The following is a 57,333-nucleotide window of genomic DNA, read 5'->3' as shown; positions in this document are numbered from 1 at the left end:
TCAGGGGCGGCGGCTCCCCGGCCTCAGCCGTGACCGACCGTCAGCGGGTCGAAGGCGATCCGGGTCCGCGATCCGTCGTCGGTCCACCGGACCTCGATCGTCCCGCCGTCCACCGTCACCTCGCTCACCGCGCCGGACAGCGGGGCCGCGCCGGGCTCCGCCGTGAGGGTCGCGAGGGCGGCGAACAGCGCCGTGCCCTCGGCCGGCCCGGTCAGTTCGGGCACCACCGCCCAGCGGGTGAACGCCGTTCCCTGCGGGGCCCGTCGCTCCTCCGGCTCCGCGGCCCAGCCGTGCAGCCCGCGCAGGGCGGACCGTACCTCCTCGCCGGGACCGGTCGCCCAGCCCGTCTGGCGGAGCCGCGCGCCCGGCGGTGCGCCCACCACCCGGTGCACCCGCAGCTCGTACCGCCCCCGGGCCACCGTGACGCTCTCCACCCGCAGCCCGGGCACCATGGGCGCGCCGGAGGCGAAGACCGGGCGGTGCCAGGAGGCCGCCCAGCCCCAGCCGTCCCCGCCGCCCGCGCCCAGCGGATGGATCCGGCGACGGCCGCTGGAGCGGCCCGAGAGCTCCAACGCCACATGGTTGTCGGCGACGTTGGCGGCGGCGGTGGGGCCGGTGCCGGTCGAGTAGGCGCCCCGGCTGTAGTGCGGATCGTCCGGCACCCCCGCTTCGCCCTCGTGCGGACGGATGTGGTCGCTGCCGTGGTTGTGCAGCCGTACGATCCCGTCCGCGCGGGTCGACTGGACGAGCAGGCCCGGTACGGGCAGGGCCAGCACCCGGTCGGGGCCCTCGCTCGGCGCGGGCTCCTCCGGGGCCGTCCACAGCGGATGGTCCTCGGGGGCGAGGAGCGCGACGAACGCCTTGGACGCCCAGTACGGGGAGGCGGGGCCCGAGTAGTACTGGAGCGTCGCGTCGTGCGGGCCGTGCCAGCCCAGGCTCAGCAGCCCGTCGTCACCGGTCGCCCCCCGGTCCAGGAAGTACCGCAGCGCCCCGCTCACCAGCCGGCGCGACACCCCGGGGGCGAGCGGCGTGTGTCCGGTGACGGCGCCGAGGCCGACCGCCGCGCTCGCCGCGAACCGGTAGGTGAGCGAGCGGCCGAAGTGCAGCGGCGCGCCGTCCCCGCCGAAGAGCAGGGAGAAGCCGTCGAGGTGGGCGCGGAGCCGGGCGCCGTGGTGCGCGGACGCCTCGGCGTCGCCCGCGAGATGGGCGTCGAGCATCGGATAGAGGTGCAGGGCCCAGCCGTTGTAGTGGTCGAAGGCGCGGCTGTCGCCGTCGGCGTACCAGCCCTCGCCGCGGTACCAGCTCTCCAGCAGGGTGAGCGCCCGCTCCCTGGCGCGTGACGTCTCGGCGTCACTGCGGCCGACGGACTCCAGGAACCCGGCCACGGAGTACGGGAAGAGATACCAGTTGTTGGGGGCGGGGGTGTGGCGCAGGGAGCCGCGCAGCCACTCCTCGGCACGGTCCTGGACGCCGGGGTCCAGCCGGTCCCAGAGCCAGGGCGCGGTCAGCCGCAGGCCGAGGGCGACCGACGCGGACTCGACCATGGGCTGGCCCTGTACGTGGTGGTCGAGGATGAGCGGCCAGGACTCGGTGTCGTCCCGGCCGGGGGTACGGGTCCCCGCCGCGAGTCCGTCCGCGTACCGTTCGAGCCAGCCGTGCGGGTCCTTGCCGCCCGCGCCCGCGACCCGGAAGGCGGCGGCCAGGAACGTACGGGCGTAGCCTTCGAGCCCGTCGGAGCGCACGCCGGAGCGCGAGGGCCGTCCCGGCAGGTCGAGCAGGGCGTTGCCGGGGGTGGCCCAGCGCCAGGCGGCGCGCAGGAGTCCGTCGGCGGCGGCCTCCCAGTGGGCCCGGGTGTAGCCGGTGCGGGGGCTCAGTACCCGGTCGTCGGAGGGGAGTTCGAAGGCGGGCCCGGCGGAGGCGGGGCTCCCGGGGCCGGGGTCGCCGGAGGCGGAGGGGACGGAGGCGGGGGTGGCGTGGGGTGCGGTCATGCGAGGAATGCCAGCCTTTCGCGTCGTACGGGGTGGACGAAGCCTTCGCCCGCCGCCCAGCGGGTGACCTCACCGACCGCCAGGTCGGCGAGCCGGCGCAGCTCGTTGCCCTGCGAGCCCGCGAGATGCGGGGTGATGATCGCGTTCTCGCACGTCCAGAGCGGATGTCCGGGCGGCAGGACCTCGGGGTCGGTGACATCGAGGACGGCCCGGATGCGCTCGGCGAGCAGGACGTCGGTGAGGGCGTCCTGCTCGACGACGGCGCCGCGCGAGGTGTTGACGAGCACGCTGTCGGGGCGCATGGAGGTGAGGAGTTCACGGCTGACGAGGCCGCGTGTGGCGGGCAGCAGCGGAGTGTGGACGCTGACCACGTCGCTCTGTGCGAAGAGTTCGGCGAGTCCGACCGGGTGCGCGCCGAGCGCGGTCGCCTCCGCGTCGCCGACGTACGGGTCGTGCAGCAGGATCCGCAGGTCGTACGGGCGGAGCAGTTCGATCACCCGGCGGCCGATCAGCGAGGCCGAGAGGATGCCCACGGTGCGGCCGTAGTTGCCGATGTGGGAGGGGATCCGCAGCCAGTCGCCGCGGTCATGGGTGGCGCGCAGATCGCGGGCGCGCTCCAGCACCCGCTTGCCGGAGAGCAGGATCATCGCGACGGTGTACTCCGCGACGGGCAGGGCGTTGGCGGCGGCGGCCGAGGAGACCTCGATGCCGCGTTCCCAGCACGCCTCGGTGACATGGGAGCGGATCGTGCCGGCGGTGTGCACCACGGCCCGCAGCCGGGGCGCCGCCGCCAGGGCCGCCGCGTCCAGGGGCGGGCAGCCCCAGCCGGTGACGAGGAGTTCCACGTCCGCGAGCGTGGCGCGGGCCCGGTCGGTGGTGAGGTCGTCGAGGACGGGGGGTGGGGTCAGCGCGCAGACCGCGCCGAGGGCGGCCAGGCTCTCCGGGTCGAGGACGGCCGCCGCGGCCTGGGGTGACATGGCGAGCGCGGCGCGCGGACGGGTGCGTGCGGTCGGGGTGGGGGGCATCTCTCTCCTGGTACGGGTGGTACAGGACGGCGGTCCTGCCTGGCCGGGCGGCTGTTCCCGCGGCGCCGCTACTTGACGGAGCCCGCGGTGAGTCCGGACTTCCAGAAGCGCTGGAGCAGAACGAAGGCCAGGATCAGCGGCAGGATCGCGAGCAGCGAGCCCATGATCACCACGGGGTAGTACTCCGGGGAGACGGAGGCGGAACTGTTCCAGGTGAAGAGGCCGAGGCTCACCGGATACAGGTCCTGGTCCGAAAGCATCACCATGGGGAGGAAGAAGTTGTTCCAGATGGTGGTGAGCTGGAAGAGGAAGAGGGTGACGAGCCCGGGGCCGAGCATCCGCAGGGCGACCCGTACGTAGGTGGTCAGTTCGCCGGCGCCGTCGACCCGGGCCGCTTCGAGTACTTCGTTCGGCACGTACCCCTGGCTGAAGATCCGGCCGAGATAGACGCCGAAGGGGTTGAAGAGCACGGGGATGAAGACGGCCCAGAAGGTGTTCACCAGGCCCGTGCCCGAGGCCATCAGGTAGAGCGGCAGCGCGAGGACGGTCTGCGGGACCATCACCGCGGCGAGGACCAGCCCGAACAGCTTCTCCTTGTGCGGGAAGTGGTACTTGTCGAAGGCGTAGCCGCAGGCGATGGAGATCAGGGCGCCGAGCGCGGCGCCGACGACCGCGTACAGCAGGCTGTTGCCGTACCACCGCCCGTACAGCCCGCCGTCCATGGCGAACAGGTCCTTCATGTTCTGCAGGAAGGAGAAGTTGCCGGCGGAGAGCAGATCGCTGCTGAACAGGGCGTCGCGGTTCTTGCCCGCGGCGAGCACCAGCCAGAGCACCGGCAGCAGGGTGTAGAGCACGGAGACGCCGACGACGAGGTTGACGACGGCGCGGCCGAGGAGGGGCGGGCGCGGTGGGCCGCCGCGGGTGACGGCCGGCAGCGGGGTGCGCGGGGCGGTGCTCGTCGCGCTCGTGACACTCATCGGGCGGCCTCCTCTGTGGCGTTGACGCGGTTGGTCCAGCGGGTCACGCCGTAGGAGAGGGCGACGGTGAAGACCAGCAGGACGACGGAGGCCGCCGCGGCCAGGCTGTAGTTGTTACGGGTGAACGCCGCGTCGTAGATGTACATGCTGGGCGAGAAACGCGAGTTGATCATCGGTGTGGACTCGCTGAGCAGCATCGGCTCGGTGAAGAGCTGGAGGGCGAAGATGAGGGTGAACATGGCCACCATCACGATCGAGGGACGCACCAGCGGTGTCTTGACCTGCAAGGCGGTACGGACCGGTCCCGCGCCGTCGACGACGGCCGCCTCGATGACCTCGCGGGGTACGGCCTGGAGCGCGGCGTAGAAGACGACCATGTTGTAGCCCAGGTTGCTCCAGAGCGCGATGTTCACGATGGACGGCAGCACGGTGTTGACACCGAGGAAGTCGATGGTGATGTCGGCCTTGCCGAAGAAGTCGATGATCGGGCTGATGCCGGGGGTGTAGAGGTAGAGCCAGATGAGGGCGGCGATGATGCCGGGCACGGCGTGCGGCAGGAAGAGTCCGAGCTGTGCCCAGGAACGCAGCCGTACCACCCCGGAGTCGAGCAGCAGGGCCAGCACGAGGGCGCCGATCACCATCAGGGGGATGTAGATCACGCAGTACAGGGCGACGGTGCCGAGTCCGCCGAGGAAGGTCGGGTCGGTCAGGACGGCGGCGTAGCTGCGCAGTCCGACGAAGACGGTCCGTTCGGGGCCGAAGCCGAGGCCCGGCTGGTCGTTGCTGAAGAAGCTCAGCCAGACGGCCGTGCCGACGGGGATCAGGAAGACCGTGACGAGAAGGGCGAAGAAGGGGGTCATCAGGACCCCGCACGCGCCGAGTTCACGGCGCCGGGCCGACTTCCGGGTGGAGCGGGCGGTGGTCGCGGGGCCGCCGGGGCCGCGGCTCGCGGTGGACCGTGGGGTGCTGCCGGACGCCGGGGGCCTGGGGGTGGCGATTGGGCTGGTCATGGGATTGGTCATGAGGTGTCACCTGCCTCTCGAGTGCTGGGACGGGGGTGGAGGGGCGCGGTGCTCAGGTGCTGCGTTCGGTGGTGGTGAGGCCCAGGGCCTTGAGGTCCGGCATGGTGCCGTCCTGCGCCGCGCGCACCGCCGAGATCAGGGAGCCCCGCCCCCCGCTCGCCCGGGCGAACCCGTCCTGCATGACCCGCCCGGTGGCGCTCGACCGGGGGCCCCAGATCCAGCCGTCGCGGATCGTGTGCGCCTGCTGCTCGAAGAGGGTGTAGATGTCCTGACCGCCGTAGTAGCCGCGGTCGAAGGCCTCGCGGCCGACGGCGATCAGACCGGGCGCCGCCGGGTACTGGCTGCTGGCGCCGCTGGAGAGCCGGGCCCGGAGGGCGTCGGGGTGGGAGATCTGCCACTCGATGAACTCCATGGCGGCCTCCGGGTGGCGGCTGTCCTTGGTGATCGCGAAGGTGGAGCCGCCGTGGGTACCGACGGCGGGCCGGTCGACGTCCCACTGCGGGAGCGGGACGATCTTCCACAGCCCCTTCTGGCCGGGCTGCTTGTTCATCTGCGCCCCGGCTTCCCAGGCCCCGGTGAGCCGGGTGAGGACGAGGCCGTTGCCGATCTGGGCGTCGCTCTGCCGGCTGTTGACGGCGTTCATGAAGACCAGGTCGTCGTCGATCATCCGCTGCCAGTACGCGGCGACGCGGCGGGTCGGCTCGTCGGCGAGCGAGACGTTCCAGGCGCCGCCCGCCGTGTCGAACCACTGGGCGCCGGCCTGCCAGGACCACGCGCCGAACTGGGTGAAGCCGTCCGTGGGGAAGAGCACCAGCCGGCGGTCCCCGGCCTTGCGGCGTACGGTCCTGGCGAGGGACTCGAACTCCTCCCAGGTGCGGGGCAGGTCGAGGCCGTACTTCTCGAAGAGGTCGACGCGGTAGTGCATCACCATCGGCTCGATGTCGAGCGGCAGACTGAAGATCCGCTTCTCGAAGGTGGTCAGGCTCAGCGCCTGCGGCAGCAGCTTCGCCCGCAGCCCGTCGCTGACCAGGTCCGTGATGTCCCGGGCGACGCCGTCGATGGCGAAGCCGGGGACCTGGGGATATTCCAGCGTGGCGACATCCGGGGCGTTGCCCGCCCGGGCGGCGTTGCTGAGCTTCGCGTAACCGCCGGCGTCCCCGGAAGGGATCTGCTGGAAGTCGACCTGGATGGTGTCGTGGGACTTGTTGAACGCGTCCACGACCTCCTGACTGCCGCGCAGCGCGGACCAGAAGGTGATGTGTGTGGCTTTTCCGCTGGTGCTGGTGGTGCTCGCGCTGCCCGATCGGGTGTCCGCGCCGCCCCCGGTGCAGGCGCCCAGGGCACCTGTCAGGGGCAGCGCGGCGATCGTGGCCAGCACGGATCGACGGCTCTGTCGACCAGGCATGGGGGCCTCCCGCGGCTCCGGTTCGAGACACGGGGAATCCTGATCGGCTGATCACAATTGGTCAATAGACCGCTCAGAAGAAAGTTGAAACAGTCAAACGCTCACTTCTGGACGGGGATCGAGGCGGGGATCGAGGCGGGGATCGGAGCCGGAAGCGGCGAGGCGGTCGGCACGTCCGACGGCAGCTCCGTCGACGCACCTTCCAGCACGTCGGACGGCACGGCGGGCGGCACGTCGGACAGCACGGCGGGCGGACGCTGGGTCGAACCGCGGACCTTCAGCTCCGGCAGCAGCTCGATCCTGCGTACGGGGACCGCCACGCCCACCGGCCGGGAGAGCCGGTGCACCAGCAGTTCCGCCGCCGCCCGGCCGACCTCGGCCTTCGGCGGGGCCACCGCCGTCAGCGGGATGGAGCCCAGCGCGGCGACCACGTCGTCGTACGCGACGACCGAGCAGTCCCGCGGCACCCGTACGCCCCGCTCCGCGAGGCCCTGGACCAGCATCAGGGCGTCCACGTCGCCGTGCAGCAGCGCCGCGGTGGCGCCGTGCTCGCGCAGCAGCCCCGCGAGGTCCAGCGGGCTGCGGCCCCGGCTCGGGCGCATGTCCTCCCCGGTGCCGGAGACCGGGCCGGGCACCGCGTCGGGCGAGGAGAGCGCCGTCGTCCAGTCCGTGACCTCGGGCCGGTCGGCGGCGATGCGGGCGAACGCCGCGCGGACGCTGCGCGCCGTGGGGCTGTCGTCGCGGGCGGCCAGCACGATACGGCGGTGGCCCAGGCGAACGAGGTGGTCGACGGCCAGATGCACGCCGTACCAGTGGTCCGAGCAGACCGTGTCCAGGGCGTGCAGCGCGCTGCCGGGGCGGGGCCGCCGCTCCATCAGGACGGTCGGCACGCCGACCTCGGCGAGCCAGCCGTAGTCCGCCTCCTCCGCCGCGGCGCTGCGCCACCTCGGGGCGATCAGCAGACCCCGCGCCCCGCCCTCCAACGCCCGTTCCACCAGCGGCCGTTCGGCTCCGGGGGCCTGCGGGGCGATGTGCAGGGCGACCCGGAATCCGGCCGCCTCCAGCACGGGTCTGGCGCCGTACGCCGCCTCGTACAGGTACGAGTGGCGCTCCGGCACCACCAGGGCGACCGCGCCGCCCTCGGCCTGAGGTTCGGACGGGCGCGCCGCCGGGGCCGCCGCCTCCTCGACGGACCCGACCGCTCGTGCCACGCCGTGGCCGCGCCGCAGCCGGCCCGCACGGGTCAGCTCCTCGACGTCCCGCCGTACCGTGACGACGGAGACCTCCAGCTCGGCGGCGAGCACGCTGACCTTGACCGCGCCGCGCGATTCCACCACCGCGAGGATCCGCTGCCGCCTGAGTTCGACCGGCTCCCGCATACCGCCTGCCCCCTAGGGTCTGTTCCGCCACCGCTCGCCGTACCACGCGCTTGTTCGTTTGATTGTTTCGTATGAGCACTTGGAGCGGCAGCATAGCGACAGGTCGTCCGCGGGCACGGACCGGCGGAGGGGGGTCAGCCCGTGGTCTCCTCCTCCAGCGCGGCGATGTGCCTCCGCAGTACGGTCCGGGCCTCGGCCAGCTGCGCTGCGGACGCGGCGGCGGAGGGGAAGCCCTCGGGCAGGGCGTCCAGCACGGCCGTGTGGACGGCGGCACGGCGGGTGTAGCGGCGGGACGGCGGGAGCCGGAAGAGGGCGGCGACCAGCCGGTCGGCGGCCTCGGTGTCGTGGACCGCGTCCCAGGCGGCGCGCTCGGGTCCGGCCCCGGCGGGCGGGGCCGGCGGGGTGCGCCGCAGCTCCGCGGTGGCGGCCTCGTCGAGCACGGGGCGGCCGTCGGCCCCGGGGGTGACGGCGACTCCGTACGTGGCCGCCGCGGCCCGTTCGGTGACCAGCCCGCGCCCGAGGTCGGCGAGGACGGCGCGCGGGTCACGGGTCCAGGGGTCCCCGTAGCCGCCCGCGCCGGAGGTGCGCAGGGTGACGGTGTCGCCGCGGCGCAGCGCGACCATGTCGATCTTGGTGTACCGGCGCTCGCCGGGCAGGCCCTCGTTGATGACGAGTTCGGCGGGCGCCCCCGGGCCGCCGCCCGCGGTGCCCCAGGGGCGGAAGCGCATCCGCTCCAGGCCGCGGGCGAGCAGCCTGCTGTCGTCGCCGAGGACGCGGAAGACGAGTTCGAGGCCGCAGCCGCCGCGCCACCGTCCCGGGCCACCGGAGTCGGGGCGCAGCGCGTAGCGGAGGATCTGGGCGCCGATCTCGGTCTCGACGGTCTCCACGGGGTTGTTGGCGAGGTTGGAGATGCCGCTGTCGCGGCCGTCGACGCCGTCCGCGCCGTCGCGGGCGCCGGTGCCGCCGACCATGGGTTCGAGGACCTGGACGTTCTGGCCGCCGCCCGGCGCGCTCTCGGCGACGACGACAGGCACGACGAGGCCGCTGCTGGCGGCGGGCATCACCTCGGGCGCGGCGAGGCCGAGCGCCCCGCCGAGGGCGTCGTTGACGCGGGAGGCGGTGGCGTGCCGGATGCCGACGGCGGCGGGCGGCGTGGCGTTGACGACGGAGCCCTCGGGGGCGGTGACGGTGACCGGCCTGATCAGCCCGCCGTTGAGCGGGATGCCCGGGTCGAGGGTGCAGATCAGGGCGAGGACGCGGGTGGTGATCCAGGCGTGCGCGCGGCCGTGGCTGGCGATGTTGAACGCGGCGTCGACCTGGGGGTCGGTGCCGGTGAAGTCGAGGTGCAGGGCGCCCCGGTCGAGCGTGGCCGTGACCGAGATCCGGACGGGCACCGGAGAGACGGCGTCGTCGTCGAGGTAGTCGGTGAACCGGTAGGTGCCGTCCCGCAGGGTGGCGAGCGCGGCGGTCGCTTGGTCGGCGGTGTGGTCGACGAGGTCGGTGTGGGCGGCGGCGACATCGGCGGCGCCGTGCTGCGCGACGACCCGGGCCAGCCGCTCTCGGCCGGTGCGCAGGGCGGCGAGCATGGCGCGCAGGTCCCCGTCGTTGGCCTCGGGGGTGCGGCTGTTGGCCTGGAGGAGCGCGGCGATGTCGCGGCTGGGCTCACCGGCCCGCAGGAGCTTGACCGGCGGTATCCGCAGGCCCTCCTGGTAGATCTCGTGGTTGGTGGGGGCCAGGCTGCTGGGGACCCGGCCGCCGATGTCGGAACAGTGGATGAACGCCCACCCGTAGCCGATGATCCCGCCGTCGTGGAAGTACGGCTCGATGAGCTGGATGTCGGTGAGGTGGGTGGCCAGACCGCCCGAGGTGTACGGGTCGTTGGTGACGATGACGTCGCCGGGCTCCAGCGGTCCGACGTGGTCGACGGCCGTACGGACGTCGAGTCCGACGAAGCCGGAGACGCCGATGCCGCGCGGGTAGGCGGTGAAGGCGCCGTCGGGTCCGGCGAGCGCGCAGCAGAAGTCGGCGGTCTCCTTGACGTACAGCGAGCGGCTGGTGCGCTGGAGGGTGAGGCACATCTCCTCGGTGAGGGCGCCGAGTTTGTTGCCGATGATCTCCAGGGTGACCGGGTCGAGCGTCATGGTCGGGGGTGTCCTTGCCTTGCCGTGGCGTGCTGTGCTGGTGGTCAGGAGTGCCGGAGCCGGAGGTTGCCGAGCGGGTCGACGGTGGCCGACCAGCGGGGCGGTACCAGCACGGTGGTGTCGTCCTGTTCGATCACGGCCGGTCCCGTGAGGGTGTGCCCGGTGCGCAGCGCGTCGCGCCGGTGGACGTCGGCGGTGACGCGTTCTCCGGCGAGCAGGACGGTGCGGTGGCCGTCGGGCGCGGGCGGTGGGCCGCCGGCCGGGGCGGCCTCGGCGGGGGCGGTGGCGAGATCGGATCCGGCGGCGCTGATGGCGAGCCGGGCGGTGCCGAGCCGGACGGCCGCGGCGGCGTCGCGGAAGCCGTAGAGCCGTTCGTGTTCCCGGTGGAACGCCTCGGTGAGCGCGGCCAGGGTGAGCCGGTCGGGCAGCGGTACGCGCAGCTCGTACGCCTGGCCGGTGTAGCTCATGTCGGCGGCCAGGGTGAGGACGGGCGGGGCGCTCGCGGGGCCCTGCTCGGCGAGCCAGGCACGGGCCCGTCCTTCGAGCCCGGCGAGGATGTCGCGGAGTGCGGCGACGGTGGTGTCGTCGAGGTCGCGGCGGAGGCTGCGGGCGAAGTCGCGGCGCAGGTCGGCGCCGACCGCGCCGAGCGCGCAGAAGGTGGCGGCGGCGGGCGGGACGACGATCTCGCGGATGCCGACCTCCTCTGCGAGCACGGCCGCGTGGGTGGGGCCCGCGCCGCCGAACGGCACGAGGGTGAACTCGGCGGGGTCGAGGCCGCGTCCGGCGAGGGTCTTCTGGAGTTCGACGGCCATGCCGGCGGTGGCGACCCGCAGCGCGCCGTCGGCCGCCCGGTCCGCCGCCGCGCCGGGTTCGGCGGTGGTGAACCCGAGTTCGTCGCCGACCAGGCCGAGGGCGCGGGCGGCGGCGGGCGCGTCGAGGATCATCCGGCCGCCGAGGAAGGTGGCGGGGTCGATGACGCCGGTGTGCAGATAGCAGTCGGTGACGGTGGGGCGGGTGCCGCCGCGGCCGTAGGCGACGGGGCCCGGGTCGGCCCCGGCGCTCTGCGGGCCGACCTTGAGGGCCCCGTACGCGTCGGCCCGTACGACCGAACCGCCGCCCGCGCCGATGGCGTTCACCGCGACGACGGGCAGGATCAGCGGGAGTCCGCCGATGGTGGTGTGTGTGGCGAACTCCGGTTCGCCGTCGACGGCGACGGCGATGTCGCTGCTGGTGCCGCCCATGTCGAAGGTGACGAGCCGGCCGATCCCGGCGGCGCGGCCGAGCCGGGTCGCGGCGGTGACGCCCGCGGCCGGTCCGGAGAGCACGGTCTCGATGGGGCGCTCGGTGGCCGAACGCAGGCTGAGCGAGCCGCCGTTGGACGCGGCGATGTAGACGGGGGCGGTGACGCCGAGCCCGTCGAGCAGGCTTTCGAGCCGGTCGAAGTAGCGGTGCATCAGCGGCTGGATGTACACGTTGAGGCAGGTGACGAGGGCGCGTTCGAACTCGCGGACCTCGGGCCAGATCGCGGCGGACGAGGTGAGCGGCAGTCCGGGGACGAGCGCGGCGAGCCGCCGGGTGATCTCGGCCTCGAAGGCGGGGTCGGTGTGGCCGTGCAGCACGAGGACGGCGGCGGCCTCGGCGCCCGTGGCGCGCAGTTCCTCGGCGACCCGGGCCAGTTCACGGTCGTCGGGGACGCGTACGGGGCGGCCGTCCGGGCCGAGCCGGGCGGGGATCTCCACGATCCGGTCCCGGGGGACGAGCGGTTCCTCCTTGGCCGCGTGCAGGTCGAAGGAGGACGGCATCCGGCTGCGGCCGATCTCCAGGATGTCCCGGTAGCCCTCGGTGACGACCAGGGCGATCCGGGCGCCGCGCCGCTGGATGATCGCGTTCAGCCCGATGGTGGTGCCGTGGGTGACGGCGGCGAGATCTCCGGGGTGCAGTCCGGCCCGGTCGAGGACGGCGGCGAGCCCGTCGGCGACGGCGCGCGCCGGATCGCCGGGGGTGCTGGGCTCCTTGTGGTGGAGGAGAGCGCCCCGGTCGCCGGGCACGGCGAGGACGAAGTCGGTGAACGTGCCGCCCACGTCGATCCCGACACGGGCACGCGGGGCTGCCGCGGTGAGGTCAGCGGTGGGGTCGTCGGGCACGGTCAGAGCACCTCCGAGAAGTTGGTGAACCGGTCGACGGCCACCAGGACGAGCACGCTGACGAGCATCAGGAGCGTGGAGACGGCGGCCACCGACGGATCGAGCTGGAACTGGACCGCCGAGAAGATACGGACCGGCACGGTGGTGGTGTTGGAGCCGGAGACCAGCGCCGAGACGGCGACCTCGCCGAGCGAGGTGACGGCGGCGAAGACCGCTCCGGCGAGGATGCCGGGGCGCAGCAGCGGCAGGGTGACGGTGAGGAAGGTACCGACCCGTCCGGCGCCGAGCGTGGCCGCCGCGCGTTCCAGCGTCGGGTCGAGCGCCTGGGCGCTGACCATCACCGTACGGATGACGAAGGGCAGCGCGACCAGGGAGTGCGCCAGCCAGAGCCCGGGCAGGGTGTTGACCAGGCCGAGGCCCTGGAAGTAGTAGAGCAGCCCGAGGCCGATGATGATCTCGGGGACCATCAGCGGGGCGAGGGCCAGCCCGGAGAGCACGCCGCGGCCCGGGAAGTCGCCGCGGACCAGCCCGTACGCGGCGAGCGTGCCGATGGTCACGGTGGTGAGGACGACGAGCAGCACCAGGACGCCGCTGAGCCGGAAGGAGACCAGCCAGTCCGGGGAGGACAGGACCTCGGAGTACCAGCGCAGGGAGAGCCCGCTGGGCGGGAAGCTCAGTGAGCTGGTGGAGTTGAGGGAGCTGAGGGCCAGCACGGCGAGCGGGGCGAGCAGGTAGAGGAAGACGGCGACGGCGGGGAGCGCGGCGGCGGTCCGCCCGGCGCGGCGCAGCAGGGCGGCGCCCCGGCCCGCACCGGCTTTCGCGGGCGGGCCGGAGGCCGTGGATGAGCCGGAGGTCGCGGACGCCCCGGCCTTCGCGGGTGTGCCGGTCCCGGCGGGCGGACCGTCGGGGGCGGGGTGGTGGTGCGTACGGTCGGCGGCGGGGTCAGCCATGGAGCCTCCGTTCCCAGAAGCGGAATCCGGTGCCGAGGGCGGAGACGCCCAGCAGGGTCAGCAGGAGCAGGGTGAGGCTGAGCGCCGCCGCCACCGGATAGTCGAAGACGCTGGTGATCTGGCTGTAGACGCGCAGTCCGGCGAGCGGCTGGTTGGCGCCGCCGACCAGCAGCGGGGTGATGTAGATACCCATGGCGAGCGGGAAGACGACGGTGGCGCCCACCGCGATGCCGGGCAGGCTGAGCGGCACCGTGACCTTCCAGAAGGTGCGTACGGGCCCGGCGCCCAGGCTCCGCGAGGCGCGCGAGAGGTTGTCGTCGATGCCACCCAGCGCGGTCGTCAGCGGCAGGATCGCGAACGGCAGCAGGACATGGGTGACGGAGACGACGACCACGAGGTAGCTGGTCAGCAGCGGCGCGGGCTGGTCCAGGATGCCGAGGCCCATGAGGGTCCGGTTCACCGCGCCGTTGGCGGAGAAGAGCACGACCCAGCCGTAACTGCGGACGACGACGCTGGTGAGCAGCGGCGAGACGACCGCGACGAAGAGCAGGGTGCGCACCACTCCCTTGCGGGCGCGGGCCAGCGCGTACGCGGCGGGGAACCCGAGCAGCACGCACAGGACGGTGACCAGCAGCGAGGTGAGCAGGCTCTGCCACAGGGACTCGGAGAAGAACGCCTCGGTGAAGACCCTGTGGTACTGCGTGAACGAGTAGCCGTCGAGCGGATAGCCGTTGGCGTCCGACGGGTGGAAGCTGAGCGCGAGGACCCGCACGAGCGGGATCACGAACAGGGCCAGCAGGAAGACCACGACCGGCGTGACGGGCAGCAGCCCGCGCAGCCGGCGCGGCGCGCGGGCGGCGGGCGCGCTCATCCGGACGTCGCCTCCTTCGTGGCGACGTCCCGGGCGCCCGCTCCGGCCGCGCCGCCGACTGCGGGGGCTTCCCCGGCCTCGGCGACTCCCCCGCCGCCCTGACCGGGCCCGAGGAGGATGACATCGGCGGCCGACCAGCCGAAGGTGACCCGCGCGCCGACGGCCGGGGGCTCCTCGGCGGTTCTGGCGTTGACCGCGACGCCCTCGGCGACGACGATCTGCGCCTGCCACGCCTCGCCGGTGAACGCCCGGTAGCCGACGATCCCGGAGCCGCGGACGGCTCCGGTCGGGGCTCCGGCGTCCGTGTCGGCCGCGGCTCCGGCGTCCGCGCCGCCGTCGTTCTTGGCCGCCGCCTCGGCCTCCGTCTCGGCGGCCGTGACGGTGACGCGTTCCGGCCGTACGGCGAGCGTGACCGGGTCCCCGTCGGGCAGCGTGGCGAGGCCGGAATGCAGCCGTACCCCGCCGACGTGGAGCGTCCCGTCGCGGGCTCCGGTGCCCTCCAGGATGTTGGCCGCGCCGATGAACTCGGCGACGAAGCGGGTGGCGGGCGTCCGGTACACCTCGGTGGGCGTGCCGAGCTGTTCGACCCGGCCGCCGTTCATCACGGCGATCCGGTCGGAGAGCGACATCGCCTCTTCCTGGTCGTGCGTGACGAAGACCATGGTGATGCCGAGGCGCTGCTGGAGCTCCCGCAGCTCCACCCGCATCTCGCGGCGCAGTTTGGCGTCGAGGTTGGACAGCGGCTCGTCGAGCAGCAGCACGGCGGGCCGGGTGGCCAGCGCGCGGGCCACGGCGACCCGCTGCTGCTGGCCGCCGGAGAGCTGCCGCGGCCTGCGGTCCGCGTACGCCTCCAGGCCGACGAGGCGCAGCGCCTCGGCGACGCGTTCGTCCCGCTCGGCGCGCTCGGTGCGGCGCACCTTCAGGCCGTACGCCACGTTGCCTGCGACGGTCATGTGCGGGAAGAGCGCGTAGTTCTGGAAGACCAGGCCGAGCCCCCTGCGGTGCGTGGGAACGTCGGTGAGGTCCGTGCCGTCCAGGGTGATCCGGCCCGCGGTGGGCCGGACGAACCCCGCCAGGCTGTTGAGGAGAGTCGTCTTGCCGCAGCCGCTGGGGCCGAGGACGGAGAGGAACTCGCCGCGCCTGATGGAGAGCCGGCCGACGTCGAGGATGCGCTGCCCCTCGTACCCGGCGGCCAGGCCCTCGATCTCGATGTGCGCGGCGGTCCCGCCGCCGGCGTCGTCACGCTGCCCGGTCACTTGAAGATCTGATTCCACCGCTGCTGCCATTCATTCAGCTTGGGGGTCGCCGTCTTGTAGTCGACCCAGGTGAACGTCTTGTAGACGGCCTCGCCGTACTTGACCTTCGCCTTGAAGTCGGGGCTGTAGTCGATGGTGTCGTTGCCCGCGCCGTAGAAGGTCCCCTCGGCGAAGGGCTTCTGGTACTGGGCGGCGCTGAGGTAGTCGAGGAACTTGTAGGCGGCCTCGGTGTGCGCGCTGCCCTCGGGGACGTAGTACGAGGTCAGCGCGCCGACGGCGCCGGAGGCGGGGTAGCTGAAGCCGATCGGCTGCCCCTCCTTGGCCATGGCGAAGGCCCGGCCGTCCCAGAAGGGCACGATCCAGGCGTCGCCGTTCTGGAGGACGGTGGAGACGCTGCCCGCGTCCGCCGGGAACGCCGAGACGCAGTCCTTGAGCCCTTCGAGCTTCTTGAACGCCTTGTCGACATCGGCGGGGTCGGAGAGCTTGCCGCCGTCCTGGGAGACCAGCGCGGAGAAGAACTCCAGGCCCGCGTTGTAGGTGAGCGGGGGCAGGGCGACATGGCCGCAGTACTTCTTGTCGAAGATGTCGGTCCAGTCGCGGGGCGCCTGCTTGATCTTGTCGGTGCGGTACAGCAGCCCGTTGGAGCCGGTGGTCAGCGGCACGCCGTAGGAGGCGCCCTCGACCGTGGACTGCTGGGTGAGCACCGGGTCGAGCTGCTTCCAGTGGCTGAGGTCGCCCGTCTTCAGCGGCTGGAGGAGGCCACCGCCGACGGCCTGGTGCAGGGAGCCGGGGGTGAGGGCGACGACGTCGAACGGCGCGTTCTTCCCGCCCGCGGCACGGAGCTTGGTGAGCCAGGCGGAGTCGGCGCCGTAGACGAGGTTCACCTTGATGCCGGTGTCCTTCTCGAACGGGGCGACGAAGGACTTCTTGAACAGCTCGCCCCAGGGGCCCGCGAAGGCCGTGACGGTGATCTGCTCCCCCTTGGAGCCGGACCCTCCGTCGCCGGAGCCGCCGGAGGAGCCGCCGGTGTCGACCCCGCAGCCGGCGACGGCGGCGAGGACAGTGGCGGCCGAGGCGAGGACCAGCAGGGGGCGTCGCCCGCGTGGGCGTGGCAGGGCAGCTCTCATGAGGGCAGGACTCCTCGGTGCGGGGTGACGGCGAACGGCGCGCCGGCCCGTGGGTGATGGTTCGCCGGCCGCTCGTCGAGCGGGGGCCGCTGGGCGGGGCACCATGACGACGTGCCCTGAGGCATCACGTCCGCTGTCATCTCGTGCTCCCGTCACAGGTACTGGACCTGGGTGACAGGTCCGCGCTTGCTCCCGGCACATCGGTGTGCGCGTGGAGCCGTGTCATCACCCGGGGCACCCCACCGCAGAAGGAGGGTTGCCGCCCAGCAAGCCGGGGCTTGTCGCTGGGACTCGTGACGGCCAAAAACGTAACACTCTGTGGCTGGTTTCTGAAGATGAGGCGGATCACATGATGATCACACCTCGATCACAGGGTGGACGATTCAGGACAAAGCTGTATAAATATCTGCCCACGTGGCCGGGCGTCACCGCCACCCGGGCGCCACCGCGTCGGCACCGGCACCACCATCAGGCCATTCATTAATTAGGAATACTTCTTGACACGGTCCGGGAGCGTGCCGACGATGAAGCGATCTCCCGAGCCGTCGTCGACGCAGGAGCCGCCCGTCGTGTTGTCGCTGCGCACTCATGACCTGACCGCTCCGCTCCCCGGCCCGACGGGGCACCTGAGGATGGGCAGCCCGGACGGCGTCCCCGCTCCCCTGGTCCCCGACAGCCGCAGAATCCTGCGGGGCCGGGTCCCCTGGCTGCCCGTCATGGCGGAGTTCCACTTCAGCCGCTACCCCGCCGCCGAGTGGCGCGAGGAACTGCTGAAGATCCGCGCGGGCGGGGTCGACACCGTGGCCACCTACCTCTTCTGGAACCAGCACGAGGAGACCCGCGGCGCCTTCCGGTTCGACGGCGGTCTCGATGTGCGCCGCTTCGTCCTGCTCTGCGCCGGACTCGGGCTGTCCGTCGCCGTACGGGTCGGTCCCTGGTCGCACGGCGAGTGCCGGGGCGGCGGCTTCCCCGACTGGCTCGACGGCACCGGCTGCGCCCCGCGCACCGACGACCCGGCCTATCTGGCCCTCGTCGAGCGGTACTTCGCCCGGATCGGCCATGAGCTGCGCGGCCTCTCGTACGACGAGGGCGGCCCCGTCGTCGCCGTACAGATCGAGAACGAGCTGTACGACGCGCCCGGCCACCTCGCGACGCTCCGCCGCCTCGCGGCGGCCGCGGGCATCGCCGCCCCGCTGTGGACCGCCACCGGATGGGACGCCGCCGATCTGCCGCGCGACGTCCTGCTGCCGGTGTACGGCGGCTATCCGGAGGCCTTCTGGCTCCCGGCGCACGGCGGGTGGGCCCGGGAGATGCGCCGACACTACGTCTTCACCCCGGTCAGGGACGACCCGAACATCGGCGCCGATCTGCGCCCCGCGGTGCGGGCGGGCCACGGGGTGCCGGACGACGGCCGCTACCCGTACATCACCTGCGAACTCGGCGCGGGCATGGCCGTCGCGTACCACCGGCGGCCCCTGGTACGGACCGCGGACATCTCCGCGCTCGCGCTGGCGAAGCTGGGCAGCGGCTCGGTCTGGCAGGGGTACTACCTGTACCACGGCTGTTCGCAGCGGCTGGATCTCGCGCTGCCCAACCAGGAGTCGCACGCCACCGGTTACCCCAACGACCTGCCGGCCGTCAGCTACGACTTCCAGGCCCCGCTGGGTGAGTACGGGCAGGTGCGCCCCTCGTTCCACGCGCTGCGCGCGCAGCACCTGCTGATCCAGGACTCCGGGGCGCGGCTCGCGGACATGCCGCTGCGGCTGCCCGACGTGACACCGGCCGGCCTCGACGACCGGTCCACGCTCCGCTGGGCGGTGCGCTCCAGCGGTACGGAGGGCTTCCTCTTCGTCAACAACCACCAGCCCCACGAGCCCCTCCCCGACCACCGCGAGGTGCGCTTCCGGGTCGAACTCGACGGCTGCGCCCGGCAGTTGCCCGCCACGCCGGTGACCGTGCCCGGCGGCGCGCACTTCGTGTGGCCCCTCGGGTACGAGGCGGGGCCCGGCGTACGGCTCGACTGGGTGAGCGCGCAGCCGCTGACCCGGCTGGAGATCGACGGGGTGCCGACCGCGGTGTTCGCCGCCACGGCGGGGATCACCCCGCAGTTCCCGCTGCCCGCCGGGGCCGTGGTGTCGGGTCCCGCGCGGACCGCCGGGCGGGACGGCGCGGCGGTGGTCGTGGAGGTCACCGCACCGGGCACGGAGGCGGCGGTGACCGTGAGCGGGCCCGAGGGGCCGGTCCGGCTGCTCTTCCTCACCGAGGAGCAGGCGCGCCGCCTCCAGCGGGTCCGGATCTGGGGCGCGGAGCGGCTGGTGCTCTGCGACGACGCCGTCCTGGCCGACGGCGGCGAACTGCGCGTCCACACCGAGGCGGAGACCGTTTCCCTCTCCCTGGCGCCCGCGCCAGCCACCGCGATCCGCGCGCCCGGGGCCGGCCCGACGGGATCCTGTACGCCCGGATCCGATCCGGCGGGATCCCGTACGCCCGGATCCGACCCGGCGGGATCCGATACGGCGGGGCTCTCCCGGCCCCGTGCCGACGGCCTCTTCACCACCTGGACGGTCGGGGTCCCGCAGGTGGCCGGGGCCGGTGCCGTCACCGTCGACCGGGTACGCGCGCGGGCCGTGGCGCCGCCCGCCCGTGACGGCGGCCCGCAGCGGCGCGCCTCGGCCCCGGTCGACGCCGACTTCGCGGAGGCGGCGGTCCACCGGATCGCCGTCCCCGCCGCGGTGTTCGACGAGGGCGGGGAGGTGCTGCTGCGGCTCACGTACACCGGCGACGTGGCCCGCGCCTTCATCGGCGGGCGGCTCGTGGCCGACCACTTCTGGCACGGCCCCGCGTGGGACATCGGCCTGCGGCGGCACGCGGCGGCGGCCGCCGAGCACGGCGTCGAGATCCGGGTGCTCCCCCTGGGCCGCGCGGGCGGGGTGTACGTCGACCCCTCGGCTCGGCACGGCCTGGCGGCGGCCAGGACCCGGGCATCGGTCGACTCGGCGGCGCTCGTCCCGGTCCGCCGGATCCGGCTGCGCGGGTGACGTACCCCTTCGGCTGCTTGGGCGTGCGGGTGACGTACCCCTTCGGTTACTTCGGCGCGTAGACGACGCCGAGCTTGTCGATCTCGTCGTCCGCGCGGCCGGTGAAGCCGACGATCCGCCACCCCGGCGGAGCCGTCCAGGTCACCGCGTCCGAAGTGGCGGTGCCCGCCGCGAGGGTGCGGCCGGCGTCCGTGGTGAACGCGGCGGAGAAGATCCGGGTACGGCCGTCCTTCTGGCCCTTGGTCAGCTTGACCGAGGTGAGATGTTCGCCGGCGGCGAGGGTGAGCGAGGACGCGGTGCCGCCCGTGCCGCCGTGGTTCAGCACCGTACCGCCGTCGAAGGTGAGGCCGACGGCGTCGAGGCGACTGCCGCCGCGCAGGGTGAGGGTGCGGGGCGCGGGGGTGGCCGCAAGGGCGCGGGCGTCGTTGAACGCGGTGCCGTGCGGGCCGCCGAAGAAGTCGGAGGCGCGGCGGTTCGCGGGCAGCGACCAGGAGAGGCCGACGGCGTGCGGGTAATGGTCGGAGAGGTGCTTGCCCGCGCCGTCGAGGAAGGCGCGCCAGTCGTTGGTGAACGAGGTGGCGTCGAGGCCGACCAGCGGACCGCTCCGGTAGAGGACCTTGTCGACGACCTCGCAGGTGTCGGTGGGCGCGGCGGAGTCGCAGACCAGCGCCTCGCTGCCGAGGGCCGGGGCGGAGCCGCCGCGTACCAGCTTCACCCAGGCGTCGGTGAGGCCGTTCTCCGAGAGGAGCGTGCGGATGTTGTCCCCGGTGCGGGTGTAGCGGGTGTTGGTGTCGCCCATGACGATGACCGCGTTGCCCGCGCTGTACGTCCGGATGAAGGACGAGAGCTGGACGATGTTGGCGCGCCGGGCGGCGAGCGCGGCGTCCGTCGTGTCGGCGTTGGTGTGGACGTTGTAGAGGTCCACGAACACGCCCTCGGCGAGCCGGACCCGGGCGAGCGAGAAGCCCTTGGGGGTGAGGCAGTCGGTGCCCGTGCAGTCGTTCCAGCGGACCCGCTCGAAGTCGTCGAAGGGGTGGTCGGAAAGGGTGTTGAGGCCGTCGCCGAAGGCGGCGCCGCCGCTGGTGGCGGTGCGGTACGGGTGGGCGTCGTTGGCGTACAGCGAGGCGTGGTAGTTGAAGTCCTCCTGGACGTTGACGATGCCGTACGGGCCCAGGCGCTGCCCGATGAGCGGGGTGTTGGTCTTGGGATCGCTCTGGCCGAGGCCGAGCGGGAGCCCGGCGATGTTGTACGTCAGCAGCTTGAGGGTGCCGGAGTCGGCCGCCGGGGCCGCCTCGGCCACCGGAGCCGCGGCGGCCGGCGCGGCCGCGCCGGTGGCGAGGCCGGTGAGCGCCAGCGCGCCGGCGGCGAGGACACCGGCCAGCGCGCGGATCGGAGTTCGCATGTGGGGGCCTTCCCGAGAGGGCGGGAGAAAGGTACGGAGAAGTTACCGCGCAGTCATCATGTACGGTCAAGTGCCTTGACGCACAAGGGCAGTTGCCCGATCGGTCAGTGGGAGCGGCGAGCCCGCCGTCCCGCCGCGCGGCGGTCACCCGCCGATCATCCCGGGATCGCCGGGTGTTCATGTTTTCCCCGGAGCCTCTCTGTCACAACGGCAACAACCGGACACAGGAGTCTCCATGGGACACGGGCACCACCACCCTCACCCTCACTCCCACGCGCATTCCCCCGCGCACGAGGGGAGCACGGCGCTGCCGCCGGCGCTCGACACCTCGGTGCCCGACGAAGCCCTCACCCCCGCCCAGCTCTCCCGCCGCTCCATGCTCCGCAGGACGGGGCTGCTCGGCGCCGGTCTCGCCGCGGGCGGCGTGGTGGGCGGCGCGGTGGCCGGCTCCCCCGCGTACGCCTCCGGCGGCCAGGGCGGACCGGGCGACTCCGGTGCGGGCCGCAAGGGCGGCTTCCTGTGGCTCGCCGGTGACCACCACATCCACACGCAGTACAGCAGCGACGGCAAGTACCGTGTCGCCGACCAGGTGCGGCAGGGCGCCAAGCACGGTCTGGACTGGATGGTCATCACCGACCACGGCAGCGAGACGCACGCCAAGATCGGTGTGGAGAAGGTCAATCCGGACATCAAGGAGGCCCGGGCCGCGTACGAGGACACGCTGGTCTTCCAGGGTCTGGAGTGGAACATCCCGGCCGCCGAGCACGGCACGGTCTTCGTCCACCCGGGGCGCAACGAGGTCGCGGTCCTGAAGGAGTTCGAGACCTCCTACGACGGCGCGGTGCGCGGCGCCACCGACTCCACCCCGGCCAACGAGGCCCTGGCCATCGCCGGACTCTCCTTCCTCTCCGAGCAGGTCAGACGCCGTAAGGTGCAGGACGCGCTGATGCTCGCCAACCACCCGTCGCGCAAGGGCATCGACTCCCCGCACGAGATCCGCGCCTGGCGCGACGCCACGTCCCGGGACCACCAGATCGCCGTCGGCTTCGAGGGCGCGCCGGGCCACCAGGCCGCCGGGATCCCCGCGCCGACCGGGATGGGCCGCGCGCGGGGCCTGTACGACGGCAGCCCGGGCGCGGCCTCCTTCGCGGGCTACCCGCTGGAGAGCTACCGCACCTGGGGCGGGTTCGACTGGATGACCGCCACGGTCGGCGGTCTGTGGGACAGCCTGCTCGCCGAGGGCAAGCCGTGGTGGATCACGTCCAACTCGGACTCGCACAACGTGTACGCGGACACGGCGAAGCGGGGCGGCCCCGACTCCGACTTCGCCGCCAACGGCAAGCACACCGACCCGGTCTACCGGGGCGGGCTCGACCTCACCGAGGGCGACTACTGGCCGGGCCAGTACAGCCGTACGCACGTGGGCGCGGACGGCTTCTCGTACGCGGCGGTCATGGACGGCATCCGCGCCGGGCGCGTCTGGGTCGACCACGGCGGTCTGATCAGCGGCCTCGACGCCCGGGTCGCGGGCGGCGGACGCTGGGCCACGCTGGGCGGCGCCCTGCACGTGCGGCGCGGTACGAACGTGACGCTGACCGTCGACATCTCGCTGGCGAACGGCGCGAACTGGGCGCAGTTCGTGCCGAAGCTGGCCCGGGTGGACGTCATCAAGGGCGATGTGACGGGCGAGGTGAAGGACAAGGACACGTTCACCGCGCCGACCGCCAAGGTCGTCTCGTCGTACGACGTCGGCAAGTCGGCCGGCACGGTCCGGCTCACCTACTCCCTGGGCCGGGTGGACCGGCCGCTCTACGTCCGGCTGCGCGGCACGGACGGCAACCGCTCCGCCGTCGGCGCGCGGGGTGCCGCCGTCGACCCCGCGGGTCCCGCGCTCGACGTGGTCGGCGACGCCGACCCGTGGCGCGACCTGTGGTTCTACTCCAACCCGATCTGGGTGCTGCCCGCATGACAGCGGCGACGGTGATCGGCGTCGACGCGGCCACGCCCGGGCTGCGCGACGCCGATCACCTGGCCCGCGCGCTCGCCAACGAACTGGGCCTGCCGGACACCGCGTCGGTCGGTACGCACGCGGTGCGCGCCGGCCGGCCGCACCTGGCGCTCTCGCTCGCCCTGCCGGACGCGGACACGGCCGACGGGGTGTGGCGGGCGCTGACCGGCCGCGCGGCGCCGGGCCCGGTCGGACTCGCCTACGGCGAGCGGCGCCACGGACCCGCCGGACTCTCCGGGGGCGCGGCGCACGCGGTGGCCGAGCGGACGGTCCACGGCGCGGGCCGGGCGGTCCTCTTCCCCGGCGCGGACGGGCTCACCGGCACGGTGGGTGTGGCCGAACTGCTCGCGGCCTCGGCCGTGGACGAGGTGGTGCTCCTCGGGGCGGGTGACCGGCCGTCCGGTGAGCGGCGGATCATGACCCGGGATCACCTCCGGCCCGAGTGGCGGGAGGGACGGCTGGTGCTGACGGTGATGGAGGCGGTGGGCGGGGTCCTCGTCCCCTTCGAGGTACCGGACCCGACCCCCTGCTGCGCCGACCACTGAGCCGGGGCCCTCGCAGCCGGCCCCGTGTCCCCGACGGGCGTTACCGGGCCAGGAGGCTCCGCAGCGCCTCGACCACCTCGGCCGGGGCCTCCTCGGCCATGAAGTGGCCCAGGCCGACGGAGGAGTGGACCAGATCGGGGGCCCACGCCTTCCACCGGGCGGCGGCGTCGAAGCCGAGGGCGGCGCCCCAGTCCTGCTGGAGGACGGTCACCGGCATCCGCAGCCGGCGGCCGGCCTCGCGGTCGGCCCGGTCATGGTCCAGGTCGACGGTGGCCGAGGCCCGGTAGTCGGCGACGATGGAGACGACCGCCGCCCGGGACGCCCTGAGGTAGGCGGCGCGGATCTCGGCCGGGATCGCCTCCGGGTCGCGGGCCCAGATGTCCAGGAAGTGGCCGAAGAAGGCGTCGGGGGCGGCGCCGATCAGCGTCTCGGGCAGGCCGGGCGGCTGGGCCATCAGATAGAGGTGGAAGCCGACGGCGGCGGAGGTGCCGTGCAGCACGTCCCACATGTCCGGCGTCGGCAGGACGTCCAGCGAGGCGAGGTGGGTGACCGCCTCGGGGTGGTCGAGGCCCGCGCGTACGGCGACCAGGGCGCCCCGGTCGTGGCCGGCCAGGGCGAACCGCTCATGGCCGAGGGCCCGGGCGAGGGCGACGGTGTCGGCGGCCATGGTGCGCTTGGCGTAGACCGACCCGTCGGTGTCGGCGGGCTTGTCGCTGTCGCCGTACCCCCGCAGGTCGGGGCAGATGACCGTGTGGTCGGCGGCCAGGTCGGCGGCGACGTGCCGCCACATGAGGTGGGTCTGGGGGAAGCCGTGCAGCAGCACGACGGCGCTGCCGGAGCCGCCCACGGCGACGTTGAGGGAGACGCCGTCGGCGACGGTGACGCGCCGGTAGTCGAATCCGGTGATCCTGGGCTCCATGGTGCGGCCCTTTCGCTCGATGTGTCGTCCCGTCGGGTACTCGGTCTGTCGTCCCTCGGGTACGTGGCCACTCTGCGGGCCGTCGATCAGCAACCGGTCAGCAACGGCTGACCAAGGTGCACGGACGGTGGTACGGGAGGGTGTACGAGCGGGTACGGCCAGGCGTACGAGCGGGTGCCACAGCCGGTGGTACGGGCTGGTGGCACGGCTGGGCGTACGGGCCGGTGGCACGGCCGGGGCCGTGGACGCGGGCCCGCTACATTGGCCGGATGACCAGCGAGGCGGCCCCACCGGACGTGACCTTCGGGGTGCTGGGCCCGCTGGAGGCGGCGGACCGGCACGGCCCCCTCGCCCTGAAGGGGCCCCGGCACCGGGCGGTCCTGGCCCGGCTGCTGATCGCCCGCGGCAGGGTCGTCCCCGTGGACCGGCTCGCCGCCGACCTGTGGGAGCGGCCCCCGGACGGTGCCGCCGGGGCGATCCAGACGTTCGTCGCCGCGCTGCGCCGCGCCCTGGAACCCGACCGGCCGCCCCGCGCCCCCGCGCGGCTGCTGGTGACGGACTCCCCCGGCTACGCGCTGCGCGCCGCCCCGGACGCGGTGGACGCCTGGCGGTTCGAGGCGGTGGCGGGCGCGGCCGGTCCGCTGCTGGCGGCGGGGCGTGCCGGGGAGGCGCTGGCCCGTCTCGACCGGGCGCTGGCGCTCTGGCGCGGTCCGGCGTACGCGCAGTTCACCGCGGAGGCGTGGGCGCACGGGGAGATCACCCGGCTGGACGGACTGCGGCTGCTGGCCGTGGAGCGGCGCGCGGAGGCGCTGCTGGAGCTGGGGCGGGCCGCCGAGGCCGTGCCAGATCTGGCGGCCCACGCCGGGGCCCATCCCCTGCGCGAGGACGCCTGGCGGCTGTGGGCGCTGGCGCTGTACCGGTCCGGGCGGCAGGGCGACGCCCTCGCGTCGCTGCGCCGGGCCCGCGAGACACTGGCCGAAGAACTGGGGGTGGACCCCGGCCCCGGGCTGCGCGGGCTGGAGGCGGACATCCTCGCCCAGCACCCCCGCCTCACGGCGCCCGCCGGGACCGCCGAGGAGAGCGGCGGACCGGGCAGGGGCACGGGTGCGAGCGGCGGACCGGACAGCGACACAGGGGTTCCCCGGGGCACCGCGCCCCCGGCCGGGGAAGCACCGGCCACGGGGGCGCCCGCCGGACGGCCGTTCGTGGGCCGCGCCCGGGAGCTGGCCCTGCTGGAGGAGGCCGCCGCGACGGCAGTACGGCGCGGCGGCCTCGCCCTCGCCCTCGTCTCCGGCGACCCGGGCGCGGGCAAGACCGCGCTCGCGGACGCGCTGACCGGCGTGCTGACGGGGCGGGGGTGGACCGCCGCGTGGGGCCGCTGTCCGGAACACGACGGGGCACCGGGCGGCTGGCCCTGGACCCGGATCGTGAGCGCCCTGGCCGCCTCCGGAGCCGGGCTCCCCCCGGACTCCCGGGTCCCCCCGGGCTCCCAGGCCGCCGGTCGCTTCCGCGCGCACCAGGAGGCGGCCTCGTATCTGAGCGGCGTGGCGGCCGACCACGGCCCCGTGCTGCTGGTCGTCGACGATCTGCACCGGGCGGGAGAGGAGACCCTGGACCTGCTGACCGCCCTGGTCACGGCGTCCGTCGCGGGCCCGGTGCTACTCGTCGGCACCTACCGCGCCACGGAGATCTCCCCGGAGCTGACCGACGCGCTCGCCGGATTCGCCCGCGCCGAACCGGCCCGGGTGTACGTGGGCGGCCTGCCGGAGACGGCCACGGACGCCCTGGTCCGTACCCTCGTCCGGCACGACGTGGACCCGCGGACCACCCGCGCCGTCCACCGGCGCAGCGGCGGCAACCCCTTCTTCGTACGGGAGTTGGCCCGGCTGGTCGACAGCGAGGGGCGCGCGGCGCTGGACGCCGTCCCCGCCGGGGTACGGGACGTGATCCGGCACCGGCTGGCGCGGCTGCCCGACGCGGCGCGCGCGGTGCTGCGGCAGGCGGCGGTGGCCGGCCCCGACGTGGACGTGGAGGTGCTGCTCGCCCTCGGGACGGACGAGGACGTGGTGCTCGACGCGCTGGAGTCCGCGCTGGCGGCGGGCTTCCTCACCGAACAGGGGCCCGGCCGGCCGCGGTTCGCCCACGCCCTGGTGCGCGACACGCTGTACGACGACATCTCCGGGCCGCGCCGGGCCCGCTGGCATGCCGCGGTCGGCGAGGCCGTCGAACGGCTGCGCCCCGACGACACCGCCGCCCTCGCCCATCATTTCGGCCGCGCGGAGAGCCGGGCCACGGCCGCCAGGGCGGCGCGCTACGCCCGGGCGGCGGCGGTCGAGGCCGAGCGGATATTCGCCCCGCACGAGGCGGTACGGCTGTGGCGGCAGGCCGTCGCCGCCCATGACCGGGGCGGTGAGGGCGATGTACGGGGCCGGCTGGAGGCGGTCATGGGGCTGACGCGCGCGCTGGCCGTGACCGGGAGCCTGGAGGCCGCGCGGACGCACCGCGCGGAGGCGGTCGCCACGGCCGAGGCGCTGGGTGATCCGGCGCTGACCGCCGAGGTGGCCGGCGCCTTCGACGTGCCCGCGATCTGGACCCGTAACGACGACGAGGACCTGTCCCGGCGGATCGCCGGAACGATCGGGCGGACCCTGGCGGCGCTCCCCGGGGACCAGGCGGCGCGGCGTGCCCGGCTGCTGGGCGCCCTCGCCCTGGAGCTGCGCTCCACCGCCCCCGGCCGCGGGGACCGGGCGGCGCGGGAGGCGGAGGCCGCCGCGCGCCGGCTGGACGACCCCGCGCTGCTCGGCCTCGCGCTCAACGGCCGCTTCCTGCACTCCTTCCAGCGGGCGGGGCTGGCCCCGGAGCGCGCCCGGATCGGCACGGAACTCGTCGAACTGGCGGGCCGCCACGGCCTGGTGACCTTCGAGGTGCTGGGCCGCCTGGTCCTCGTCCAGGCCCGCTCGGCGCTCGCGGACCTCACCGCGGCCGACGCGCACGCGGCAGCCGCCGACCGGCTCGCGGAGCGGTACGACATCCCGCTCGCGGGCGTGTTCACCCGGTGGTACGCCGCCCTGCGGCTGACCGTCGCGGGGCGGCGGGCCGACGCGGAGGCCGCGTACCGCGCGGCCGGCCGGGCCCTGGCCGGCAGCGGTATGCCGGGCCTGGCGGAGGGCATCCTCCCGCTCGCGCTGCTGTGTCTGCGCCTCCAGGCGGACGGGTGGGCCGAGGAGACACCGGCGGGCGAGGAGGCGCGGCCGGCCACCGGCGCGGAGGAGTCGGCCGCCGACACGGAGCACGTGGGCGACGATGCGGAGGAGGTGGGCCACGAGGCGAAGGAGGTGGGGGACGAGGCGGAGTGGGGGCCTCACGCGCCCTGGATCCGCCCGCTGGCGCTGCTCGCCGCAGGCCGCCGCGAGGCCGCAGGGGCGGCCCTGCGCACCGTCCCCGAGTCGCCCCGCGATCTGCTCCTCGAAGCCCGGCTGTGTCTGGTCGCCCGGGCCGCCGTCGCCGTCGGGGACCGCCCGGTCATGGCGGCCACGTACGAGCGACTGCTGCCCGCCGAGGGCGAGTTGGCCGGCGCGGGCAGCGGTCTGCTCTGTCTCGGCCCGGTGGGACGCCACCTCGGCGACCTCGCGCTCGCGCTCGGGGAGCGCGGGCGCGCGGCGGACCACTACCGGCGGGCGCTGGAGGTCGCGCGGAGGGCCGGCGCGCCGCACTGGGCCACGGCCGCCCGCACCGCGCTCGACACCCACAGACCCTAGTGCCCCTCCCGGCAAGCTTTGCCCCGTCGCGCCGCCCAGCACGCACGCTCCTTCGGGGCAAACATTGCCAGTCGCGGCACTAGTCTCACCCCGCGTCCGGGCCCGGGTCGGGATCCGGGCGCAGCCAGGTGGTCAGCGCCCACCACCAGTGCAGGGTGGCCAGCGGCCCCGGCCGGCCGTCGTAGCGGGGGTCGGTCAGCGACTCCCCCGTGATCTGCTGGAGTCGGCCGAGTCGGTAGCGGACGGTGTTGGGGTGGGTGAACAGGGTCGCAGCCGTCTGGTCGAGACGGCGTCCGTGGTCCAGGAACGTCAGCGCGGTGAGGGCGAGTTGGCGGTGGAACTGGTCCGCGGGGTCAAGGGATCCCAGCAGGCCGCGGGTGAGGTACGTGCCGAGGAGCGGCTGGTCCGCCAGGGCGATCTCGGCGGCGAAGTCGGTGAGTTCGTACAGCCCGTGCCATCCGCGCCGGGAGCCGATGTCCAGGGCGCGGACACAGAGCCGGTACGCCGGACGGAGCGCGTCCAGCGGCACCGCCGGCGAGAGCACGACGAGGGCGCCCGGCGGGATCTCGTCACCGCTCGGCGGCCGGGCGCACAGGCCCACCAGGCGCCCTTCGACCCGTGCGAGGTCACCGCAGAGGGAGCCGGGTCCGGCGGCGGCCCCGGGTGCGGGCGGCCGGGCGTGCGCGGGGCCCGCGGCCTCCGTGACGAGGCAGTGGCGCACACTGCCGGGCCGGAGGCCGGCCCGCGCCAGTTCGTCGGGGCCCGGGGGCGCGCCACCGGCCAGGAGGTGTCGCAGCACGCGCGCCCGCGCCCCGTCCGCCGGGTGCGGCGCGCCCTGTTCGGCGGTGCGGTAGCCGTGGACCACATGGCGCTCGACGGCGTCGCCGTACTCCTTGAGTCGCAGGACCGCCGGGAGCAGCAGGCCGTCGGTGATCCCGGCGGCCCGGCCGCGGTCGACGGTGATCTCCACCGCGCGGGTGAGGGCGGCCTGCACGCCGCGCAGGACCGCGGTCACCGGGACGGCCTGGCCCGCCCGGTCGGCGCCGAGGAGCAGGGCGGCGGCGAAGTTCTGTTCCTCGACCCGGTCGAAGGTGGCGGCCCACTGGCCCGCGGCGGTGACCAGGGCGGTGACGTGCCGGCGGTTCTCCGCCTCGGCGAGCCGGGCGACCTCGGGCGAACGGCTCCGCGCCGCGTGGACGAGTTCGCCGCACACGGCCGGGTCGAGGGCCATGGCCCGCAGGATCCCGGTGACCGGCTCGCGCTGATGGGTGACCGTCATGAGCCTCGCCCTTCTGCGTTCTCCGTCGGAGCGCGGTCGCGGAGCACCGTCGCGGGAGCACTGTCGCCGGGTGACAACGACGGGGCGGATGCGTTGGCGTCCGGCTACTACCGCGCTTCTGTGGCGACCTGATTATCTGTGAGCTACCGCACGGTAACAGCAGGGTCATCGTGACAACACCTCCCACGCGCCCCCTTTCGGAAGGCCCCCCATGGAGACGCCGGTGCATCCGGAGAAGCCGCACAGCACGGAGAAGCCGCAGAGCACGGAGAACGCACCGGAGCCGGAGAAGCCGGCGGAACGAACCGTGTTCAGCCGCCGCCGCGCGCTGACGGTGGCGGGCGGGGTGATCGCCGGCGCGACCGCCTTCTCCGGGACCGTGCCGGCCTTCGCGGCCGCCGGCTCCGCCTCGTCCTCGGAGGCCGACGCGATCGTCGTCGGCGGCGGTCTCGCGGGGCTGGTGGCGACCGCGGAACTGGCGGCGGCGGGGCGGAAGGTGCTCCTCCTCGACCAGGAGCCCGAGTCCAATCTGGGCGGGCAGGCGTTCTGGTCGTTCGGCGGCCTCTTCTTCGTGGACTCCGACGAGCAGCGGCTCATGGGGATCAAGGACTCGCACGAACTGGCCTGGCAGGACTGGCAGGGCGCGGCCGGCTTCGACCGGGGCGTGGACGATCCGCGCGGCCAGGACCACTGGGCGCGCAAGTGGGCCGAGGCGTACGTGGACTTCGCCGGCGGGGAGAAGCGGTCCTGGCTGTACGGGCTGGGCGTGCGCTGGTTCCCCATCGTCGGCTGGGCCGAGCGCGGCGGGGGTCTCGCCGAGGGGCACGGCAACTCGGTGCCCCGCTTCCATGTCACCTGGGGCACCGGGCCTGCCGTGGTCGAGCCGTTCGAGAAGAAGGTACGGGCCGCGGTCGCCTCGGGCCTGGTGACGTTCAAGTTCCGGCACCGGGTCGACGGGCTTGTCCGGACCGGCGGCGCCGTCACCGGCGTCCGCGGCGCGGTCCTGGAGCCCAGCACCGCGGCCCGCGGCAAGGCCACCTCCCGTACCGTGGTCGGTGACTTCGAACTCCGCGCCCCGGTGGTGATCGTCACCTCCGGCGGTATCGGCGCCAACCACGATCTCGTACGGCAGAACTGGCCGGCCCGCCTCGGCGCCCCGCCGAAGACCATGATCACCGGTGTGCCCGCCTATGTGGACGGCCGGATGCTCGCCATCACGGAGCAGGCGGGCGGACGGATCGTCAACCCCGACCGGATGTGGCACTACACGGAGGGGCTGCGGAACTACGACCCGATCTGGCCCGGCCACGGCATCCGGATCCTGCCGGGCCCCTCGTCGATGTGGTTCGACGCGACCGGGAAGCGCTTCTCCGCCCCCGACTTCCCCGGGTACGACACCCTGAACACCCTGAAGTCGATCACCGCGAGCGGATACGACTACTCCTGGTTCGTGACGACCCAGAAGATCCTGGCGAAGGAGTTCGCCCTGTCGGGCTCGGAGCAGAACCCCGACCTGACGAACAAGGACATCCTCAAGCTGCTCTCGCGCATCTGGCAGACCCCCGAGCCGATCGAGAAGTTCAAGAAGAACGGGGTCGACTTCGTCGTCGCGACGAGCCTCTCCGAACTGGTCACCGGCATGAACAAGCTGACCGGGAACAGCCTGATCAACCTGGCGGATCTGAAGCGCCAGATCGACGCGCGGGACCGTGAGATCGAGAACCCGTACACCAAGGACGCCCAGGTCATGGGCATCCGGAACGCCCTCGCCTACCCCGGGGACACCTTGAGCCGTACCGCCTCGGCGCACAAGATCATGGACTCGGGCGCGGGACCGCTGATCGCCGTACGGCTCAACATCCTCACCCGCAAGACCCTCGGCGGGCTCCAGACGGACCTCTCCGGCCGGGTGCTGGACACCTCGGGCGCGCCCGTTCCCGGGCTGTACGCGGCCGGTGAGGTGTCCGGGTTCGGCGGGGGCGGTGTGCACGGATACCGGTCCCTGGAGGGCACGTTCCTCGGCGGGTGCCTGTTCTCCGGCCGTCAGGCGGGCCGGGCGGCGGCCGCCGAAACCGCCTAGGTCTGTCGTACGGCGGAAGCCGGGTCCGGCCCCCTGGAAGGGCCGGGCCCGGCTCCGCGCGTGCCGTCCGTCAGCCGGTGGCGATGAGCTTCTCGAAGAAGAACTCGTGCTTGAGGAAGGACGTCTCGTACTCGTGCCCGGCCTGCGGTGGCAGCAGCGGGGAGGCCTGGAAGAGCCGCCAGCCGTCCCTGAGGGCCGCCACCCCGGTGTCGTACGGCGGCACCTCGCTGTCGCCCGTCGTCGGGGAGGTCTCGCCCGTACCGTCGTAGACGGCCCAGCCGATGACGTCCGAGTCGAGCGCGGAAGTGGACAGGTAGAGGACCAGGACGCGCTGGCGCGGGGCCGGTTCGGCCGCCGGGGTGGTCGGGGTGGTCATGCGTGGCTCCCTGCGGCTTCTGACGTCACGGACGGGACGGGCGGAACGGGCAGGACAGGCGTCACGGACGGGACGGACGGCCGCTGCGGTGCGACGCGCCCCGGACGGTTGGTCACCCGGGTCACCCAGTAGGCGGGGTCGTAGGTGGGGTCGCCGGTCAGGGCCCACCACAGCCGCGTCCGGTTGTACACCTCCAGGCGCGCGGCGGCCTGTTCGTACCACGGGAAGGTGACGCCGAGTTCGTCCGCCACGGCAGGGTCCGCGAGGTCCGAGGTGTCCCAGAGCCGCACCTGACGGACCGTCGGGTTGAAGCGGATCTTGAACATGTAGCGGTCGGTGTCGCTGTCGTTGCGGCGTCCGCCGTGCCAGAGCCCATGGTGCACAAACACCACCGTCCCCGCCGGGCACACCAGCCGGGACTGGCCGCGCAGATTCTGGTACCGGCCGGTGTCCGACTCGTTCGTACGCCGCAGATGGCTGCCGGGGACGCTCAGCGTGCCGCCCATGTCCAGGGTGACCTCCTGCGGGTAGTACATGAGCTGGACGTCGAACGCGTCCGTACGCGTGTCGATGATCGCGTCGGCGTGCAGCGGCTGCGCCTCGCCCTCGCGCGCCCGGCGGATGTGCACCGCGTGGTGGTCCACCAGCGGCGACGGGCCGACCAGACTGCGCAACGCGCCCGCCACCTGCGGAATCTCCACCAGTCGCCGGGCGAAGGAGCCTGCCGCGTATGCCTCGTCGAGCGGGGTGCCGGCCGGTGCGCCGGGTATCCCGGTGGCGAGGACGTCCAGCGCCTCGGCGTTCATGGCTCCGGGGACGACGGCGTCGAGCCGCAGCGAACCGTGGGCGACGAATCGGGCCATCCGCACGGAGCTCAGCAGAGGGTGACGAGCGTCGGTCGGTGTGGTTGTCATGCGTCCCAGGCTAGGAAGCCGGGGCCCGGCGGCGCGTGGCCCCGGCTCACCACTACTGGTAGATTCTCACCCTCGCGGAGAGACTCCGGGTCTCCCGGGAGGGAGCCGCGTGCGGACGGTGGAGGTACGGCTCGACGAGCCTCCCGAGGTCGTCAACATCGGGATCGGCGTGCACGGCACCGAGGGCCGGCTGAACGATGTCTTCCGCCTCCCCGACCTCTGGCAGCTCCATCTCTACCGGTACGCGGCCGAGCTCACCGTGGACGGCACCGCGCACCCGGTTCGGCCCGGTCATGTCAGCCTCGTACCGCCCGGCGCGACGGTCCGCTACCGCTACCGGGGCCGCTCCGAGCACCTTTACGCGCATCTGCGGCTCACCGGGGGCGGTACGGCCCGTACGCTGCCCGTCGTCCAGCCGTCGGGCGCGCAGTTCCCCACGCTCTCCGCCCTCCTGCTCCAGGCGGTGGCCGCCGCGCCGAGCACCCCCGCCCGGGTGACCGCCGAGGTCTGGGCCGCACTGTGGCGCGTGGCCCGTCTCGCCCCGCCAGAGAGCCCGGCGGGGCCGCACCCCGCCGTGACGGCGGCCATCGTCCATGTCGAGGCGCGGCTGGCCGATCCGCTGACCGTCCCGGAGATCGCGCGGGCCGCCGGGGTCTCGCACAACCACCTCACGCGGCTCTTCCGCGCCGAGACCGGTGACACCGTGATCGGCTATCTGCGCCGGCGCAGGCTGGAGCGCGCGCGGCATCTGCTGCGCGAGTCCACCCTCTCGATCCCGGCCGTCGCCGCGTCCGTCGGCATCCCCGACCTCCAGGCGTTCAACAAGGCGTGCCGCCGCGAACTCGGCGCCTCACCCCGCGCCGTGCGCGCCATGCGCCGCGCGGGGCCCGCCACGTCGCCCACGCCCTCCGGCGCCCCACCGTCCGGCGACCGCCCCGAGCCGGACGGGACCGCCGCCCCGCTCAGCGCTCCTCGGGGGTGAAGACGAGCGGCAGCCGGACCACGCCCCGTACCTGGGTGGCGTGCGAGACCACCCGGTCCTCGGGGTCGATCCGGTAGTCGGGGATACGGCGGTGGATCTCCTCCAGCGCGATGCGCAGCTCGATCCGGGCGAGATGCGAGCCGAGACACCGGTGGGGCCCCGACCCGAACGAGAGATGGCGGTTGGGCGTACGGTCGATCCGCACCACGTCCGGGTCGGTGAACTCGCCGCCGTCCCGGTTGGCGCCGTTCAGCAGGAGCAGCAACTGGTCGCCCGCGCGCAGCCGTACGCCGCCCAGTTCGGTGTCGCGGGTGACCCGGCGGCCCGCCGAGACGGCGGCCTCCAGCCGCAGGATCTCCTCGACGGCGCCCGGCACGAGCGCCGGGTCGTCCACCACGCGCCGGCGCTCCCCCGGGTTGGCCGCGAGGTGCATCAGCCCCCACGCCAGCGAGCCCTGCACCGTGTGCAGCCCGGCGATCAGCAGCAGGAAGAACATCCGGCACAGTTCGTCGTCGGTCAGCGGGCGGGTCGTGTCGCCGATCCTGAGCGGGGTGTTGATGATGGCCGCCGTGACGTCGTCGCCCGCGTCCGGCCGGCCGCGCCGTTCCGCGATCACCTCGGCGAAGTAGCCGAACATGCGCTGTGCGGCCTCGGCGCGCGCGGCGTTCGACTCCTCCTCGCTCGCGCCGGGCCTGCCCTGCAACGCGGTGTCGGTGCACTCGGTGAACATCCGCGCGTCCCGCTGCGGCCATCCCATGAGCGCGAGGAACACCGCGGTCGGCAGCGCGTGGGCGAACTCCTCGACGAACTCACACTCCCCGCGCCCCGCGAACCGGTCGATCAGCCCGTTCACGATCCCCCGGATCTCGGGTTCGAGGGCCTTCATCCGCGGCGGGTTGAACAGCGGCTGGAGCGCCTGCCGGTACGGGGTGTGCTCCGGCGGGTCGAGTTCGAGCGGCAGGAACTTGCCGTCCCCCGCGTTGACCAGGTTGTTGGGGTAGCTCGAATACGTCCCGGGGTTCCGCAGCACCTCGTGGATCTCCGCGTACCGGGTCACCAGCCAGTGCCCGCCGTGCGCGCGGGAGAAGACCACCGGTCCCAGCGCGGCGAGTTCGGCCACCCGCTCCTGGAGGGTGTCGACCGGAGCCGCGACGGACGGATCGTAGATGTCGAAGTCCACGCACAGGTGCTCCGGCAGATGTTCCGGGATCTCTGTGGCTCGCACGGTCATGCGGTCGCACCCCTGTCCAGTCTCTTGGATGTCCCTTGGATCGTGAACGCGCATGCTACAACGCCGAGTTGGGGCTGAATCGGGTTCGCCGCCGGGCGCGTGGGGCGGTTCCGCCCTCCCGGTGGGTGACAGGAACCCCTTATAGTGCCCGGAACACCCGGAGGGCCGTGATGACCGTACGAATCAGCGTCGACCGGCAGGCGTGCGCCGGACATGGCCTGTGCTACGGCGCCGCGCCGGAGATCCTCGACTGCGACGACCAGGGCGACCCCGTGGTCATCCGCTCGCCGCTGCCCGAGGACACGGTGGGAGCCGCGCGCCACGCGGTGGACCTCTGCCCGGAACGGGCCCTGACCCTCACCTTCGAGGACACCGGCCGGCCTTCCGGTCCCTGAACCCGCTGGTTGAACCGGCTGGTGACGCACAGCCCCGGACGTACCCGACCCCGGAGACACAACAGCAATGACACCGGCCGAACCCACCGCCCAGCCCTCCGGGGCGACCGCCCCACCGCCCGGGTGCCCCGCGCACCGGGGGGACGGGGGACGCGGCTCCGCCGTGCCACTGAGCGGCCCCCGCTTCCAGACCGAACCCGCCACGCTCTACCGGGAGATGCGGCGGGACCACGGTTCCGTGGCCCCCGTCCTCCTCGACGGCGGCATACCGGCCTGGCTGGTCCTCGGCTACCGCGAACTCCACCAGGTCACCGGCGACCCGGTGCTCTTCAGCCGCGACTCCGAACTGTGGAACCAGTGGGACAACGTCCCCGAGGACTGGCCGCTGGCGCCGCTGATCGGCCGCGGCCAGCCGTCCATCCTCTACACGACCGGGGAACGCCACCGCGAGCGCGCCACGATGGTGAGCGACGCCCTGGAGGCCGTCGACCCGTTCGTGCTGCGGTACTTCGCCGAGCAGCTCGCCGACGAGCTGATCGACGGCTTCTGCGCCGAGGGCGGCGCGGACATCATCTCCCGGTACGCGATGCCGTTCCCGGTCCGGGTCCTCGCCAAGATCTACGGTTTCCCCGACGACCAGGGGCCCGGTCTGGCCGCCGCCGCGATCGATCTGGCCGAGGGCGGCGAGCGGGCCCAGGCGGCGCAGGGCTATCTCTTCGAGGCGACCATGTCGCTCCTCGCCGCGAAGAAGGACGGCGCGGGTCCTCCCGACGTCGCCTCCCGGCTGCTGCGGAACACCGCCGGGTTCACCGAGGAGGAGGTGCTCCACGACCTCATCGTGCTGGTCATCGCGGGCCACACGCTGACCGCCGACTGGATCGGCAACTCGCTGCGGCTGATGCTCACCGACGACCGGTTCGCCGCCTCGCTCTCCGGCGGCCGGCACAGCGTCGCCGAGGCGATGAACGAGGTCCTCTGGGAGGACACCCCCGCGCAGAACGCGGTGGGCCGCTGGGCCAGCCGCGACACCAGTCTCGGCGCCCGCCACATCAAGGCGGGCGACCTGCTGCTCTTCGGGATCGCCGCCGCCAACAACGACCCGCAGGTCCGCACCCACAGCTCCGCGCTCACCGGCGGCAACAACGCCTACTTCTCGTTCGGGCACGGCGAGTACCGCTGCCCGTTCGCCGCACAGGAGATCGCCGAGACCATCGCCCGTACCGCCATCGAGGTACTGATCGACCGGCTCCCCGACGTCGACCTCGCGGTGCCCGCCGACTCGCTGACCCGGCGGCCCTCCCCGTGGGCGCGCGGCCTGACGTCCCTCCCGGTGAGCTTCAGCCCCTCGCACGCCATGCACTCCGCGGGCTGACGGGTTCGGCGGGCAGGATGTGATCGCCGAGCCGGTCGGTGCTCAGGCACAGCGAGCAGACCACCGCGTCATGGGTGCGGCAGGCGGCCAGATCGGGCCGCTCGAACTCCTGGCGGCAGACATGGCAGGGGTAGGTGCGCGCGCTGGGGTTGCCCGTGGCGTCGAGCAGCGGCTCGTCGATCCCGTCGTCGGCGCGCCGGAGGTAGTAACGGCCCTGGGTGGCCACGGCCATCAGCGGGGTGAGGACGAAGGCGATCAGCGCGGCGGCGACGGGTGAGTACGGCTGGAGGGTGTCGCCCAGGGCGTGGAAGTACAGGGCGATGGAGAGCCCGGAGGCGACCACGAAGGAGACCACCCCCACCGGGTTGACGGCGTACAGCATGCCCCTGCGGAACTCGGGGGCATGCGGGGAGAGTTTCAGCAGATATTTGTTGATCATGATGTCGGTGGCGACGGTGACGACCCAGGCGATGGCGCAGTTGGAGTAGAAGCCCAGAAGGCTGTTGAGGAAGCTGAACATGTCGGCCTCCATCAGGATCAGCGCGAACGTCAGATTGACGAGGACGAAGACCATCCGGCCCGGGTACCGCTTGGAGACGCGGGTGACGGAGTTGGTCCAGGCCAGCGAGCCGGAGTAGGCGTTGGTCACATTGATCTTGATCTGGCTGATCACGACCAGGACCACCGCCAGCGGGACCACGAGCCAGGACGGCATCATCGCGTCGAAGGCGCCGCGGAACTGCTGAATGGGCTCGGTGGCGGCCACCGGGCCGACCTCGGAGAGGATGTAGACGGCGAGGAAGACACCCATCGCCTGCTTCAGCGCGCCGAGCACCACCCACCCGGGACCGGCCATGACCACGGCCGTCCACCAGGAGCGGCGGTTGGCGTCGGTCTTCGGCGGCATGAAGCGCAGGTAGTCGATCTGCTCGCCGATCTGCGCGATCAGCGACAGACACACCCCGGCGCCCAGCAGCACGGACGCGGTGTCGACCGCGCCGTCGCCGTCGGTCCCCGCGTACGCCAGCCAGCGGTCCACCGTGCCCGGGTCGGTGACGATCAGGTGGATCAGCGGGCCCGCCATCAGCAGCAGCCACACCGGGGTCGTCCAGACCTGGAGCTTGCTGAGCGCCTTCATGCCGTAGACGACCAGCGGGATCACCAGCAGCGTCGAGACCAGGTAACCCGCCCACAGCGGCAGCCCGAAGCCGAGTTTCAGCCCCTGGGCCATGATCGAGCCTTCGAGGGCGAAGAAGATGAAGGTGAAGCTGGCGAAGATGACGCTGGTCAGGACGGACCCGTAGTAGCCGAATCCGGAGCCGCGGGTGATCAGGTCGAGGTCGATGTTGTACCTCGCCGCGTAATAGGCGAGCGGAAAACCGGTGAGGAAGATGACGGCCGCCGCGAGGGCGATCGCGGCCAGCGCGTTCCCGGTCCCGTGGCTGAGGCCGATTCCGGCGCCGATGGAGAAGTCCGCGAGATACGCGATCCCGCCGAGCGCGGTGGTCGCCACGACCATCGGCGTCCAGCGGCGGTAACTGCGCGGGGCGAACCGGAGGGTGTAGTCCTCCAGCGTCTCGTCGGCCGCCGGACCGGCGCCCCGTGGTGCGGCGGGCGGCTCGTGGTCACCCGTGGGAACTATGAGCTGTGGCTCGCTGCTCATGCCGCGCCTCCTGGGGAGAGTGCGGGCCGCGGCGGTCCCCGTACCGGACGGCGCGTACCGGCCCGTATCCATGACGAGGAAGGGTAGGGAGCGCTTGTTTCCGCCAGGAGCCCGCCGCGTGAAGCGGCTGTTACCGGGTGTCCCCGTCCCCGCTCAGGGCGCGGATCCGTACCGCGCGGTGGTGTGGCGGTGGCGGGCCCAGAGGGGCAGGACGAACCAGCAGTACGTGTACCAGGCGACGACCGCGGCCACGATCCACGGCACATACGGGTCGTGGGTGGCGACGCGCAGGACCAGGAGGAGCGCCGATGTCATGGTCGCCAGCAGCAGGATCAGCCCGGCGAAGGTGAGACGGGAGGCCCACCGTACGGCCTGCGGCTTGATCCGCCGCCCCACGACCATCCGGTGGAAGGAGACGGGCCCGATCAGCGCCCCGGTGGCGGCGGCGCCGAGCACGACGGTGACGACGTAGATCGTCTTGTCCGTCCGGGCGAGACCTTGGTACGCCGGGGTGAACACGACGGTCAGCAGAAAACCGAAGAGGATCTGTACGCCCGTCTGGGCGACCCTCACCTCCTGGATGAGCTCACCCCACTTGCGGTCGGCACGCTCCTCGTCCGTCTCGTGGCGGCCGTTCGCCGCGCGGGGACCCGCCCCGCCACCGTCGGTGGACCTCACGCCGCTTCCCCGCTCTCCGTCCCTCGTCACGTTCCGCCGCGCGGCGCCGAGGGCGTCGCGCTTCGGGCGGTACCGGCTTCCGGCGTGTCCGCCTCGGAAGGGCGCCGGTTCGCGCTCTCCTCACCGTGTCACCCGTCGCCCCGGTGTCAAACCGTGCTCCGGGCCGCCCTCCGTGACCCGCGCGGGTGACGGAGGGCGGCCCGGAGCGCGGTCAGCCGATCCGGGCGCCGTACACGTGGTCGACGGTCATCGTCATCAGCACCCGGCGGTCGGAGACCATCACCGCCCGGTACTCGTCCCAGTCGGGATGCTCGCCGGCGGCGAGGCGGTAGTAGCGCACCAGTGCCTCGACCTCGGGACCGTGGGGGTCGGTCCCCGGCCCGGTGAGGATCACGGCGCCCTCGGCGGTCGCCCAGGACCGCCCGTCGGGTGCGGTGACCTCCAGAGCGGCTCTCGGGTCCCGGCGCAGGTTCGCCGTCTTGGCGCGGCCCTCCGTCATCGACACGTGGAGGACTTCGGTCCCCCGGTCGTAGAAGGGCGTGACGGGAGAGAGCTGGGGACGGCCGTCCGCCTTGATCGTGGCGAGGACACCGAGCCGGCTCTCCGCGAGGAGTGTGCGTGGATCGAACGGGGTGACAGTCATGTCCGGGGCCAAGTCACGGCGGGGCGCCCGTTATTCCCGTCCCGGCGCGGAGAGCGGCCGGACGGGTGACGGACGGCGGCCGACCGGCGACGGAAGAGGGGGAGGAGGGTACGGACGAAGGCCTGATCGAACGGCGGGCCTCAGGAGCAGGACGGGCAGAGTCCGCGGTAGGTGACCTCGACCTCGGAGACCGTGAAGCCGAACCGCTCCACCGCCGGGAGGTCCGCCAGCGGGTTGCCCGTCGGGTGGACGTCGCGGATGGTGCCGCAGGCGGAGCACACCAGGTGCTGGTGCGGGTGGTGGGCGTTGGGGTCGTAACGCTTGGCCCGGCCGTCCGTGGAGACCTCGATGACCTCGCCGAGGGTGACCATCTCGCCCAGCGTGTTGTAGACGGTCGCCCGGGAGATCTCCGGCAGCCGCTGGGCCGCGCGGGCGTGCACCTCGTCGGCCGTGAGGTGGACGTGGTCGCCGTCGAGGACCTCCGCAACGACGCGCCGCTGGGAGGTCATCCGCCAGCCACGTCCTCGCAGTCGTTCCAGCAGGTCACTCATGTCGGTTCACCTATTCAGGTTTGGTGGGACACCCGAAGTTTACCGGTGGGTGCCCAGGTTCCGATCCCGCCACGTACGTGGCGTTCTTCCGCTTGGCGTTCTTCTTGACTAAGACTCTGTCCATTGTAGGATCGGATCCGGCAATAGCCAAGGGACAGGAAGACTCCAGTGGCGCGGGAGGCCCTCACGACCAGGCCTTCCCCGCATCCGACGGGCCCCGGCTGTGCCACCGCCCCAGTGTTCCTGAGCACCATGATCGACCTGGTCCGGAAGGATTCCGATGTCTGAGAACCATGATGAAATCGTCGTAGAAGCGAAGGCTGAGGGCGGAGGCGGTTGCCCGGTCGTGCACGGACGCGCCCCGCACCCGACGCAGGGTGGCGGCAACCGCCAGTGGTGGCCGGAGCGGCTCAACCTGAAGATCCTTGCCAAGAACCCCGCCGTGGCCAACCCCCTCGGTGAGGAGTTCGACTACGCCGAGGCGTTCAAGACCCTCGACCTCCCGGCCGTGAAGCAGGACATCGCGGCGGTGATGACGGACTCGCAGGACTGGTGGCCGGCCGACTTCGGGCACTACGGACCGTTCATGATCCGTATGGCGTGGCACAGCGCGGGCACCTACCGGATCAGCGACGGCCGCGGCGGCGCGGGCGCCGGGCAGCAGCGTTTCGCCCCGCTCAACAGCTGGCCGGACAACGGCAACCTCGACAAGGCCCGCCGTCTCCTGTGGCCGGTCAAGAAGAAGTACGGCCAGGCGCTCTCCTGGGCCGACCTCATGATCCTCGCCGGCAATGTCGCCCTGGAGACGATGGGCTTCAAGACCTTCGGCTTCGCCGGTGGCCGCGCGGACGTGTGGGAGCCCGACGAGGACGTGTACTGGGGCCCCGAGACCACCTGGCTCGACGACGAGCGCTACACCGGCGACCGCGAGCTGGAGAGCCCGCTCGGCGCGGTGCAGATGGGCCTCATCTACGTCAACCCCGAGGGCCCGAATGGCAACCCGGACCCGATCGCCGCGGCCCGCGACATCCGTGAGACCTTCCGCCGGATGGCGATGAACGACGAGGAGACGGTCGCCCTGATCGCGGGCGGTCACACCTTCGGCAAGACCCACGGCGCGGGCCCGGCGGACCACGTCGGCGCCAACCCCGAGGGCGCCTCGATCGAGGAGCAGGGCCTCGGCTGGAAGAACTCGTTCGGCACCGGCAAGGGTGGCGACACGATCACCAGTGGTCTGGAGGGCATCTGGACCAACACCCCGATCACGTGGGACAACAGCTTCTTCGAGATCCTGTTCGGCTACGAGTGGGAGCTGTTCCAGAGCCCGGCGGGCGCCAACCAGTGGCGGCCGAAGGACGGCACCGGGGCGGGCACGGTCCCCGACGCCCACGACGCGTCGAAGACGCACGCCCCGACGATGCTCACGACCGACCTCTCGCTCCGGTTCGACCCGGCGTACGAGCAGATCTCGCGGCGCTTCCTCCAGGACCCCGACGCGTTCGCTGACGCCTTCGCCCGCGCCTGGTTCAAGCTGACCCACCGCGACATGGGCCCGATCGCGCGCTACCTCGGCCCGGAGATCCCGGCCGAGGAGCTCGTGTGGCAGGACCCGCTGCCCGCGGTGGCGCACGAGCCCGTCGGCGCCGAGGACATCGCCGCCCTCAAGGCGCAGATCCTCGGCCAGGACCTGTCGGTGTCCGAGCTGGTGTCCACGTCGTGGGCGGCCGCCTCGTCCTTCCGCGGCAGCGACAAGCGCGGCGGCGCCAACGGTGCGCGCGTCCGCCTGGAGCCCCAGAGCGGCTGGGAGGTCAACGAGCCCGACCGGCTGGCGGCGACGCTGCGCGCCCTGGAGGGGATCCAGGAGTCCTTCAACACCGCCCAGACCGGCGGCAAGCGGGTCTCGCTCGCCGACCTGATCGTCCTCGCCGGCGGCGCGGCCGTCGAGAAGGCCGCTAAGGACGCCGGCGTCGACATCGAGGTCCCCTTCACGCCGGGCCGCGTGGACGCGTCGCAGGAGCAGACGGACGTGGAGTCGTTCGCCGCGCTCGAACCGGCCGCCGACGGTTTCCGCAACTACCTCGGCAAGGGCAACCGCCTGCCGGCCGAGTACCTGCTGATCGACCGGGCGAACCTGCTCACCCTGAGCGCCCCCGAGATGACGGTCCTCGTCGGTGGTCTCCGCGTCCTGGGCGCGAACCACCAGCAGTCGTCGCTCGGTGTCCTCACCGCGACCCCCGGGTCCCTGACGAACGACTTCTTCGCCAACCTGCTCGACCTGGGCATCACATGGACGGCGACGTCCGCGGACGCGAACACGTTCGAGGGCCGTGACGGTGCCACGGGCGAGGTCAAGTGGACCGGCAGCCGCGCCGACCTCGTGTTCGGTTCCAACTCCGAACTGCGGGCGCTCGCGGAGGTCTACGCGAGCGACGACGCGAAGGAGAAGTTCGTGAAGGACTTCGTCGCGGCGTGGACCAAGGTCATGAACCTCGACCGGTTCGACCTGGTCTGACCCACGGCGTCCGGGCCGGCCGGCATCCGGCCGGCCCGGACGTTCCCACCTCGGGGGATCACTTCGGTGGTCCCCTTTCGGCGCCCGGCCCCGGAACGGGCGTGGCGACATCGAGCGCGTACCCGGACGGCTTCACGTGCTCTGGTGAACCGCGCCGCGATCTCAGGTGAACCGCACCGGGATCCGCACCAGAGCGGGTCACCCGCCCGGATCGAGCCAGCGGGCCGTGCCGGGGGCGACGGTGGCCGTCCGGCCGCGGATCAGCACGGTTACGGGATCCTCGTCGGAGTCGGCGACCGCGACGCGCACCCGCCCCGCCCGGAACCTCAGGTCCACGTCCCAGTGGCCCCGGTAGCGGATACGGAACCCGAACTTCGACAGCTGCGGCAGCGGCGAGGGGTCCAGCCGCAGCGCGTCGGCGCCGGCCTCCAGACCGGTCAGGCCGCGCTGCACGAGATCCACGGTGCCGGCCATCGCGCCGAGGTGGACGCCTTCCGGAGTGGTCCCGCCCTGGACGTCCGCCACGTCGCCGGTCAGGGCCTCCTCCATGTACGTCCATGCCTCGTCGTGGCGGACCCGGGCCAGTACCCACGCGTGGACCAGCGCGCTGAGAGTGGAGCCGTGGCTGGTGCGGCGCAGGTAGTAGTCGACGGTGGTCCGCCACAGGTCGTCGTCGAGGCGGTGGCCGAGCTGCCGGAACAGGCCGCCGAGTTCCCGGGGCGGGAAGAGGTAACCCAGCATCAGCACATCGGCCTGCTTGGACGCCTGGTAGCGGTTGACCGTGTCGCCCTCGGCCTCCAGGATCCGGTCCAGCCTGCGGATGTCGCCGTACCGCTCGCGGTATGCCGCCCAGTCCAGCTCCGCCAGTTCCCCGTAGCCGGCGAACTGGCTGACGACCCCGCGGTGGTACGGCACATGGAGCCGGTGGGCGATGTCCGCCCAGCGCTCCGGATCGTCGGCGGCGAGCCCGAGCCGCTCGTACAGCTCGCTCCGCCGGGAGGCGGGGAGCGCGCGCAACACCTCGCGCGCCCTCATCAGCACCCATGAGGCGGTGACGTTCGTATAGGTGTTGTCGTCCAGTCCCGGCGTGGCGGCTCCCGGGTAACCGTCGTGGTACTCGTCAGGGCCGACAACGCCGTGGATACGGTACCGGGCGAGCGAGGGGTCCCAGACCGCGCTGTCCGCCCAGAAACGGGCGACCTGGAGCAGCGTCTCCGCGCCCTCGTCCTGGAGGAAGGCGGTGTCACCGGTGGCCTGCCAGTACTGCCACACGTTGTAGGCGACGGCGGAGCCGACGTGGTGCTGGAGCCGTGAGTGGTCGGGCAGCCACCGCCCCGAGCGCGGATTGAGGTGCAGCTCCTGGGTCTCCTCACGGCCGTCGCTGCCGCTCTGCCACGGAAACATCGCCCCGTTCCGGCCGGCCTCACGCGCCGCGTGACAGGCGGCGGGCAGCCGCCTGTGACGGTACCCGACCAGGGCGCGGGAGACCTCGGGGAAGTGCAGGTTGAGGTACGGCAGGACGAACAGTTCGTCCCAGAAGACATGGCCCCGGTACGCCTCGCCGTGCAGCCCCCTGGCGGGGACGCCGACGTCCAGCTCGGCCGTGTGCGGGGAGAGGGTCTGGAGCACGTGGAACAGGTGCAGCCGCAGGATCCGGCCCGCCTCCCCCGGCACCTCCAGCTCCGCCCGGCGCCACAACCGTTCCCAGGCGTCGTGGTGCGAGACCAGCAGTTCGGGGAAGCCGGGCGCCTCGCGCACCGCCGCCACGGCGGCCTGCCGGGGGCTGCCGATGGCCGGGGTGCCCGAGGTGTACAGGGCGACCGTCTGGTCCACCCGGACGGTCCCCCCGGCCTCGACCGGGACCGTCAGCGTCCGGAACGCCCCGCGCGCGGTGAGCCGGGGCCGGGAAGCGATCGCGGGGAGACCGGCGGCCCGGATGCGCGAGGCCGACGCGATCCGGATGTCGGAGTTCACCGTACGGCAGCGCAGCCACACCGTGTCGTCCTCCTCGGCTCCGGTGAGCCAGTGGGTCAGGTGCCGGTCCGCCAGCCCGCGGTAGCGCTCGACCCCTGCGTTGCGCACATCTCCGTCCAGCCCGGATTCCACCTCCACCTCCCCGGACCACCCGTCGGCGGTGAACGAGGTGCGCTGGGCCGCCAGATGGGGCTCTCCCATGTGGACGAGCCGGCACTGTTCCACGTTCAGCCGCCCCGGGCCTCCGGGGAGCGCGTACCGCGACGTCCGGGTGAGCGTGCCGTGCCGCAGGTCCAGCGTCCGCAGGTCCGCCACGAGCAGGCCGCTGTCCTGGGACAGCCAGGGCCCCGGATCCGCCCCTCGGGGACGTACCCGGTAGCGCAGGGGAAGCCAGTTGGGCAGATTGACCAGGTCCTCGTTCCCGGTCCGGTGTCCCGCCACCGTGGACTCCAGCCGGTCGTAGCAGCCGGCCACGTACGTACCCGGGTAGTGCGCGGGACCCGCGGGCGACTCGGACGCGGCGCCGCGCGTGGCGAAGTAGCCGTTTCCCAGCGTGCACAGGGTCTCGCGCAGCCGTTCCGATCGGGGGTCGTAGCCCTCGTACGTCCAGGTCCAGGCTCGCACGGTCGGCACTCCTCTCGGCGACCACCGGGCCGAGTCCGGTGTCACCCGAAGAACACCCCGAACTCGTCGTACAGCGACGGATCCACCACCTTGGTCCTCGTCCCGGCCTCGGGCAGCGGGACACGGACGACGTCGGTGCCGCGCAGGGCGACCATCGTGCCGAAGTCGCCGTCCTTGACCGCGTCGACGGCGTGCAGCCCGAAGCGGGTGGCCAGCCACCGGTCGAAGGCGCTCGGGGTCCCACCGCGCTGGGTGTAGCCGAGCACCGTCGTACGGGCGTCCGTGCCGGTCCGCCGCGAGATCTCCTGGGCCAGCCACTCGCCGACACCGGAGAGCCGCACATGGCCGTACTCGTCCAGCGAACGGTCCTTGAGGATCATCCGGCCCTCCCGGGGCGCGGCGCCCTCGGCCGCGACGACGATCGGCGCGTAGTTGAACTCGAACCGGCTCTTCACCCAGGAACAGACCTGATCGATGTCGAACGGCCGCTCGGGGATGAGGATCACGTTGGCGCCGCCCGCGACTCCGGCGTGCAGGGCGATCCACCCGGCGTGCCGCCCCATCACCTCCACCACCAGGGTGCGCCGGTGCGACTCGGCGGTGGTGTGGAGGCGGTCGATGGCCTCGGTGGCGATGCCCACGGCCGTGTCGAAACCGAAGGTGTAGTCGGTGCCGGGCACGTCGTTGTCGATCGTCTTCGGCACGCCGACCAGCCGGATCCCGTGACGGCTCAGCTCGGCCGCCACGCCGAGCGTGTCCTCGCCACCGATCACGACGAGGGCGTCGACGTCGTGCTCGGCGAGCGTGTCCTGGATCCGCCGCACCGCGTCCTCGTGGTGGAACGGGTTGGTACGGGACGAACCGAGGATGGTTCCGCCGCGGGGCAGGATCCCCCGTACGGTGGAGACGTCCAGCGGCAGGACGTCGTTGCGGAGCGCACCGAGCCAGCCGTCGCGCAGGCCCACGAAATCGAAGGCGTACTCCTCGACTCCCTTGCGGACAACGCTGCGGATCACCGCGTTGAGGCCGGGACAGTCACCGCCGCCGGTCAGCACGCCCACCCTCATGGTCTCCGCCTTCCTCCGCGCCGCGGGACGTCGCACAACACGTTGCGGCCGGTCCGTTCCAGTGTCGGCTCCGCGTTCCCCCCGCGCATTCCCGGGCGCGGTCGTGCCGGCGGGTCCCCGCCGGAGGGCCGAACGGTCCGCACGACGCCCCGGTCGGCCCCAGCGGGCCGCCTGCGCGGGGGCGGAGGCTGGGAGTCGGTATCTTCCGCGATCGGCTGAAGGGCACGGGATGCGCTTTCGCAGGGCCGGTGACCTGATGACCTCGGACGCCGTCCGCGCGGGCCCCGCCACGCCGGTCGCGGACGTGGCCCGGGTGCTCGCGGAGCGCGGCATCGGCGGTGTGCCGGTCGTGGACGACGACGACAAGGTGCTCGGTGTCGTCACCCGTTCCGATCTGACGCGGCGCGGGGGCGGGCGGGGGCTCTCCGGCCGGCCGGGCACTACCGGCCCCACCGCCGGGGAACTGATGTCGGTTCCGGCGGTCACGGTCCGCGCGGTCGACTCCGTCGCGCTGACCGGTCGCACCATGGCCGACCGTGACGTCGGCCGGCTGCCGGTGGTGGACGAGGAGGCCCGGATCGTCGGCATCATCACCCGGCGTGATCTGCTGCGGGTGTTCGTCCGCCCCGATTCCGACCTCCGCGACGAGATCCTCGACGAGGTCGTGGTCCGTGCCCTGTGGCTGGATCCGGCGCCGCTCACGGTCTCGGTCGTCGACGGCGTGGTGACCCTGCGTGGCCGCCTGGGGCGTGCGGCGGACGTGTCCGTCGCGGCGGGGATGACGGCCCGCGTCGCCGGGGTGGTCGCCGTGGTGAACGAGCTGACCGGCCCGGTCGGCGCCCTCGGGCTTCCGGATGAGCTACGACGACGCTGACCGGGTCGGGAAACCTGTTCGGCGCGCTGTCCCCCGGCGGGCGCGAACGGCCGCGGGAGGCCGCCACGGAGGTCAGTCCGGGTGACCCGCCCTATGCGGGGCGCCCAGGGCCCGTTCGGCCCTGGCCCGCCCGGCGGGCCGGGGCCACGATGGAAGCGATGGAAGGCGTACGGAAGCCTGGTGCAGGCGTACGGAAGCCTGGTGCGCGAGCGCGTCGGAGGAGCGAGCATGAGCGAGGTACGGCGGTTCTCACCGCAGAGCCCGATCCGGGTCTTTCTGCTCGACGACCACGAGGTCGTCCGGCGGGGCCTGCGGGACCTGCTCGACGCGGAGCCGGACCTCGATGTGGTGGGCGACGCGGGCACGGTCGACCACGCGCTCGCCCGGGGGCCCGCCCTGCGGCCGGACGTGGCCGTGCTCGATGTACGGCTGCCGGACGGGGACGGGATCACGGTCTGCCGGGAGCTGCGTTCGCGGATGCCGGAACTCGCCTGCCTGATGCTGACCTCGTTCGACGACGACGACGCGCTGCTGGACGCGATCATGGCCGGGGCCGCCGGCTACGTGCTCAAGGACATCAAGGGGGCGGACCTCGTCGCGGCCGTACGGACCGTCGCCTCCGGTCAGTCCATGCTCGACCCCGCGACCACGACCCGGCTGATGAGCAGCCTGCGTGGCGAGGAGGACGCCGCCGGTGCGGAGGAGGACGCGCTGTCGCAGCTCTCGCCACGGGAGCGGGAGATCCTCGTCCTGATCGGTGAGGGGCTGACCAATCAGGAGATCGGCAGGCGCCTGTACCTGTCGGAGAAGACCGTCAAGAACCACATCTCGCGTCTGCTCGCCAAGCTGGGCGTCTCGCGGCGCGTCCAGGCCGCCGTTCTCGCCACCCAGTCCGCCGCGCGCCCCGTCACGGGCGGGCACGGACACCGCTGACCCGAGGGCGAAGGACCGGGACACCGGCTCACGTGTGGCGGAGCGGCACCGTCCAGACGAGCCGGGTGCCCCCCTGCCGCGGTGTTCCGACCGTCAGCCCGCCACCGAGGCCCTCCGCCCGCCGGGCGAGGTTGTCGAGCCCGCTGCGGCGGCCGTCCGGCGCGATACCCGTGCCGTTGTCGGAGACGGTCAGGGTCAGCAGGCCGTCACGGACCACGAGGGAGACCTCGGCGGCGTCGGCGTGGGCGTGGCGCCCGACATTGCTCAGCGCCTCGCCCAGGACGGCCACGACATGGTCCCCGGTCGCCACCGGTACATCGGTGTCGATCAGGCCCTCCATCCGGACCGCGGGGGTGAAGCCGAGGGCGCGCGCGGCCTCCTCCACAGCGGTGGTGACCCGGGCCCGCAGCCCCTGGCGGGCGCGCCCTGTCCCGCGGGACCGCAGTCCGAAGATCGTCGAACGGATGATCTTGATCGTCTCGTCGAGATCGTCCACGGCGCGCAGCAGCCGTTCACGTGCCTGCGGATGATCCACGAACCGGAGGGAGCTCTGCAGGGTCATGCCTGTCGCGAACAGCCGCTGGATGGCCAGGTCGTGCAGGTCACGGGCGATCCGGTCGCGGTCCTCCAGCAGGGCGATCTGTTCGGCGTCATGGCGCCGCTCGGCCAGTTCCATGGCGAGCGCCGCCTGCCCGGCGAAGGCCAGCAGCGGATCCGTACCGGCCTCGGTGAAGGGTTCCCTTGCGGCGCTCCGTGCCAGGAGCAGGACACCGTGCACCGTGTCGCCGGCGGCCAGGGGTACGGCGACGGCGTACCGCAGACCGCGCCAGCGCGGCGGGCCCGCGGTGATGCGCGGATCGTGCCGTACGTCCACGCTGATGAGCGGTTTTCCGGACCGGAACGACGCGCCGACGAGGGAACCCTCGCGGGGGAGGACCAGCCCGTCGTGGATGTCCGCGTCGACTCCGGTGGCGCACGCCACCCGCAGGCTCCCGTCTCCGGCCGGCAGGGCCAGCGCGCCCAGATCGGCGGAGAGGATCCGGCGCGCGTGACCCACGATCAGGCGCAGCACCTCCTCCTCGCCCTGCCCCGACAACAGGGCGGCGACGATCTCCGCGTTCGCCTCCAGCCGGCGCTGCCGGTCGCGCGACATCTCGTACAGCCGCGCGTTCTCGATGGCCTCCCCCGCGGCCATGGCCAGGGTCAGGAGGACGGTCTCGTCCTCACCGTCGAACGCCTTGCCGCCCCGCTTCCCGGTGAGATACAGGTTGCCGAACACCTTGTCGCCCACCTTGATCGGCACCCCCAGGAACGAGTGCATCGGCGGGTGGTTCGGCGGGAATCCGTACGAGGCCGGGTGTTCGGACAGCTCCGGCAGGCGCAAGGGCTCGGGGTGCCGGATCAGTTCGCCGAGGATTCCGTGACCGGAGGGGAGGGGGCCGATGGCCCGTATCTGCTCCTCGCTCACGCCGGTGGTGAGGAACTGCGAGAGGCGGGTGGAGTCCTCGCCGATGACGCCCAGGGCTCCGTACTCGGCGTCCACGAGCACCGTGGCCGCCTCGACGATGTGCCGCAGCACCTGGGGGAGTTCCAGCTCCCGGCCGACCGCGAGGACGGCTTCGAGGAGGCTCCGCATGGTCTCCCCGGTTCCACGCTCCACTGCGGCCAGATGCGCCCGCAGCTCCCGGGGCAGCACGTCCAGCCCGGGAGGCGCGCCGTCCCCCCGCTTGCCGCCGTCCTCGGTCACCGTGTCCTCCGTCGGCCCCAGCCGAGCGGAGCGCAGTGCTCCACGTGTCCACGGTAACGGTCCACGGCGGCCGGGCATCTCGGCGCCCCGCCCCCATGACCGTACGTGAGCGGATCACACGGATCAGCTCAGCCCGCGGACCGTTCCAGGACCACCTTCAGGGCCTCGTTGGCCGCGGCTTCCGAGAAGACTCCGTACGCCTCTTCCATCGCGTCGAGGCCGAAGCGGTGCGTGACCAGTGCCGACGTGGGCAGCCGGCCCGCTGTCGCCAACCGGAGCAGCATCGGCGTCGAGTGGGTGTCGACCAGCCCGGTCGTGATCGTCACATCCTTGATCCACAGCTCCTCCAGGTGGAGCGGGGCCGGTTTGCCGTGCACCCCGACATTGGCGACATGGCCGCCGGGACGCACCACCCGGGTGCACAGCTCGAAGCTCTCCGGCACGCCCACGGCCTCGATGGCCACGTCCGCCCCCTGCCCGTCGGTCAGGTCGGCGACCAGCCGCGCGGGATCCTCCTCCGAACTGACCACCGCGTCCGCCCCGAGCCCGCGTGCCGCCGCCAGCCGGGACCGGTCCGGGTCGACGGCGATGACCCGGCCGGGGCCGAACAGCCCCGAGGTGGCGATCGCGGCGAGTCCGACCGGGCCCGCGCCCACCACGACCACGGTGTCGCCCGGCCGGACTCGCCCGTTCAGGACCCCCACCTCGTAGGCGGTCGGGAAGATGTCCGCGAACAGGACCGCGGCGTCGCTGCCGAGAGCGGGCTGCAGCGGGTGGACGGAGAAGTCGGCGAAGGGAACGCGCGCGTACTCGGCCTGGGTCCCGTCGATCCGATGCCCCAGCACCCAGCCACCGCCGCCCAGGCACTGGCCGTACCAGGACTCCCGGCAGTAACGGCAGCGGCCGCACCCGCAGATACACGAGATCAGGATCCGGTCCCCGGGCCGTACGGACCGCACCTCGCCGCCGGTCTCCACGACCTCACCGACGGCCTCGTGGCCGAGGACTGTTCCCGGCTCGACGTCCGGTACATCCCCTTTGAGGATGTGGAGGTCGGTGCCGCAGATCGTGACGGCGTCGATCCGTACGATCGCGTCCGCCGCGTCCTTGACGCCGGGATCCGGAACTTCGTCCCAGGAGGACTGTCCGGGCCCGTGGAAGACCAGTGCCTTCATGTCGTCACCTCCTCACGGCCACGAAGCGTGGCCCGGGTGTTCAGTCGTGCTGAACCGGGATGGTCCGGGTCGCGGTCTCCGCGCCGGGGACCGGAACGGAGACGGTGAGTACACCGTCCTTGTACGCGGCTGTGGCCTCCTCGCCCCGGGCGCCGGGCGGCAGCCGCACGGACCGCATGAAGGTGCCGTAGTGGAATTCCGTGCGGTTCTTCTCCTCGGACTCCGAACTGCGTTCGGCCCGCAGGGTCAGAATGCCCTCCGCCACGGTGAGTTCGAGGTCCTTGGCCGGGTCGATTCCCGGCAGCTCCGCGCGGAGGGCGTATGTGCCGTCCGTGAGGGATTCCTCGATACGGATGCTGTGGAGTCCCGGTACCTGGTGAAGCCAGGGGGCGCCTTCCTCGGCCCATCCCAGCAGGTCGGGCAGCCCGGAGGGCCAGCCCATCCGGCGTTCGATCTTCCCGCTCATGTCTGCCTCCTTCTGGTTCTCTCCTGAATTGCCGCCTCGCGGGCCGGGCTTCCATCCGCACCACCCGCAGGAACGGCATCGTCCGTCACGGCGCGGCTCCGCTTCCGGCCCGGACGTCACGCCCGGTGCGATCCGCCCGGCAGGTGAGCCGCTCGGAGACCGAGACGACGCCGTCCACGCTGCCGCACAGCCGTACGAGTACGGGGATCATCCCGCTGTCGTCCACCGTGCCGCGCAGGAAGACCTGCCCCTCGGTGACCTCGACGGTGACGTCCGACGGCGCGAGGCCCAGCGTCGTGCCCAGCACGTCGTGGGTGATCTCCTCACGGATCGCCGGGTCACGCCGCAGGAAGACCCGGAGCAGGTCCGCCCGGCTGACGATGCCGAGCAGCCTGTCCGCCTCGTCGACCACCGGCAGCCGTTTGACGTTCTGCACGGCCATGAGCCGCGCGGCCTCCACGACCGTCCACTCCGGGTGCGCGCACACCGCGGGGGCGGACATGATCTCTCCGGCGTCGCGGCCCTCGGCCCGGGCCCGTTCCCACGCCTCAAGGTGCGGCAGCGGTGTCCTGCCCGACAGGTCCGAACGGTCTGCCGCCTTGCGCAGCAGATCCGCTTCCGACACGATCCCGGCCGGCCGGCCCGTGCCGTCGAGGACGGGTACGGCGCTCACGTCGTGCTCCATGAGCGTCCGGGCAATTTCCTTGAACGGTGTATCGACCCGCACGCTCACGACATCATGGGTCATGAGTTCACTGATCCTGCGGTGATCCATGTCAAGGCTCCCTCTCGTCGCCCATGGCCCCGGGCCGAGACCACGACCCCAGCGTGGGCTCCCGCGGCCGGTCCACGGCAGGTGCCACCCGGCCCCTTCGGCATGACCGTGAAGCCCCGGGCCGTAGTCCGAATGGGGCCATGAGGCACGGGTCAGGGCCTACCGGCCCCTGCCGCGAGTGGTCCACCCCGTCGGACTCTGGAAACGGAGCACACGACACGACCGGGAGGACCTGGTGTCCGTACACACTCCGGGCAAGGTGGCCGTGAGCCACCTCGTCCGTGACGCGACCGCCGCACCGTCCATGCACAACGCGCAGCCCTGGCGGTTCCACTACGCCCGCGGCAGCCGGACCTTCAGCCTCTACGCGGACCTGACCCGCGCCCTTCCGCACGCCGATCCCACCACCCGCGGGCTGCACATCGGCTGTGGTGCGGCCCTGTTCAACCTGCGGGTCGCCGCCGTCCACGCCCGTCTGCGGCCGGTCACCCGGCTGCTTCCCGACCCCGCGGTCCCCGGGCTGCTGGCGACCGTACGGCTCGACGACCCCGGCGGCGCCGACGGCGCCCGCGACGGGGTCGCCGTGCTCCACCCGGCGATCCACGAGCGTCACACAAGCCGGTATCCCTTCACCGGCCGGCGCGTCCCGGCGGAGGTCCGGCGCGCGCTCACCGAGGCGGCACGCCACGAGGGCGCGGATCTGGTCTTCCCGGCCGGGTCCCAGCTCCGGAGCGTGCTCGACCTGATCCGGGACGCCGAGGGATACGGCCACATGGACGCCTGCCGGGAGGCGGAGACCGAACGGTGGACGCGGGACACCACCACGGACGCGCCCATGGACGGCATACCGGAGTACGCCTTCGGGCCGCTCAAGCGGGGCGGATCGGCTCCCGTCCGGGACTTCGCCGGCCGCACCCCGGCCCACGGGCGTGGCCTGGCCGACTTCGAGGACCGGCCCCAACTGGCCCTGCTGCGCACCCTGCGGGACGCACCGGCCGACTGGCTGCGCGCGGGGCAGGCGCTGGAACGGGTCCTGCTCATCGCCACGCTCCACGGTCTGAGGAGTTCCTTCGCCACCCAGGCGCTCGAATGGCCCGACCTGCGCTGGGTGCTGCGTGACCCGGACTCGGGGGCGGGACACGTCCAGATGGTGATCAGGCTGGGCTACGGACCGGCGGGACCGAGGACGCCCCGCCGTCCCGTGCGGCACGTACTGGAGATCGAGGACTGACCACCGGTCATCGGACGAACTCGAAGGAAAGGCGGTGGGAGGGATGGAGCTTCCCGTGGTAGTGGGAGTGGACGGATCGGAGGGCAGCCTTCAGGCGGTCGACTGGGCGGCGGCCGAGGCCGAGCGCTCCGGTCAGCCCCTGAGACTCGTGCACGCCTCGCTGTGGGAACACTACGAGGGGATACGGCCGAGGCTCTCGGAGGACCGACCGTCCGAACAGGTATTCGCGGAGAATCTCGTCGCGGCGTCCGAGGAGCGCGCACACCGGCAGGCCCCCGACGTAAAGGTCTCCACCGATGTGCGGCCGGACGATCCCGTGACGGCACTGCTCGACGAGGGGACCGAGGCGGCACTCCTCGTCGTCGGACCACGCGGCCACGGCCCGATCGCGGGCATGCTCCTGGGATCGGTGAGCCTGGCCGTCGCCGCCCGGGCGTCCTGCCCGGTGGTCGTGACCCGCGGCGCCGAACCGAACAGGCGTTCCACCTATGGCCGTGTCGTGCTCGGCGTCGGGGAGACCACCGGGTCCACCGCCGCGGCCCGCTTCGCCCTCCGCCAGGCGCGGGCGAGGAATTGCGAACTGACCGCGGTACGCGTCTGGCGGTGTCCCCCGTACGAGAACATGCCGTACCCGCTGGTCGACGGGGAGCAGACGCGGGCCTACCGGCAGAAGGCCGACGAGTACCTGGACCGGGTACTCGGTGTCACCGTCCGCGATGTCCCGGAGGTCACCGTGCGGCGGAAACTCGTCCAGGGCACGGCGCACCAGGCGCTCATCGAGGAGTCGGAAGGCGCGGACCTGCTGGTCGTCGGAGCACAACGGCGACGAGGCGTCGTCGGGTTGCAGCTCGGCCGGGTCAATCACGCGATGCTGCACCACGCCCCGTGCCCCGTCGCGGTGATCCCGGAAGGGCGCTGAACGGCCGGAGGCGGGGACCGCGCCGAAGAGACCGAGCCCACGGGAAGAACGCGGGCCCACGAAGGGAGCGACCATGAAGGCCAAGCAGTGGAGCGCGCAGATCTACCTCACCGAGGACGGTGACGAGACGCGGGCGCGTGCGGTCCTGGTGACGCAGGACTCCGCACGCACGGACACCTCGCACGTGGTGGGCAGAGGGGTGGCGCGCCGGAATCCGATCGACCGCTCCATCCCCGAGATCGGCGACGAACTGGCGGCGAGCCGCGCGCTGGAGGACCTCGCGGTCCGTCTGCACGATGTCGCGTCCAAGGACATCGTGCAGTTGACCGGGCCCGCCGATCCGTCCCTGTGGTGACGCCATGTGTGGTGACGCCATGTGTGGTGGCGGTATGTGTGGTGCCGTGTGGTGAAGCACCGGACGTCTGTCGGGGGCCGCTGACGCGGCGGCGTCAGACGCGCGGGACCACCGCGACCGGGCAGGGCGCGTGGTGCAGGACCGCGTGCGTGACCCGCCCCAGCGGGGAGCCGATACGGTGTGCGGGCCTGCGGGCGCCCATCACGAGCAGGTCCGCCGCGGCGTCGGCGGCCGCCTCGACCAGGGCTCCGGCGACCGAGGTGGCCCGGACGGTCTCCACCACGACCTCCAGGTTCGGGAACTCCTTCCGGACCGGTTCGACCATGTGCGACGTGGCCTCGCCCTCCGCCTCGGCCATACCGCTGAGATCGTCGACCATCGTCGCCATGGACCCCACGTTCTGGAGGAACAACCAGACGCTGACCACCCGGAGCGAGGCGTGGCGCAGCCGCGCGGTCCGCGCGGCGAACGTCAGGGCGTCCCGGTCGCCGTCGTCCCGGACCGCGACCGTCACGACCCCGCCCGTGCCTTCCGTGACGTGGCGCACCACGATCACCGGGCCTTTCGCCCGCGCGGCGGTCCGCAGTCCGACCGAACCCATGAGCAGGGCGGTGAACCCGCCCAGCCCCCGGGAGCCCACCACCACGGTGCCGTCCTCTCCCGCCGCCTCCAGCAGGCTCTCCGCCGGCTCGTCACGGCTCAGCACGGTGGAGACGGGCACGTCCGCGTACTCACGCGCCACCCGCGCCGCCGCGGTGTCGAGCGCCTCCCGCGCCTTGCCGAGGACGGTGTGGGTGTCGTCGGAGGCCAGGTACCGCGCCTGTCCGACGCCGATCGCGTGAACGATGGTCAGTGGGCCTTTCCGCGAGTCCGCCTCGCCGGCGGCCCAGAGCACCGCCCTGGTGGCAGGGTCGGATCCGTCGGTGCCGGCCACCACCGGCCCGAGTACTCGCGTACCGAACATGCTGTTGTCGCTTGTGCTGCCGTCCATGGCCGACCTCCTCCTGGTCCGATGCGCTTGCGATGCCCGCCGAGGAGTACGAGGAGCGGTCTCGTCTCCCGTGGCCCTTCCCACGCTGTCAAGGCGGGTGCGGACGCGGCGAGGGCCGACGGGGGTGCTTCGGGGGCCGAAGGGGCCCAGAAGCCGTGACGGGGCCGGGACGGGGACCGCTCAGTCGGGCGCCATGTACGGCCGCCGGAAGACGCTCGTCCGCTCGGCGCCGTCGGGCCGTACCGCCGCGACCGCCCGCCCGACCGCGGCGTCCAGGCGCCCGCTGGTGTCCAGCGTGACGGCCTCCGGCCACGGTTCCGCCGCCGCCTCCATGGCCTCGCCCACATCGGGGCCGGCGTCGGACGGGCCCGGCGGGCGGGCCGCGAGCCGGTGCGCGGCGACCTCACGCGGGACCTCGCAGCGCAGCGGGACAAGATCGGCACCGTGGCGCCGGGCCGCCTCGGCCGCGGCCCTCCGCCACTCCCCCGCGTTCCAGGTCGCGTCGAGCACCACGGACTCCCCGGCGGACAGCAGTGCCGAGGCACGGTCGATCAGCTCGCCGTAGGTGCGCCGCGTCCACTCAGGGGTGTAGACGCCCCTCTCGTACTCGGCGGGCGCGGGCCGCTCGGGCGGGAGGCCCGCCAGTTCCTTGCGCAGCCGGTCGCTGCTCAGGAGGGTGAGGCCGAGCCTGTCGGCGAGCGCGCCGGCCAGGGTCGACTTGCCGCTGGCGGGCAGCCCGCCGACCAGGACGAGCCGTACCGCCGAGGTCCGCAGGTGGCGCACCGTGATGTCGGCGAACCGTTCCGCCTCCGACCGTGCGGTGGGCACGCCCTGCACGTCTCTGAACAGGGAGACCTTGGCGCGGACGAAGGCGCGGTAGGCGACGTAATGGTGGCGCAGGGAGGGTGGCGCGTGGTCACCCGAGTACTCGCTGTACCGGGCGAGGAAGTACGCGGCGGCCTGGGGCGCCCCCAGCCGTTCCAGGTCCATGGTGAGGAAGGCGGCGTCGTCGAGACCGTCGACGTAGCGCAGGGTGTCGTCGAACTCCAGGCAGTCCAGGACACGGGGACCGTCGTCGAGACAGAAGATGTCCTCGGCCTGCAGATCGCCGTGGCCGTCGACCACCCGCTCCTCACGGACACGCGTGTCGAAGACGTCCTTCCGGCCGGCCAGATAGCGGCGGACGAGATGCGCTATCTCACCGATGTGCGGCAGGGGAGGCCGCCCGTCCAGGGCATGGATCTGTTCGAAGCTCGCCTCCCAGCGGGCGAGCAGGGCATCCCGGGTTCCCTCGTGGGAGATCACGGCGCTCCGCGGGGAATCGGCGTGGCATGCCGCGAGCACCCGGGCGGTCCGCCGCAGCGCGTCATCGACCGGGGCGCCGACGGCCACCAGGTGCGCGAGTCCGCGCTCGGGCGGCATCCTGCGCATCACCACCACCGGCTCTGGCGGGCCGCCCCACGGCAGGCTGACCTCGGCGACTCCGTCGTACACGTCGGGGGCGAAGCGCCGGTTGAGCGTGACCTCCCGCTCACACGCCGCGCGCCGGGCACGGGGGCTGCGGAAATCGA

The 57,333-nt window shown here is 73.0% G+C and carries 44 protein-coding genes and 1 riboswitch (1 of these 45 cut by a window edge); of the genes, 14 read left to right on the top strand and 30 right to left on the bottom strand.

The genetic code is table 11. The features are described 5' to 3' along the window. Positions 1-23: 23 nt before the first annotated feature. From ACFTZC_RS10250 to ACFTZC_RS10195, 12 genes are all read right to left on the bottom strand, one after another. Entirely contained in the window at positions 24-1,988 is a 1,965-nt protein-coding gene (locus ACFTZC_RS10250; RefSeq protein WP_382888333.1) for a DUF2264 domain-containing protein, read from the bottom strand. Next, entirely contained in the window at positions 1,985-3,013 is a 1,029-nt protein-coding gene (locus ACFTZC_RS10245; RefSeq protein WP_382888332.1) for a hydroxyacid dehydrogenase, read from the bottom strand. The genes ACFTZC_RS10250 and ACFTZC_RS10245 overlap by 4 nt, the downstream gene beginning before the upstream one ends. A 68-nt stretch (positions 3,014-3,081) precedes the next feature. Beyond that, a complete protein-coding gene (locus ACFTZC_RS10240) occupies positions 3,082-3,990 on the bottom strand; it encodes a carbohydrate ABC transporter permease (protein WP_382888331.1) in 909 nt (302 codons plus the stop codon). After that, entirely contained in the window at positions 3,987-5,000 is a 1,014-nt protein-coding gene (locus tag ACFTZC_RS10235; RefSeq protein WP_382888330.1) for a carbohydrate ABC transporter permease, read from the bottom strand. The genes ACFTZC_RS10240 and ACFTZC_RS10235 overlap by 4 nt, the downstream gene beginning before the upstream one ends. A 64-nt stretch (positions 5,001-5,064) precedes the next feature. Next, positions 5,065-6,417, bottom strand: a complete 1,353-nt coding sequence (locus ACFTZC_RS10230) for an ABC transporter substrate-binding protein (protein WP_382888329.1) — start codon at positions 6,415-6,417, stop codon at positions 5,065-5,067. Positions 6,418-6,518: 101 nt separating this feature from the next. Further along, positions 6,519-7,796: a substrate-binding domain-containing protein gene (locus ACFTZC_RS10225; RefSeq protein WP_382888328.1), complete on the bottom strand. Its 1,278-nt coding sequence runs from the start codon at positions 7,794-7,796 to the stop codon at positions 6,519-6,521. Between the two features lie 134 nt (positions 7,797-7,930). After that, entirely contained in the window at positions 7,931-9,937 is a 2,007-nt protein-coding gene (locus ACFTZC_RS10220) for a hydantoinase B/oxoprolinase family protein (RefSeq protein ID WP_382888327.1), read from the bottom strand. Between the two features lie 44 nt (positions 9,938-9,981). Further along, positions 9,982-12,081, bottom strand: a complete 2,100-nt coding sequence (locus tag ACFTZC_RS10215; RefSeq protein ID WP_382888326.1) for a hydantoinase/oxoprolinase family protein — start codon at positions 12,079-12,081, stop codon at positions 9,982-9,984. Between the two features lie 2 nt (positions 12,082-12,083). Next, positions 12,084-13,031 carry an ABC transporter permease gene (locus ACFTZC_RS10210; protein WP_382888325.1) on the bottom strand — a complete coding sequence of 316 codons (948 nt, stop codon included), beginning with the start codon at positions 13,029-13,031 and terminating at the stop codon, positions 12,084-12,086. Next, a complete protein-coding gene (locus ACFTZC_RS10205) occupies positions 13,024-13,902 on the bottom strand; it encodes an ABC transporter permease (protein ID WP_382888324.1) in 879 nt (292 codons plus the stop codon). Before ACFTZC_RS10205 ends, ACFTZC_RS10210 begins: the two co-directional genes overlap by 8 nt. Then, positions 13,899-15,158, bottom strand: a complete 1,260-nt coding sequence (locus ACFTZC_RS10200; RefSeq protein WP_382888323.1) for an ABC transporter ATP-binding protein — start codon at positions 15,156-15,158, stop codon at positions 13,899-13,901. Before ACFTZC_RS10200 ends, ACFTZC_RS10205 begins: the two co-directional genes overlap by 4 nt. Further along, on the bottom strand, positions 15,155-16,285 hold the full coding sequence (locus ACFTZC_RS10195) for a PotD/PotF family extracellular solute-binding protein (RefSeq protein WP_382888322.1): 1,131 nt from the start codon (positions 16,283-16,285) through the stop codon (positions 15,155-15,157). The genes ACFTZC_RS10200 and ACFTZC_RS10195 overlap by 4 nt, the downstream gene beginning before the upstream one ends. 177 nt (positions 16,286-16,462) lie before the next feature. Beyond that, positions 16,463-16,584, bottom strand: a riboswitch (SAM riboswitch). Between the two features lie 225 nt (positions 16,585-16,809). Here ACFTZC_RS10195 and ACFTZC_RS10190 point away from each other — a divergent pair. After that, positions 16,810-19,323 (top strand): beta-galactosidase, encoded by a 2,514-nt coding sequence (locus ACFTZC_RS10190; RefSeq protein ID WP_382888321.1) that lies wholly within the window; start codon positions 16,810-16,812, stop codon positions 19,321-19,323. A 46-nt stretch (positions 19,324-19,369) separates the two neighbouring features. Here ACFTZC_RS10190 and ACFTZC_RS10185 read toward each other — a convergent pair whose 3' ends face one another. Beyond that, positions 19,370-20,713 carry a jacalin-like lectin gene (locus ACFTZC_RS10185; RefSeq protein WP_382888378.1) on the bottom strand — a complete coding sequence of 448 codons (1,344 nt, stop codon included), beginning with the start codon at positions 20,711-20,713 and terminating at the stop codon, positions 19,370-19,372. A 247-nt stretch (positions 20,714-20,960) separates the two neighbouring features. Between ACFTZC_RS10185 and ACFTZC_RS10180 the strand changes: the two genes are divergently transcribed. Together ACFTZC_RS10180 and ACFTZC_RS10175 are read left to right on the top strand one after the other, a co-directional pair. After that, the gene (locus ACFTZC_RS10180; protein ID WP_382888320.1) at positions 20,961-22,694 is read left to right on the top strand and encodes a PHP domain-containing protein; all 1,734 of its coding nucleotides are present in this window, start codon (positions 20,961-20,963) and stop codon (positions 22,692-22,694) included. Continuing rightward, complete coding sequence (locus ACFTZC_RS10175; RefSeq protein WP_382888319.1) at positions 22,691-23,278, top strand: hypothetical protein; 588 nt, start codon at positions 22,691-22,693, stop codon at positions 23,276-23,278. The genes ACFTZC_RS10180 and ACFTZC_RS10175 overlap by 4 nt, the downstream gene beginning before the upstream one ends. Positions 23,279-23,318: 40 nt before the next feature. On the opposite strand, the gene ACFTZC_RS10170 is transcribed toward ACFTZC_RS10175, so the two are convergent. Further along, on the bottom strand, positions 23,319-24,197 hold the full coding sequence (locus ACFTZC_RS10170; RefSeq protein ID WP_382888318.1) for an alpha/beta fold hydrolase: 879 nt from the start codon (positions 24,195-24,197) through the stop codon (positions 23,319-23,321). Between the two features lie 269 nt (positions 24,198-24,466). Here ACFTZC_RS10170 and ACFTZC_RS10165 point away from each other — a divergent pair, with 269 nt between their 5' ends. After that, complete coding sequence (locus ACFTZC_RS10165; RefSeq protein ID WP_382888317.1) at positions 24,467-27,955, top strand: BTAD domain-containing putative transcriptional regulator; 3,489 nt, start codon at positions 24,467-24,469, stop codon at positions 27,953-27,955. An 85-nt stretch (positions 27,956-28,040) separates the two neighbouring features. Here ACFTZC_RS10165 and ACFTZC_RS10160 read toward each other — a convergent pair whose 3' ends face one another. Next, positions 28,041-29,234 carry a PucR family transcriptional regulator gene (locus tag ACFTZC_RS10160; protein WP_382888316.1) on the bottom strand — a complete coding sequence of 398 codons (1,194 nt, stop codon included), beginning with the start codon at positions 29,232-29,234 and terminating at the stop codon, positions 28,041-28,043. 307 nt (positions 29,235-29,541) lie between these two features. Here ACFTZC_RS10160 and ACFTZC_RS10155 point away from each other — a divergent pair, with 307 nt between their 5' ends. After that, positions 29,542-31,314 (top strand): FAD-binding dehydrogenase, encoded by a 1,773-nt coding sequence (locus ACFTZC_RS10155; protein ID WP_382888377.1) that lies wholly within the window; start codon positions 29,542-29,544, stop codon positions 31,312-31,314. 70 nt (positions 31,315-31,384) lie between these two features. On the opposite strand, the gene ACFTZC_RS10150 is transcribed toward ACFTZC_RS10155, so the two are convergent. Then, positions 31,385-31,690 (bottom strand): hypothetical protein, encoded by a 306-nt coding sequence (locus ACFTZC_RS10150; RefSeq protein WP_382888315.1) that lies wholly within the window; start codon positions 31,688-31,690, stop codon positions 31,385-31,387. Further along, complete coding sequence (locus ACFTZC_RS10145; RefSeq protein ID WP_382888314.1) at positions 31,687-32,604, bottom strand: phytanoyl-CoA dioxygenase family protein; 918 nt, start codon at positions 32,602-32,604, stop codon at positions 31,687-31,689. The genes ACFTZC_RS10150 and ACFTZC_RS10145 overlap by 4 nt, the downstream gene beginning before the upstream one ends. A 109-nt stretch (positions 32,605-32,713) precedes the next feature. On the opposite strand from ACFTZC_RS10145, the gene ACFTZC_RS10140 reads away from it, so the two are divergent. Next, a complete protein-coding gene (locus ACFTZC_RS10140) occupies positions 32,714-33,586 on the top strand; it encodes a helix-turn-helix domain-containing protein (protein WP_382888313.1) in 873 nt (290 codons plus the stop codon). On the opposite strand, the gene ACFTZC_RS10135 is transcribed toward ACFTZC_RS10140, so the two are convergent. Continuing rightward, a complete protein-coding gene (locus ACFTZC_RS10135) occupies positions 33,567-34,817 on the bottom strand; it encodes a cytochrome P450 (protein ID WP_382888312.1) in 1,251 nt (416 codons plus the stop codon). The two genes, ACFTZC_RS10140 and ACFTZC_RS10135, sit on opposite strands and share 20 nt — an antisense overlap. 170 nt (positions 34,818-34,987) lie before the next feature. Here ACFTZC_RS10135 and ACFTZC_RS10130 point away from each other — a divergent pair, with 170 nt between their 5' ends. Both ACFTZC_RS10130 and ACFTZC_RS10125 read left to right on the top strand, forming a co-directional pair. Continuing rightward, positions 34,988-35,212 carry a ferredoxin gene (locus ACFTZC_RS10130; RefSeq protein WP_382888311.1) on the top strand — a complete coding sequence of 75 codons (225 nt, stop codon included), beginning with the start codon at positions 34,988-34,990 and terminating at the stop codon, positions 35,210-35,212. A 67-nt stretch (positions 35,213-35,279) separates the two neighbouring features. Next, positions 35,280-36,584, top strand: coding sequence for a cytochrome P450 (locus tag ACFTZC_RS10125; RefSeq protein ID WP_382888310.1), 1,305 nt, complete (start codon positions 35,280-35,282; stop codon positions 36,582-36,584). Here the strand turns inward: ACFTZC_RS10125 and ACFTZC_RS10120 are convergent. The 4 genes from ACFTZC_RS10120 to ACFTZC_RS10105 all read right to left on the bottom strand — a co-directional run bounded on the left by ACFTZC_RS10120 (position 36,550) and on the right by ACFTZC_RS10105 (position 40,119). Beyond that, the gene (locus tag ACFTZC_RS10120) at positions 36,550-38,247 is read right to left on the bottom strand and encodes a purine-cytosine permease family protein (RefSeq protein WP_382888309.1); all 1,698 of its coding nucleotides are present in this window, start codon (positions 38,245-38,247) and stop codon (positions 36,550-36,552) included. The two genes, ACFTZC_RS10125 and ACFTZC_RS10120, sit on opposite strands and share 35 nt — an antisense overlap. Before the next feature lie 153 nt (positions 38,248-38,400). Beyond that, a complete protein-coding gene (locus ACFTZC_RS10115; RefSeq protein WP_382888308.1) occupies positions 38,401-38,925 on the bottom strand; it encodes a DUF6328 family protein in 525 nt (174 codons plus the stop codon). 211 nt (positions 38,926-39,136) lie between these two features. Further along, complete coding sequence (locus ACFTZC_RS10110; RefSeq protein WP_382888307.1) at positions 39,137-39,568, bottom strand: PPOX class F420-dependent oxidoreductase; 432 nt, start codon at positions 39,566-39,568, stop codon at positions 39,137-39,139. Positions 39,569-39,708: 140 nt separating this feature from the next. After that, the gene (locus ACFTZC_RS10105; protein WP_382888306.1) at positions 39,709-40,119 is read right to left on the bottom strand and encodes a Fur family transcriptional regulator; all 411 of its coding nucleotides are present in this window, start codon (positions 40,117-40,119) and stop codon (positions 39,709-39,711) included. Between the two features lie 280 nt (positions 40,120-40,399). On the opposite strand from ACFTZC_RS10105, the gene katG reads away from it, so the two are divergent. Then, on the top strand, positions 40,400-42,631 hold the full coding sequence (gene katG, locus ACFTZC_RS10100) for a catalase/peroxidase HPI (RefSeq protein WP_382888305.1): 2,232 nt from the start codon (positions 40,400-40,402) through the stop codon (positions 42,629-42,631). Between the two features lie 198 nt (positions 42,632-42,829). Here the strand turns inward: katG and ACFTZC_RS10095 are convergent, their stop codons facing one another. Together ACFTZC_RS10095 and ACFTZC_RS10090 are read right to left on the bottom strand one after the other, a co-directional pair. Further along, positions 42,830-45,229, bottom strand: a complete 2,400-nt coding sequence (locus ACFTZC_RS10095) for a glycoside hydrolase family 65 protein (RefSeq protein ID WP_382888304.1) — start codon at positions 45,227-45,229, stop codon at positions 42,830-42,832. 41 nt (positions 45,230-45,270) lie between these two features. After that, entirely contained in the window at positions 45,271-46,296 is a 1,026-nt protein-coding gene (locus ACFTZC_RS10090) for a 6-phosphofructokinase (protein ID WP_382888303.1), read from the bottom strand. 229 nt (positions 46,297-46,525) lie between these two features. Here ACFTZC_RS10090 and ACFTZC_RS10085 point away from each other — a divergent pair, with 229 nt between their 5' ends. Both ACFTZC_RS10085 and ACFTZC_RS10080 read left to right on the top strand, forming a co-directional pair. Then, the gene (locus tag ACFTZC_RS10085; RefSeq protein ID WP_382888302.1) at positions 46,526-47,170 is read left to right on the top strand and encodes a CBS domain-containing protein; all 645 of its coding nucleotides are present in this window, start codon (positions 46,526-46,528) and stop codon (positions 47,168-47,170) included. Positions 47,171-47,398: 228 nt separating this feature from the next. After that, the gene (locus ACFTZC_RS10080) at positions 47,399-48,103 is read left to right on the top strand and encodes a response regulator (RefSeq protein ID WP_382888301.1); all 705 of its coding nucleotides are present in this window, start codon (positions 47,399-47,401) and stop codon (positions 48,101-48,103) included. Between the two features lie 28 nt (positions 48,104-48,131). Here the strand turns inward: ACFTZC_RS10080 and ACFTZC_RS10075 are convergent, their stop codons facing one another. The 4 genes from ACFTZC_RS10075 to ACFTZC_RS10060 all read right to left on the bottom strand — a co-directional run bounded on the left by ACFTZC_RS10075 (position 48,132) and on the right by ACFTZC_RS10060 (position 52,266). Further along, positions 48,132-49,850 (bottom strand): GAF domain-containing protein, encoded by a 1,719-nt coding sequence (locus ACFTZC_RS10075; protein ID WP_382888300.1) that lies wholly within the window; start codon positions 49,848-49,850, stop codon positions 48,132-48,134. A gap of 128 nt (positions 49,851-49,978) precedes the next feature. Continuing rightward, a complete protein-coding gene (locus ACFTZC_RS10070) occupies positions 49,979-51,025 on the bottom strand; it encodes an alcohol dehydrogenase catalytic domain-containing protein (protein ID WP_382888299.1) in 1,047 nt (348 codons plus the stop codon). Between the two features lie 40 nt (positions 51,026-51,065). Further along, complete coding sequence (locus ACFTZC_RS10065) at positions 51,066-51,491, bottom strand: Hsp20/alpha crystallin family protein (protein WP_382888298.1); 426 nt, start codon at positions 51,489-51,491, stop codon at positions 51,066-51,068. A gap of 85 nt (positions 51,492-51,576) precedes the next feature. Continuing rightward, positions 51,577-52,266 (bottom strand): CBS domain-containing protein, encoded by a 690-nt coding sequence (locus ACFTZC_RS10060; RefSeq protein WP_382888297.1) that lies wholly within the window; start codon positions 52,264-52,266, stop codon positions 51,577-51,579. 235 nt (positions 52,267-52,501) lie between these two features. Between ACFTZC_RS10060 and ACFTZC_RS10055 the strand changes: the two genes are divergently transcribed. From ACFTZC_RS10055 to ACFTZC_RS10045, 3 genes are all read left to right on the top strand, one after another. Further along, the gene (locus tag ACFTZC_RS10055; protein WP_382888296.1) at positions 52,502-53,497 is read left to right on the top strand and encodes an Acg family FMN-binding oxidoreductase; all 996 of its coding nucleotides are present in this window, start codon (positions 52,502-52,504) and stop codon (positions 53,495-53,497) included. Between the two features lie 43 nt (positions 53,498-53,540). Then, positions 53,541-54,416 (top strand): universal stress protein, encoded by an 876-nt coding sequence (locus ACFTZC_RS10050; RefSeq protein ID WP_382888295.1) that lies wholly within the window; start codon positions 53,541-53,543, stop codon positions 54,414-54,416. A 73-nt stretch (positions 54,417-54,489) separates the two neighbouring features. Continuing rightward, positions 54,490-54,771 carry a DUF1876 domain-containing protein gene (locus tag ACFTZC_RS10045; RefSeq protein ID WP_382888294.1) on the top strand — a complete coding sequence of 94 codons (282 nt, stop codon included), beginning with the start codon at positions 54,490-54,492 and terminating at the stop codon, positions 54,769-54,771. Positions 54,772-54,865: 94 nt separating this feature from the next. Here ACFTZC_RS10045 and ACFTZC_RS10040 read toward each other — a convergent pair whose 3' ends face one another. Together ACFTZC_RS10040 and ACFTZC_RS10035 are read right to left on the bottom strand one after the other, a co-directional pair. Beyond that, a complete protein-coding gene (locus ACFTZC_RS10040; RefSeq protein ID WP_382888293.1) occupies positions 54,866-55,762 on the bottom strand; it encodes a universal stress protein in 897 nt (298 codons plus the stop codon). 180 nt (positions 55,763-55,942) lie between these two features. Beyond that, positions 55,943-57,333: the 3' portion of an AAA family ATPase gene (locus tag ACFTZC_RS10035; protein WP_382888292.1), read on the bottom strand. The gene runs 82 nt beyond the window's last position; the window shows 1,391 of its 1,473 coding nt (coding positions 83-1,473); its start codon lies off the right edge, out of view; the stop codon is at positions 55,943-55,945.

The organism is Streptomyces sp. NPDC056987 (assembly GCF_042673865.1).
In the GTDB taxonomy this organism is placed as follows: domain Bacteria; phylum Actinomycetota; class Actinomycetes; order Streptomycetales; family Streptomycetaceae; genus Streptomyces.
The sequence above is the reverse complement of the archived record's forward strand: the minus strand, read 5'-3'. Positions and strand labels throughout refer to the sequence as shown.

Coding starts and splice junctions, on each gene's coding strand:
- katG (WP_382888305.1), top strand. CDS start 40,400: ATGTCTGAGAACCATGATGAAATCGTCGTAGAAGCGAAGGCTGAGGGC.
- ACFTZC_RS10170 (WP_382888318.1), bottom strand. CDS start 24,197: ATGGAGCCCAGGATCACCGGATTCGACTACCGGCGCGTCACCGTCGCC.
- ACFTZC_RS10230 (WP_382888329.1), bottom strand. CDS start 6,417: ATGCCTGGTCGACAGAGCCGTCGATCCGTGCTGGCCACGATCGCCGCG.
- ACFTZC_RS10150 (WP_382888315.1), bottom strand. CDS start 31,690: ATGACCACCCCGACCACCCCGGCGGCCGAACCGGCCCCGCGCCAGCGC.
- ACFTZC_RS10110 (WP_382888307.1), bottom strand. CDS start 39,568: ATGACTGTCACCCCGTTCGATCCACGCACACTCCTCGCGGAGAGCCGG.
- ACFTZC_RS10250 (WP_382888333.1), bottom strand. CDS start 1,988: ATGACCGCACCCCACGCCACCCCCGCCTCCGTCCCCTCCGCCTCCGGC.
- ACFTZC_RS10045 (WP_382888294.1), top strand. CDS start 54,490: ATGAAGGCCAAGCAGTGGAGCGCGCAGATCTACCTCACCGAGGACGGT.
- ACFTZC_RS10070 (WP_382888299.1), bottom strand. CDS start 51,025: ATGAAGGCACTGGTCTTCCACGGGCCCGGACAGTCCTCCTGGGACGAA.
- ACFTZC_RS10090 (WP_382888303.1), bottom strand. CDS start 46,296: ATGAGGGTGGGCGTGCTGACCGGCGGCGGTGACTGTCCCGGCCTCAAC.
- ACFTZC_RS10040 (WP_382888293.1), bottom strand. CDS start 55,762: ATGGACGGCAGCACAAGCGACAACAGCATGTTCGGTACGCGAGTACTC.
- ACFTZC_RS10050 (WP_382888295.1), top strand. CDS start 53,541: ATGGAGCTTCCCGTGGTAGTGGGAGTGGACGGATCGGAGGGCAGCCTT.
- ACFTZC_RS10225 (WP_382888328.1), bottom strand. CDS start 7,796: ATGCGGGAGCCGGTCGAACTCAGGCGGCAGCGGATCCTCGCGGTGGTG.
- ACFTZC_RS10220 (WP_382888327.1), bottom strand. CDS start 9,937: ATGACGCTCGACCCGGTCACCCTGGAGATCATCGGCAACAAACTCGGC.
- ACFTZC_RS10160 (WP_382888316.1), bottom strand. CDS start 29,234: ATGACGGTCACCCATCAGCGCGAGCCGGTCACCGGGATCCTGCGGGCC.
- ACFTZC_RS10165 (WP_382888317.1), top strand. CDS start 24,467: ATGACCAGCGAGGCGGCCCCACCGGACGTGACCTTCGGGGTGCTGGGC.
- ACFTZC_RS10235 (WP_382888330.1), bottom strand. CDS start 5,000: ATGACCAGCCCAATCGCCACCCCCAGGCCCCCGGCGTCCGGCAGCACC.
- ACFTZC_RS10135 (WP_382888312.1), bottom strand. CDS start 34,817: ATGACCGTGCGAGCCACAGAGATCCCGGAACATCTGCCGGAGCACCTG.
- ACFTZC_RS10065 (WP_382888298.1), bottom strand. CDS start 51,491: ATGAGCGGGAAGATCGAACGCCGGATGGGCTGGCCCTCCGGGCTGCCC.
- ACFTZC_RS10175 (WP_382888319.1), top strand. CDS start 22,691: ATGACAGCGGCGACGGTGATCGGCGTCGACGCGGCCACGCCCGGGCTG.
- ACFTZC_RS10130 (WP_382888311.1), top strand. CDS start 34,988: ATGACCGTACGAATCAGCGTCGACCGGCAGGCGTGCGCCGGACATGGC.
- ACFTZC_RS10240 (WP_382888331.1), bottom strand. CDS start 3,990: ATGAGTGTCACGAGCGCGACGAGCACCGCCCCGCGCACCCCGCTGCCG.
- ACFTZC_RS10205 (WP_382888324.1), bottom strand. CDS start 13,902: ATGAGCGCGCCCGCCGCCCGCGCGCCGCGCCGGCTGCGCGGGCTGCTG.
- ACFTZC_RS10195 (WP_382888322.1), bottom strand. CDS start 16,285: ATGAGAGCTGCCCTGCCACGCCCACGCGGGCGACGCCCCCTGCTGGTC.
- ACFTZC_RS10060 (WP_382888297.1), bottom strand. CDS start 52,266: ATGGATCACCGCAGGATCAGTGAACTCATGACCCATGATGTCGTGAGC.
- ACFTZC_RS10180 (WP_382888320.1), top strand. CDS start 20,961: ATGGGACACGGGCACCACCACCCTCACCCTCACTCCCACGCGCATTCC.
- ACFTZC_RS10210 (WP_382888325.1), bottom strand. CDS start 13,031: ATGGCTGACCCCGCCGCCGACCGTACGCACCACCACCCCGCCCCCGAC.
- ACFTZC_RS10080 (WP_382888301.1), top strand. CDS start 47,399: ATGAGCGAGGTACGGCGGTTCTCACCGCAGAGCCCGATCCGGGTCTTT.
- ACFTZC_RS10120 (WP_382888309.1), bottom strand. CDS start 38,247: ATGAGCAGCGAGCCACAGCTCATAGTTCCCACGGGTGACCACGAGCCG.
- ACFTZC_RS10190 (WP_382888321.1), top strand. CDS start 16,810: ATGAAGCGATCTCCCGAGCCGTCGTCGACGCAGGAGCCGCCCGTCGTG.
- ACFTZC_RS10125 (WP_382888310.1), top strand. CDS start 35,280: ATGACACCGGCCGAACCCACCGCCCAGCCCTCCGGGGCGACCGCCCCA.
- ACFTZC_RS10105 (WP_382888306.1), bottom strand. CDS start 40,119: ATGAGTGACCTGCTGGAACGACTGCGAGGACGTGGCTGGCGGATGACC.
- ACFTZC_RS10085 (WP_382888302.1), top strand. CDS start 46,526: ATGCGCTTTCGCAGGGCCGGTGACCTGATGACCTCGGACGCCGTCCGC.
- ACFTZC_RS10245 (WP_382888332.1), bottom strand. CDS start 3,013: ATGCCCCCCACCCCGACCGCACGCACCCGTCCGCGCGCCGCGCTCGCC.
- ACFTZC_RS10145 (WP_382888314.1), bottom strand. CDS start 32,604: ATGACAACCACACCGACCGACGCTCGTCACCCTCTGCTGAGCTCCGTG.